Annotated in this window: 58 protein-coding genes, 1 rRNA gene and 1 riboswitch (1 of these 60 only partly in view); of the genes, 38 read left to right on the top strand and 21 right to left on the bottom strand. The window is 72.1% G+C overall.

The window, feature by feature from the left end:
- From rrf to ACIBTU_RS22345, 11 genes are all read left to right on the top strand, one after another.
- Nucleotides 1–95, top strand: a 5S ribosomal RNA gene (gene rrf / locus ACIBTU_RS22295); the annotation flags it as partial.
- A gap of 148 nt (nt 96–243) precedes the next feature.
- Nucleotides 244–852: a CDP-alcohol phosphatidyltransferase family protein gene (locus tag ACIBTU_RS22300; protein WP_399128072.1), complete on the top strand. Its 609-nt coding sequence runs from the start codon at nt 244–246 to the stop codon at nt 850–852.
- Between the two features lie 114 nt (nt 853–966).
- Nucleotides 967–3462 (top strand): sugar phosphate nucleotidyltransferase, encoded by a 2496-nt coding sequence (locus tag ACIBTU_RS22305; RefSeq protein ID WP_399128073.1) that lies wholly within the window; start codon nt 967–969, stop codon nt 3460–3462.
- Nucleotides 3463–3552: 90 nt separating this feature from the next.
- A complete protein-coding gene (locus ACIBTU_RS22310; protein WP_399128074.1) occupies nt 3553–4458 on the top strand; it encodes a DUF881 domain-containing protein in 906 nt (301 codons plus the stop codon).
- On the top strand, nt 4455–4787 hold the full coding sequence (locus ACIBTU_RS22315; RefSeq protein ID WP_008749169.1) for a small basic family protein: 333 nt from the start codon (nt 4455–4457) through the stop codon (nt 4785–4787). The genes ACIBTU_RS22310 and ACIBTU_RS22315 overlap by 4 nt, the downstream gene beginning before the upstream one ends.
- Nucleotides 4788–4792: 5 nt before the next feature.
- Nucleotides 4793–5671, top strand: coding sequence for a DUF881 domain-containing protein (locus ACIBTU_RS22320; RefSeq protein WP_399128075.1), 879 nt, complete (start codon nt 4793–4795; stop codon nt 5669–5671).
- Nucleotides 5672–5753: 82 nt separating this feature from the next.
- On the top strand, nt 5754–6695 hold the full coding sequence (locus ACIBTU_RS22325; protein WP_399128396.1) for an FHA domain-containing protein: 942 nt from the start codon (nt 5754–5756) through the stop codon (nt 6693–6695).
- 27 nt (nt 6696–6722) lie between these two features.
- A complete protein-coding gene (locus ACIBTU_RS22330; RefSeq protein WP_399128076.1) occupies nt 6723–7454 on the top strand; it encodes a MerR family transcriptional regulator in 732 nt (243 codons plus the stop codon).
- 86 nt (nt 7455–7540) lie between these two features.
- Nucleotides 7541–8014, top strand: a complete 474-nt coding sequence (locus tag ACIBTU_RS22335; RefSeq protein WP_161300298.1) for a bifunctional nuclease family protein — start codon at nt 7541–7543, stop codon at nt 8012–8014.
- A 182-nt stretch (nt 8015–8196) separates the two neighbouring features.
- The gene (locus ACIBTU_RS22340; protein WP_399128077.1) at nt 8197–8817 is read left to right on the top strand and encodes a MerR family transcriptional regulator; all 621 of its coding nucleotides are present in this window, start codon (nt 8197–8199) and stop codon (nt 8815–8817) included.
- Between the two features lie 44 nt (nt 8818–8861).
- The gene (locus ACIBTU_RS22345) at nt 8862–10358 is read left to right on the top strand and encodes a DNA polymerase IV (RefSeq protein WP_399128078.1); all 1497 of its coding nucleotides are present in this window, start codon (nt 8862–8864) and stop codon (nt 10356–10358) included.
- Nucleotides 10359–10385: 27 nt separating this feature from the next.
- On the opposite strand, the gene ACIBTU_RS22350 is transcribed toward ACIBTU_RS22345, so the two are convergent.
- Complete coding sequence (locus ACIBTU_RS22350; protein WP_399128079.1) at nt 10386–10760, bottom strand: PRC-barrel domain-containing protein; 375 nt, start codon at nt 10758–10760, stop codon at nt 10386–10388.
- A 114-nt stretch (nt 10761–10874) separates the two neighbouring features.
- Nucleotides 10875–10969: riboswitch (glycine riboswitch) on the top strand.
- A 190-nt stretch (nt 10970–11159) separates the two neighbouring features.
- Between ACIBTU_RS22350 and gcvP the strand changes: the two genes are divergently transcribed.
- Entirely contained in the window at nt 11160–14045 is a 2886-nt protein-coding gene (gene gcvP, locus ACIBTU_RS22355; protein ID WP_399128080.1) for an aminomethyl-transferring glycine dehydrogenase, read from the top strand.
- 73 nt (nt 14046–14118) lie between these two features.
- On the opposite strand, the gene ACIBTU_RS22360 is transcribed toward gcvP, so the two are convergent.
- Together ACIBTU_RS22360 and ACIBTU_RS22365 are read right to left on the bottom strand one after the other, a co-directional pair.
- The gene (locus ACIBTU_RS22360) at nt 14119–14319 is read right to left on the bottom strand and encodes a DUF5999 family protein (RefSeq protein WP_188341678.1); all 201 of its coding nucleotides are present in this window, start codon (nt 14317–14319) and stop codon (nt 14119–14121) included.
- A 287-nt stretch (nt 14320–14606) separates the two neighbouring features.
- Nucleotides 14607–15185 carry a hypothetical protein gene (locus ACIBTU_RS22365; protein WP_399128081.1) on the bottom strand — a complete coding sequence of 193 codons (579 nt, stop codon included), beginning with the start codon at nt 15183–15185 and terminating at the stop codon, nt 14607–14609.
- A 539-nt stretch (nt 15186–15724) separates the two neighbouring features.
- Here ACIBTU_RS22365 and ACIBTU_RS22370 point away from each other — a divergent pair.
- A complete protein-coding gene (locus tag ACIBTU_RS22370) occupies nt 15725–17245 on the top strand; it encodes a glutamate--cysteine ligase (RefSeq protein ID WP_399128082.1) in 1521 nt (506 codons plus the stop codon).
- Between the two features lie 48 nt (nt 17246–17293).
- On the opposite strand, the gene ACIBTU_RS22375 is transcribed toward ACIBTU_RS22370, so the two are convergent.
- The gene (locus ACIBTU_RS22375) at nt 17294–19066 is read right to left on the bottom strand and encodes a substrate-binding and VWA domain-containing protein (RefSeq protein ID WP_399128083.1); all 1773 of its coding nucleotides are present in this window, start codon (nt 19064–19066) and stop codon (nt 17294–17296) included.
- A 190-nt stretch (nt 19067–19256) separates the two neighbouring features.
- On the opposite strand from ACIBTU_RS22375, the gene ACIBTU_RS22380 reads away from it, so the two are divergent.
- Nucleotides 19257–20057 carry a CPBP family intramembrane glutamic endopeptidase gene (locus tag ACIBTU_RS22380; RefSeq protein ID WP_399128084.1) on the top strand — a complete coding sequence of 267 codons (801 nt, stop codon included), beginning with the start codon at nt 19257–19259 and terminating at the stop codon, nt 20055–20057.
- A 7-nt stretch (nt 20058–20064) separates the two neighbouring features.
- Here the strand turns inward: ACIBTU_RS22380 and ACIBTU_RS22385 are convergent, their stop codons facing one another.
- Nucleotides 20065–20874, bottom strand: a complete 810-nt coding sequence (locus tag ACIBTU_RS22385) for a PhzF family phenazine biosynthesis protein (protein WP_399128085.1) — start codon at nt 20872–20874, stop codon at nt 20065–20067.
- Nucleotides 20875–21027: 153 nt separating this feature from the next.
- Here ACIBTU_RS22385 and ACIBTU_RS22390 point away from each other — a divergent pair, with 153 nt between their 5' ends.
- Nucleotides 21028–21633: a PadR family transcriptional regulator gene (locus ACIBTU_RS22390; protein ID WP_188340125.1), complete on the top strand. Its 606-nt coding sequence runs from the start codon at nt 21028–21030 to the stop codon at nt 21631–21633.
- Between the two features lie 105 nt (nt 21634–21738).
- Here the strand turns inward: ACIBTU_RS22390 and ACIBTU_RS22395 are convergent, their stop codons facing one another.
- Complete coding sequence (locus tag ACIBTU_RS22395) at nt 21739–22167, bottom strand: SRPBCC family protein (RefSeq protein ID WP_399128086.1); 429 nt, start codon at nt 22165–22167, stop codon at nt 21739–21741.
- A 132-nt stretch (nt 22168–22299) separates the two neighbouring features.
- Nucleotides 22300–22488 (bottom strand): hypothetical protein, encoded by a 189-nt coding sequence (locus ACIBTU_RS22400; protein ID WP_399128088.1) that lies wholly within the window; start codon nt 22486–22488, stop codon nt 22300–22302.
- Between the two features lie 155 nt (nt 22489–22643).
- Here ACIBTU_RS22400 and ACIBTU_RS22405 point away from each other — a divergent pair, with 155 nt between their 5' ends.
- From ACIBTU_RS22405 to ACIBTU_RS22420, 4 genes are all read left to right on the top strand, one after another.
- Nucleotides 22644–23189, top strand: a complete 546-nt coding sequence (locus ACIBTU_RS22405) for a Clp protease N-terminal domain-containing protein (protein ID WP_399128089.1) — start codon at nt 22644–22646, stop codon at nt 23187–23189.
- Nucleotides 23190–23327: 138 nt separating this feature from the next.
- Nucleotides 23328–24278, top strand: a complete 951-nt coding sequence (locus ACIBTU_RS22410; RefSeq protein WP_399128090.1) for an EamA family transporter — start codon at nt 23328–23330, stop codon at nt 24276–24278.
- Nucleotides 24279–24637: 359 nt separating this feature from the next.
- A complete protein-coding gene (locus ACIBTU_RS22415) occupies nt 24638–25561 on the top strand; it encodes a DMT family transporter (protein ID WP_399128397.1) in 924 nt (307 codons plus the stop codon).
- Nucleotides 25562–25843: 282 nt separating this feature from the next.
- A complete protein-coding gene (locus tag ACIBTU_RS22420) occupies nt 25844–27385 on the top strand; it encodes an MFS transporter (protein ID WP_399128092.1) in 1542 nt (513 codons plus the stop codon).
- A gap of 45 nt (nt 27386–27430) precedes the next feature.
- Here the strand turns inward: ACIBTU_RS22420 and ACIBTU_RS22425 are convergent, their stop codons facing one another.
- On the bottom strand, nt 27431–28063 hold the full coding sequence (locus tag ACIBTU_RS22425; RefSeq protein WP_399128093.1) for an FMN-binding negative transcriptional regulator: 633 nt from the start codon (nt 28061–28063) through the stop codon (nt 27431–27433).
- Nucleotides 28063–28770, bottom strand: a complete 708-nt coding sequence (locus ACIBTU_RS22430) for a pyridoxamine 5'-phosphate oxidase family protein (RefSeq protein ID WP_399128094.1) — start codon at nt 28768–28770, stop codon at nt 28063–28065. The genes ACIBTU_RS22425 and ACIBTU_RS22430 overlap by 1 nt, the downstream gene beginning before the upstream one ends.
- Before the next feature lie 37 nt (nt 28771–28807).
- Here ACIBTU_RS22430 and ACIBTU_RS22435 point away from each other — a divergent pair, with 37 nt between their 5' ends.
- The gene (locus ACIBTU_RS22435) at nt 28808–30142 is read left to right on the top strand and encodes an aminotransferase class I/II-fold pyridoxal phosphate-dependent enzyme (protein WP_399128095.1); all 1335 of its coding nucleotides are present in this window, start codon (nt 28808–28810) and stop codon (nt 30140–30142) included.
- Here ACIBTU_RS22435 and ACIBTU_RS22440 read toward each other — a convergent pair.
- Nucleotides 30133–31086 carry a DMT family transporter gene (locus ACIBTU_RS22440; RefSeq protein ID WP_399128096.1) on the bottom strand — a complete coding sequence of 318 codons (954 nt, stop codon included), beginning with the start codon at nt 31084–31086 and terminating at the stop codon, nt 30133–30135. The genes ACIBTU_RS22435 and ACIBTU_RS22440 overlap by 10 nt on opposite strands.
- Before the next feature lie 75 nt (nt 31087–31161).
- Between ACIBTU_RS22440 and ACIBTU_RS22445 the strand changes: the two genes are divergently transcribed.
- Nucleotides 31162–32076 (top strand): LysR substrate-binding domain-containing protein, encoded by a 915-nt coding sequence (locus tag ACIBTU_RS22445; protein ID WP_399128098.1) that lies wholly within the window; start codon nt 31162–31164, stop codon nt 32074–32076.
- Between the two features lie 11 nt (nt 32077–32087).
- Here the strand turns inward: ACIBTU_RS22445 and ACIBTU_RS22450 are convergent, their stop codons facing one another.
- A complete protein-coding gene (locus tag ACIBTU_RS22450; protein WP_399128099.1) occupies nt 32088–32570 on the bottom strand; it encodes a pyridoxamine 5'-phosphate oxidase family protein in 483 nt (160 codons plus the stop codon).
- 131 nt (nt 32571–32701) lie between these two features.
- On the opposite strand from ACIBTU_RS22450, the gene ACIBTU_RS22455 reads away from it, so the two are divergent.
- Nucleotides 32702–33346: a cysteine hydrolase gene (locus tag ACIBTU_RS22455; RefSeq protein WP_399128100.1), complete on the top strand. Its 645-nt coding sequence runs from the start codon at nt 32702–32704 to the stop codon at nt 33344–33346.
- On the opposite strand, the gene ACIBTU_RS22460 is transcribed toward ACIBTU_RS22455, so the two are convergent.
- The gene (locus ACIBTU_RS22460) at nt 33333–33806 is read right to left on the bottom strand and encodes a Rieske (2Fe-2S) protein (protein ID WP_399128102.1); all 474 of its coding nucleotides are present in this window, start codon (nt 33804–33806) and stop codon (nt 33333–33335) included. The genes ACIBTU_RS22455 and ACIBTU_RS22460 overlap by 14 nt on opposite strands.
- Before the next feature lie 107 nt (nt 33807–33913).
- A complete protein-coding gene (locus ACIBTU_RS22465; protein WP_399128104.1) occupies nt 33914–34489 on the bottom strand; it encodes a TetR/AcrR family transcriptional regulator in 576 nt (191 codons plus the stop codon).
- A 192-nt stretch (nt 34490–34681) separates the two neighbouring features.
- Here ACIBTU_RS22465 and ACIBTU_RS22470 point away from each other — a divergent pair, with 192 nt between their 5' ends.
- The gene (locus tag ACIBTU_RS22470; protein WP_399128105.1) at nt 34682–35500 is read left to right on the top strand and encodes an SDR family NAD(P)-dependent oxidoreductase; all 819 of its coding nucleotides are present in this window, start codon (nt 34682–34684) and stop codon (nt 35498–35500) included.
- Between the two features lie 36 nt (nt 35501–35536).
- Here ACIBTU_RS22470 and rpmF read toward each other — a convergent pair whose 3' ends face one another.
- The 3 genes from rpmF to ACIBTU_RS22485 are packed head-to-tail and all read right to left on the bottom strand — an operon-like array spanning nt 35537 to nt 37168.
- A complete protein-coding gene (gene rpmF / locus ACIBTU_RS22475) occupies nt 35537–35707 on the bottom strand; it encodes a 50S ribosomal protein L32 (protein WP_399128106.1) in 171 nt (56 codons plus the stop codon).
- A 42-nt stretch (nt 35708–35749) separates the two neighbouring features.
- Nucleotides 35750–35986 (bottom strand): 30S ribosomal protein S18, encoded by a 237-nt coding sequence (gene rpsR, locus ACIBTU_RS22480; RefSeq protein WP_399128107.1) that lies wholly within the window; start codon nt 35984–35986, stop codon nt 35750–35752.
- A 27-nt stretch (nt 35987–36013) separates the two neighbouring features.
- Nucleotides 36014–37168 carry a CobW family GTP-binding protein gene (locus ACIBTU_RS22485; RefSeq protein ID WP_399128108.1) on the bottom strand — a complete coding sequence of 385 codons (1155 nt, stop codon included), beginning with the start codon at nt 37166–37168 and terminating at the stop codon, nt 36014–36016.
- Between the two features lie 65 nt (nt 37169–37233).
- On the opposite strand from ACIBTU_RS22485, the gene rpmB reads away from it, so the two are divergent.
- From rpmB to ACIBTU_RS22535, 10 genes are all read left to right on the top strand, one after another.
- A complete protein-coding gene (gene rpmB, locus ACIBTU_RS22490; RefSeq protein ID WP_399128110.1) occupies nt 37234–37470 on the top strand; it encodes a 50S ribosomal protein L28 in 237 nt (78 codons plus the stop codon).
- Entirely contained in the window at nt 37470–37775 is a 306-nt protein-coding gene (gene rpsN / locus ACIBTU_RS22495; RefSeq protein WP_399128111.1) for a 30S ribosomal protein S14, read from the top strand. Before rpmB ends, rpsN begins: the two co-directional genes overlap by 1 nt.
- 138 nt (nt 37776–37913) lie before the next feature.
- Complete coding sequence (locus ACIBTU_RS22500) at nt 37914–38474, top strand: SUKH-4 family immunity protein (RefSeq protein ID WP_399128113.1); 561 nt, start codon at nt 37914–37916, stop codon at nt 38472–38474.
- Between the two features lie 48 nt (nt 38475–38522).
- On the top strand, nt 38523–39338 hold the full coding sequence (locus ACIBTU_RS22505; protein WP_399128114.1) for a HipA family kinase: 816 nt from the start codon (nt 38523–38525) through the stop codon (nt 39336–39338).
- Complete coding sequence (locus tag ACIBTU_RS22510) at nt 39335–39718, top strand: DUF3037 domain-containing protein (RefSeq protein ID WP_399128115.1); 384 nt, start codon at nt 39335–39337, stop codon at nt 39716–39718. The genes ACIBTU_RS22505 and ACIBTU_RS22510 overlap by 4 nt, the downstream gene beginning before the upstream one ends.
- Before the next feature lie 191 nt (nt 39719–39909).
- Nucleotides 39910–40671: a 3-oxoacyl-ACP reductase FabG gene (gene fabG, locus ACIBTU_RS22515; RefSeq protein WP_399128116.1), complete on the top strand. Its 762-nt coding sequence runs from the start codon at nt 39910–39912 to the stop codon at nt 40669–40671.
- Between the two features lie 17 nt (nt 40672–40688).
- A complete protein-coding gene (locus ACIBTU_RS22520; RefSeq protein WP_399128117.1) occupies nt 40689–41456 on the top strand; it encodes an SDR family oxidoreductase in 768 nt (255 codons plus the stop codon).
- 137 nt (nt 41457–41593) lie between these two features.
- Nucleotides 41594–43177, top strand: coding sequence for an ABC transporter substrate-binding protein (locus ACIBTU_RS22525; protein WP_399128118.1), 1584 nt, complete (start codon nt 41594–41596; stop codon nt 43175–43177).
- Between the two features lie 134 nt (nt 43178–43311).
- The gene (locus ACIBTU_RS22530; protein ID WP_399128119.1) at nt 43312–43995 is read left to right on the top strand and encodes a uracil-DNA glycosylase; all 684 of its coding nucleotides are present in this window, start codon (nt 43312–43314) and stop codon (nt 43993–43995) included.
- 88 nt (nt 43996–44083) lie between these two features.
- Nucleotides 44084–44611, top strand: a complete 528-nt coding sequence (locus ACIBTU_RS22535; protein ID WP_399128120.1) for a hypothetical protein — start codon at nt 44084–44086, stop codon at nt 44609–44611.
- A gap of 281 nt (nt 44612–44892) precedes the next feature.
- Here the strand turns inward: ACIBTU_RS22535 and ACIBTU_RS22540 are convergent, their stop codons facing one another.
- Together ACIBTU_RS22540 and ACIBTU_RS22545 are read right to left on the bottom strand one after the other, a co-directional pair.
- Nucleotides 44893–45342, bottom strand: coding sequence for a hypothetical protein (locus ACIBTU_RS22540; protein ID WP_399128122.1), 450 nt, complete (start codon nt 45340–45342; stop codon nt 44893–44895).
- A gap of 113 nt (nt 45343–45455) precedes the next feature.
- A complete protein-coding gene (locus tag ACIBTU_RS22545; protein ID WP_399128123.1) occupies nt 45456–46085 on the bottom strand; it encodes a TetR/AcrR family transcriptional regulator in 630 nt (209 codons plus the stop codon).
- A 122-nt stretch (nt 46086–46207) separates the two neighbouring features.
- Here ACIBTU_RS22545 and ACIBTU_RS22550 point away from each other — a divergent pair, with 122 nt between their 5' ends.
- Entirely contained in the window at nt 46208–47419 is a 1212-nt protein-coding gene (locus tag ACIBTU_RS22550; RefSeq protein WP_399128124.1) for an FAD-dependent monooxygenase, read from the top strand.
- A gap of 78 nt (nt 47420–47497) precedes the next feature.
- Complete coding sequence (locus ACIBTU_RS22555; RefSeq protein ID WP_399128126.1) at nt 47498–48403, top strand: Gfo/Idh/MocA family protein; 906 nt, start codon at nt 47498–47500, stop codon at nt 48401–48403.
- Between the two features lie 58 nt (nt 48404–48461).
- Here the strand turns inward: ACIBTU_RS22555 and lnt are convergent, their stop codons facing one another.
- Together lnt and ACIBTU_RS22565 are read right to left on the bottom strand one after the other, a co-directional pair.
- The gene (gene lnt, locus ACIBTU_RS22560) at nt 48462–50045 is read right to left on the bottom strand and encodes an apolipoprotein N-acyltransferase (protein WP_399128128.1); all 1584 of its coding nucleotides are present in this window, start codon (nt 50043–50045) and stop codon (nt 48462–48464) included.
- Nucleotides 50046–50139: 94 nt separating this feature from the next.
- Nucleotides 50140–50619: a nuclear transport factor 2 family protein gene (locus tag ACIBTU_RS22565; RefSeq protein ID WP_399128129.1), complete on the bottom strand. Its 480-nt coding sequence runs from the start codon at nt 50617–50619 to the stop codon at nt 50140–50142.
- Nucleotides 50620–50722: 103 nt separating this feature from the next.
- Between ACIBTU_RS22565 and ACIBTU_RS22570 the strand changes: the two genes are divergently transcribed.
- Nucleotides 50723–51391, top strand: a complete 669-nt coding sequence (locus ACIBTU_RS22570; RefSeq protein WP_399128130.1) for a hypothetical protein — start codon at nt 50723–50725, stop codon at nt 51389–51391.
- Between the two features lie 40 nt (nt 51392–51431).
- On the top strand, nt 51432–52172 hold the full coding sequence (locus ACIBTU_RS22575) for an SDR family oxidoreductase (protein WP_399128132.1): 741 nt from the start codon (nt 51432–51434) through the stop codon (nt 52170–52172).
- A gap of 44 nt (nt 52173–52216) precedes the next feature.
- Here ACIBTU_RS22575 and ACIBTU_RS22580 read toward each other — a convergent pair whose 3' ends face one another.
- Nucleotides 52217–52390, bottom strand: coding sequence for a hypothetical protein (locus ACIBTU_RS22580; RefSeq protein WP_399128133.1), 174 nt, complete (start codon nt 52388–52390; stop codon nt 52217–52219).
- Between the two features lie 227 nt (nt 52391–52617).
- On the opposite strand from ACIBTU_RS22580, the gene ACIBTU_RS22585 reads away from it, so the two are divergent.
- Nucleotides 52618–53646 carry the 5' portion of a methyltransferase gene (locus ACIBTU_RS22585; RefSeq protein ID WP_399128134.1) on the top strand. Its footprint extends 15 nt past the window's final position, so the window shows 1029 of its 1044 coding nt (coding positions 1–1029); the start codon lies at nt 52618–52620; its stop codon lies off the right edge, out of view.

Here is a 53646-nt window from a genome sequence, read left to right on the forward strand (position 1 = left end):
AAACGCCCGGTTACATTCCGAACCCGGAAGCTAAGCCTCACAGCGCCGATGGTACTGCAGGGGGGACCCTGTGGGAGAGTAGGACGCCGCCGAACTCCTTTTGATAAAGCCTCTGGTCCTGAGCATTCTGCTCGGGGCCAGAGGCTTTTTTGCGTTTGGGGGGTGACCCGACGGCGAGGCCGGCCAGGGCCAAGGGTAAGGTCAGGGGGCATCGTTGGCTCGTTTCCCACAGGAGGCCCCCGGGTGGAGGTCCAGGAGACCCGTGTCCAGACGGACCGAGTCCTCACCATCCCGAACATCCTCAGCATGGCGCGTCTCGTCGGCGTACCCGTCTTCCTGTGGCTGATCCTCAGGCCGGAGTTCGGTGGCCCCAAGAGCGACGGCTGGGCGCTGCTGGTGCTCGCGCTGAGCGGCGTCAGCGACTATCTCGACGGCAAGCTCGCGCGGCGCTGGAATCAGATCAGCAATCTGGGCCGGCTCCTCGATCCCGCCGCGGACCGGCTCTACATTCTGTCCACTCTCGTCGGTCTGACCTGGCGCGAGATTCTTCCGCTGTGGTTGACCGCCGTACTTTTGGCACGTGAACTGGTTCTGCTGGTGATGGTGGGCATCCTCCGCCGCCACGGCTATCCGCCGCCGCAGGTGAACTTCCTGGGCAAGGCTGCCACGTTCAACCTCATGTACGCCTTCCCGCTGCTGCTTCTGAGTGACGGAAGTGGCTGGATCCACGAACTCGCTGCTATTTTCGGATGGGCGTTCGCTGGATGGGGTACAACGCTGTACTGGTGGGCAGGGATCCTCTACATGGTTCAGGTCCGCCGACTTGTCAGGGCGGACTCCATGGCCGATTGAGCTCGTCGTTGAGCGTTGGCTGAGGCCGGATGGCCCGCGCCACCAGATCCGCGGGCCATTTACAGCGGGCGAAGTCGGCTAGACCGTCGTCTCTTCAAGGAGGACGCTTCCGACATGAAGGCCGTCGTGATGGCCGGAGGCGAAGGCACACGCCTCCGCCCGATGACCTCGAGCATGCCCAAGCCGCTCCTGCCTGTGGCGAACAGGCCGATCATGGAGCATGTGCTCAGGCTGCTCAAACGGCACGGGCTCACCGAAACCGTCGTGACCGTACAGTTCCTGGCCTCACTCGTCAGGAACTATTTCGGGGACGGCGAAGACCTCGGGATGGAGCTCACCTATGCCAACGAGGAGAAGCCGCTCGGTACTGCCGGCAGTGTGAAGAATGCCGAGGAAGCGCTGAAGGACGACGCCTTCCTCGTGATCTCCGGTGATGCGCTGACCGACTTCGACCTCACCGAGCTCATTGAATTCCACAAGGAAAAAGGTGCGCTCGTCACGGTCTGTCTGACCCGTGTGCCCAATCCGCTGGAATTCGGCATCACCATTGTCGACGAAGAGGGCAAGGTCGAGCGCTTCCTCGAGAAGCCGACCTGGGGTCAGGTCTTCTCCGACACCGTGAACACGGGCATCTACGTCATGGAGCCCGAGGTCTTCGACTACGTCCAGGCCGACGTCCCGGTGGACTGGTCCGGAGACGTCTTCCCTCAGCTGATGAAGGAAGGCAAGCCCATCTACGGCTATGTCGCCGAGGGCTACTGGGAGGACGTCGGCACCCACGAGAGTTATGTGAAGGCCCAGGCCGATGTGCTCGAGGGCAAGGTCGACGTCGAGGTCGACGGATTCGAGATCTCGCCCGGCGTCTGGGTGGCCGAAGGCGCGGAGGTGCATCCGGACGCCGTACTGCGCGGGCCGCTCTTCATCGGCGACTACGCCAAGGTCGAGGCCGGCGTCGAGATCCGCGAGCACACCGTCGTCGGGTCGAACGTCGTCGTGAAGAGCGGTGCCTTCCTGCACAAGGCCGTCCTTCACGACAACGTCTACATCGGCGAGCAGAGCAATCTGCGCGGCTGTGTCGTCGGCAAGAACACCGACATCATGCGCGCCGCCCGCATCGAGGACGGCGCCGTCATCGGTGACGAGTGCCTGGTCGGCGAGGAATCGATCGTCCAGGGCAACGTACGTGTCTACCCGTTCAAGACGATCGAGGCCGGCGCCTTCGTCAACACCTCGGTCATCTGGGAGTCCCGCGGCCAGGCCCATCTGTTCGGGGCCAGGGGCGTCTCCGGGATCCTGAACGTGGAGATCACCCCCGAGCTCGCCGTCAGGCTCGCGGGGGCGTACGCCACGACCCTGAAGAAGGGCTCCACCGTCACGACCGCCCGCGACCACTCACGCGGTGCCCGGGCGCTCAAGAGAGCCGTGATCTCGGCGCTGCAGACCAGCGCCATCGACGTACGGGACCTGGAGAACGTGCCCTTGCCGGTGGCGCGTCAGCAGACGGCGCGGGGTAGCGCCGGCGGCATCATGATCCGTACGACCCCTGGCGTGCCGGACTCCGTCGACATCATGTTCTTCGACGAGCGGGGCGCCGATCTGTCCCAGGCCAGTCAGCGCAAGCTCGACCGGGTGTACGCGCGGCAGGAGTACCGGCGTGCGTTCCCCGGAGAGATCGGGGACCTGCACTTCCCGTCCAGCGTGTTCGACTCGTACACCGGGTCGCTGCTGCGGAACCTCGACACCACGGGGATCGCCGACGCCGGGCTCAAGGTCGTCGTGGACGCGTCCAACGGCAGTGCGGGGCTCGTGCTGCCCAGTCTGCTCGGGCGGCTCGGTGTCGACTCGCTGACCATCAACCCGGGGCTCGACGAGGCCAGGCCCACCGAGTCGGCGGACAGCCGGCGCTCCGGGCTCGTGCGGCTCGGGGAGATCGTGGCGTCGGCGCGGGCCGCGTTCGGGGTGCGGTTCGACCCCGTGGGCGAGCGGCTGTCGCTCGTCGACGAGAAGGGACGGATCGTCGAGGACGACCGGGCCCTGCTCGTGATGCTCGACCTGGTGGCCGCCGAGCGGCGCAGCGGGCGGGTCGCGCTCCCGGTGACGACCACGCGGATCGCCGAGCAGGTCGCGGCGTATCACGGCACCCAGGTCGAGTGGACGACGACGTCCCCGGACGATCTGACGCGAGTCGGCCGGGAGGACGGCACGATCTTCGGCGGGGACGGGCGCGGCGGGTTCATCGTGCCCGAGTTCAGCAGTGTCTTCGACGGGGCCGCGGCGTTCGTGCGGCTCATCGGGCTGGTGGCCCGTACGCAGCTCACGTTGAGCCAGATCGACGCCCGGATCCCGCGGGCGCACGTGCTGAAGCGGGACCTGGCGACGCCGTGGGCCGTGAAGGGGCTCGTCATGCGCCGGGTCGTGGAGGCGGCCGGCGACCGGTCCGTGGACACGACGGACGGGGTGCGGGTCGTCGAGGCCGACGGGCGCTGGGTCATGGTGCTGCCCGACCGGGCCGAGGCCGTCACCCATCTGTGGGCCGAGGGGCCCGACGACGCCTCCGCCCAGCAGTTGCTCGACGAGTGGTCGGCGGTGGTCGACAGCGCCGGGGGCTGACCTCCGGAGGACCGTCGTCGGGTGCCCCGCGGAGGGTGCCCGGCGACGGTCGGTGGGGCCGTTCGGAGGTAGTGGCCGCGACGTGCGACGATGTGCGGCATGCCGCAGCCGCCCCCCGTTCGGCGCACTCCTCAGCGCCCCGCACGCCCCGACGCGTCCATGTCGCTGCTGAACAACGTGATGGACCACAGCCTGGACGACGGGTACGCGGAGGCCGCGGCCCGGAAGCGGGCCGAGGGACAGAGCGGCATGCCGAAGACGCTGCGGGCCAAGCTGGGGCTCGCCGCCGGGCTCGTCCTCGCCGCGCTGGTCGTGACGGTCGGGGCCGCGCAGGCGCGGGTGGCCGCGCCGGTCGTGGCCAAGGAGCGCGAGGAGCTCATCGACCGGATCAACCAGGAGACCGAGTCCGCCGACACCCTCGAGGGCGAAGTCGACTCGCTGCGCACGCACGTGGGCGACATGCAGCGCGAGGCCCTGAAGAAGCACGGCGGTGACAAGGGCGAGCTGATGGGCGTCCTGTCCGGCGCCCTCGCCGTGCACGGGCCCGGGGTCAGGCTCGTCGTCGACGACGCCAAGTCCGCGCAGACGGACGGCGGGAGCGGGCCGCGGGAGAGCGCCGGATTCGCCGACACCGGCCGGGTGCGCGACCGGGACCTGCAGCGCGTGATCAACGGCCTGTGGCAGTCCGGCGCCGAGGCCGTCAGCATCAACGGGCAGCGCCTGACGGCGCTGTCCGCGATCAGGGCCGCGGGCGACGCGATACTGGTCGACAACAAGCCGCTGGTGCCGCCGTACACGGTGCTCGCGGTGGGGGACGGGCAGCGGCTGAGCACACGGTTCCAGGACAGCCCCGACGGGCTGTACCTGCACGCCCTGAAGGAGAACTTCGGGATCAGGACCAGTATTTCGGCGCAGGACGACCTCAGGCTCCCCGCCGCCCCCAGCGTGATCGTTCGTACAGCACAGCCGAGAGCAGAGCAGAAGGGCACATCGTGATCGCCGTACTGGGCCTCGTCGTGGGAGTCGTGGTCGGGCTGTTCGTCCGGCCCGAGGTTCCGGCGGTCGTCGAGCCTTACCTTCCCATCGCCGTGGTGGCCGCGCTCGACGCGGTGTTCGGCGGACTGCGCGCCATGCTGGACGGGATCTTCGACGACAAGGTCTTCGTCGTCTCGTTCCTGTCGAACGTCGTGGTGGCCGCGCTGATCGTCTTCCTCGGCGACAAGCTGGGCGTCGGCGCGCAGCTGTCGACCGGCGTCGTGGTCGTGCTCGGCATCCGCATCTTCTCCAACGCTGCCGCGATCCGGCGGCACGTCTTCCGGGCGTGAGGCCGATGAGCGACGCAGCAGACGACGCAGCAGACAACGAGGGCGCCGGCGGCGAGGCGGAGGAGCGGGCCGACGCGAACCGGCTCCGCAAGGAGCTGCCGGCCGAGGTCGAACCGGCCGAGGGCGCGCAGCAGGCGGAGCCCGAGGGGCCCGCGCCGCTGACCGGCCGCCGGAGGCTGGCGAAGAGCCTGTGGCCGCCGCGCGTGTCGCGTGCCCAACTGACGGTCGCCGTGCTGCTGTTCGTGCTGGGCCTCGGTCTGGCCATCCAGGTGCGGTCGAACAGCGACAACAGCGCCCTGCGCGGAGCGCGCCAGGAAGATCTTGTGCGCATCCTCGATGAACTCGACGACCGGACTCAGCGTCTGGAGGATGAGAAGCAAGGTCTCGAGGACCAGCGGGCCGAGTTGGAGAACAGCTCGGACCAGGCCGAGGAGGCCCGCAAGCAGACCGTCGAGAAGGAACGTCAACTCGGCATCCTGGCGGGCACCGTGGCCGCGCAGGGCCCCGGGATCACCATGACCGTCACGGACACGAAGGGGGCCGTCGAGGCCGACATGCTGCTCGACGCGATCCAGGAGCTGCGGGCGGCGGGCGCCGAGGCGATCCAGGTCAACGACGTCCGCGTCGTGGCGAACACGTACCTGACGGACGGAACCGGAGGGAAGGGCGTGAGCGTGGACGGGCACAAGATCGCCCAGCCGTACGTTTTCAAGGTCATCGGCAAACCGCAGGACCTGGAACCGGCGCTCAACATCCCCGGAGGTGTCGTGCAGACGTTGGAGAAGGAGCAGGCCACAGTGGCTGTGAGCCGTTCGGAGAAGATCGTCGTGGACGCCTTGCGGCCGGCGCAGCGGCCTGACTACGCTCGGTCGTCCTCGCAGTGAGGCGGAGGTGCATGGTGGACGCCGTGCGAGGGCATGAGGTTGCGGGGGGTCGGCGCATCCCGGGCGGGGTGCGTGGTGGAAACTGTTTTACGGATACGGACGTTGTGAGGATGTCCGTGTCGGAGCTGTACGCCGATGTGCGCAGTCAGGGTTCGTCCTGCCCCACGGGCGGGTCTGTTTCGGTCAAGGGGAATCGCCCGTGAAGTTGTTTGCGAAGTTGTTCGGCAAGAGCGCACGTGAGGACGCACGTCACCGCGCGCCGCGCCAAGGTGACGTGCCGGAGACCCAGGTGGGCGAGCGCCCCCTGTTCCGGGACGAGGTCGGCGGAGACAATTCGGGCGGACAGGGCGCGTCGTCTGTTGACCCTGCCGGTTCCGGCCGCATAGGTTTCGGGGAACCGTCAACCTCAGGTACGGGTGGAGGGTTCGGTTCCGCCCCGTACGCGTCCCAAACCCCCGCGGGGCAGCCGCGGCAGGAGGATCCGTCCATGTCGGCCCTGGTGTGTACGAGGTGCGGGAACAGGAACGGCGAGAACAGCCGGTTCTGCTCCAACTGCGGTGCGCCGCTGCGGGGCGGTGCGATGCCGGAAGGCCCGTCCGAGACGACGTCCACGATCTCCATCTCGGGGCTCGAGTCGTACGACCCGGAGGCCACCGGCCAGACGCAGCTGCCGGCCCTGTCGCCCGAGGCGCAGGCCGCGGTCGACGCGCTGCCGATGGGCTCGGCGCTCCTGGTGGTGCGGCGTGGTCCGAACTCGGGCAGTCGCTTCCTCCTGGACGGCGAGCTGACCACGGCGGGCCGTCACCCGCAGAGCGACATCTTCCTCGACGACGTGACCGTGTCGCGTCGCCACGTGGAGTTCCGTCGCCAGCAGGACGGCACGTTCAGCGTCGCCGACGTGGGCAGCCTGAACGGGACGTACGTGAACCGTGAGCGCATCGACTCCGTGACGCTGCACAACGGCGACGAGGTGCAGATCGGCAAGTACCGGCTGGTCTTCTACGCGAGCCAGCGAGGTATCTGACCCGTCAGCGAACCTTCAGGAAGGTCCATGCTTCACACACCGAGGGGCGGTGCCGCGGGCGGCACCGCCACCGTGGACAGCCGGCTGATGAGCATCGGCACCGTCCTGAACACGCTGCGCGAGGAATTCCCCGAGGTCACGATCTCCAAGATCAGGTTCTTGGAGTCCGAGGGTCTCATCGAGCCGCAGCGGACGCCGTCCGGCTACCGCAAGTTCAGTCCGGACGACGTCGAGCGGCTCGCCCACGTGCTGCGGATGCAGCGGGACCACTACCTGCCGCTGAAGGTCATCAAGGAGCAGCTCGACGGCCTGGAGCGGGGCGAGGCGCTGCCGGTACCGGCGCCCGGCCGGCCCGGCGATCCGGCGGACGCCGGTGAGGACGGACGGACCGCGGCCCGTATCGGCCGGCAGGAGCTGCTCGCGGCCGCCGGGATCGACGCGGCCGAGCTCGAGGAGTGGGAGTCCTACGGGCTCATCGCGCAGCTGCCCGACGGCGGGTACGACGCCGGGGCCGTGGTGGTCGCGGAGCTCGTCGGCGAGCTGGGCCGCTTCGGCATCGAACCCCGGCACCTGCGGGTGATGCGGGCGGCCGCGGACCGCGAGGCCGGTCTCGTGGACTCCGTCGTCGCACCGCTCAAGGTGCACCGCAATCCGCAGACCCGGGCGCTGGCGCAGGCCCGCGCCAAGGAGCTGGCGGGCCTGACGGTGAAGCTCCACGCCACACTCGTCCAGACCGCTCTGGGAGTGCGTCTGCCCTGATCGCAGGGGCGGTCCTCGGCCGTGCGCCCGGCATGCGGCGGATGCCCGACTACCCAAACCTGCCGGGCACGTCCTAGGGTTGCTGTGTGAACGAGCTCGACGTCGTAGGTGTCCGGGTCGAAATGCCCTCCAACCAACCGATCGTGCTCCTGCGTGAAGTGGGAGGCGACCGTTACCTCCCCATCTGGATCGGACCGGGGGAGGCGACGGCGATCGCCTTCGCCCAGCAGGGCATGGCCCCACCGCGTCCGCTGACGCACGACCTGTTCAAGGACGTGCTGGAGGCGGTCGGTCAGGAGCTCACGGAAGTGCGCATCACGGATCTGCGGGAGGGCGTCTTCTACGCGGAGCTGGTCTTCGCCAGCGGAGTCGAGGTCAGCGCCCGTCCTTCCGACGCCATAGCCCTCGCCCTGCGCACCGGGACGCCGATCTTCGGCAGCGACGGGGTCCTGGACGACGCGGGGATCGCGATTCCGGACGAGCAGGAGGACGAGGTGGAGAAGTTCCGCGAGTTCCTCGACCAGATCTCGCCCGAGGATTTCGGGACCAACAGCCAGTAGACGGCTGGACGCGGGACGCATCGTGGCGGGCGCCTCGGCACATTCGGCTAGCCTTTCCCCGCGGTGGGTCACGGGAAACCACTCTTAGGGTGATTATCACTCGGCGTGGCGAGTGTGGCGTTCGTTGACGCACCCCCTGTGACTGCCTACCGTCGACACGGCAGGTCAATGAGGAGGTCGGCGTGAGAAGCAGCGGCGACGGTACGGCGACGGGCGGTCCGTACCTGTTTCACGGCAGCGCGGCCGATCACACTCCGCAGCGCCCGCAGGCGGTTTCTGCGGTGGCGGGGGAGAGCGGCGACGAGGGTGCCGAAGAGGTCGGATACCGGGGACCGACCGCGTGTGCGGCGGCCGGCATCACGTACCGCCAACTGGACTACTGGGCCAGGACCGGTCTCGTCGAGCCCAGCGTGCGGCCCGCGTACGGATCGGGCACCCAGCGGCTCTACAGCTTCCGGGACGTCGTCGTCCTCAAGGTCGTCAAGCGTTTCCTGGACACCGGTGTCTCGCTGCAGAACATCCGGACCGCCGTGGTGCACCTGCGCGAGCAGGGATTCCGCGACCTCGAGCGCATGACGCTCATGAGCGACGGCGCGACCGTGTACGAGTGCACCTCGCCGGCCGAGGTGCACGATCTGCTCCAGGGCGGTCAGGGCATCTTCGGGATCGCCGTCGGTGTCGTGTGGCGGGACGTCGAGAGCGCCCTGTCGCAGCTGCACGGGGAGCGGGTGGACACCGGCGAGACCCTGCTCGGGAACAATCCCTCCGACGAGCTCGCGAGGCGGCGCAACCGGGCGGTGTGAGCCGCACGGGCCCGTTGTCAGTGGCGTAGGGCAGCATCGAAGCTGTGAGAACCGCGCCGACGATCCTGCATCTCGACATGGACGCCTTCTACGCCTCGGCGGAGCAGGCGGCCAAGCCGAGCCTGCGCGGGAAGGCGGTCGTCGTGGGCGGCGTCGGGCCGCGTGGCGTCGTGGCGACGGCCTCCTACGAGGCGCGCAGGTTCGGGGTCCATTCGGCGATGCCGACGGGGCAGGCGCGGCGGCTCGCGCCGAACGCGGCCTTCCTGGTGCCGCGCTTCCATCTGTACCGGGAGATCAGCGAGCAGGTGATGGCCCTCCTGCGCGCCCTGTCGCCCCTGGTGGAGCCTCTGAGCCTCGATGAGGCGTTCGTCGATCTGGAGGCCGGTGAGGTGGCCTGGGACGCCGCCTCCGCGGAGGCCGTGGGCCTGCGGCTGCGGGCGGACATCAGACGCGTGACCGGGCTGACCGGCTCGGTGGGGCTCGCGGCGTCGAAGATGCTCGCCAAGATCGGGTCGGAGGAGGCGAAGCCGGACGGGCTCGTGCTGATCCCGCCGGGCACCGAGCGCGAGCTGATCGGCCCGCGCTCGGTCCGCATCCTGCCCGGCGTCGGCCCGGCGACCGGGGACCATCTGAGACGGGCCGGCATCCTCACCGTGGCGGAGATCGCCGAGGCGGGGGAGGACGAGCTGGTGCGGCTCCTCGGCAAGTCGCACGGGGCGCATCTGTACGCGATGGCGCTGGCCCACGACGACCGGCCCGTCGTCGCCGAGCGCGACTCCAAGTCGGTGTCGGTCGAGGACACGTACGACGTCGACATCCACGACCGGGTGCGGGTGCGGATGGAGGTGCGGCGGCTGGCGGAGCGGTGTGTGGAGCGGCTGCGGGGGGCCGGGCGCTCGGGACGGACCGTGGTCCTGAAGGTGCGGCGCTACGACTTCTCGACGCTGACCCGGTCGGAGACCCTGCGCGGGCCGACGGACGACCCGGCCGTGGTGCGGGAGGCCGCGGCGCGGCTCCTGGAGGCCGTGGACACGACCGGCGGCGTACGGCTGCTGGGGGTCGGGGTGAGCGGGCTGGCGGACTACACGCAGGAGGACCTCTTCGCGCAGGCCGAGCACGCGGCGGAAGAGGCGGAGGCAGGGGCCGAGACCGAGGGCGCGGCGGGAGGCGTGGGGGGTGCTGACGTCGCCGGGGTCGGCGACGTCGCGGGGATGCCCGGTGGCTCGGAGGCCGGCACGGGCTCCGTGAGTGGCGCAGGTGATGCCGGCGCCGGTGAGACAGGGTCCGCAGGTGGGGGCGAAGCGGAGGGCGCGGTCGAGTCCGCGCCCCGGCGGTGGTTGCCGGGGCACGACGTGCGGCATACGGAGTTCGGGCCCGGGTGGGTGCAGGGGAGCGGGCTCGGGCGGGTCACGGTGCGGTTCGAGACGCCGTACTCGAGGGTGCCGGGGCGGGTGCGGACGTTCCTCGTCGACGATCCGGACCTGGAAGAGGGAGAGCCGCTGCCGCTCGTGGAGCCGGCGGCGTCGGCCGAGCGCGGGTAGGCGGCTCCCGTCCGGCTCCGCGTGCCCTCAGGCGGGTTCCTCGTCCGGGCCCGCGAGGTGGCCGAAGTCCACGTCCGGGGGCTGCGGGGCCATGATGTCGAGGCCGTAGTGGTGGTAGAGCTGGAGTTCCTGTTCGGGGGACAGGTGGCGGCCCACGCCGAAGTCGGGGGCGTCCTTGATCAGGGAGCGTTCGAAGGGGACGCGCAGGGTGCCCTCGACCAGCTCGCTGGGCTCCAGGGGGACGAAGGCGTCGCGGCTGAAGAGCCCCGTCCGTATCGCCGCCCATTCCGGAACGCCGGTCGCATCGTCGAGGTAGACCTCGTCGATGGTGCCGATCTTGGTTCCGTGGCGGTCGAACGCCTTGCGGCCGATCAGGTTGCGCGGATCGACATCGGTCTGCACGGTCCCTCCAGCTGGTCGCAACTCGTTGTTATCCCCTACGAAAGAGCAGTTTGGTGATGACGGCCACTCGAGGGATCCGGCCAGGTCCGCGCTGGTAGGCTGGCAAGCGGCTGCTGACCCCGCGCGGGAGAGTCCTCCGACCCCGTCGGAGGCGCCGAAGGAGCAAATCCTCCCCGGAATCTCTCAGGCACACGTACCGCACGGGCGAGGTCACTCTGGAAAGCAGGGCGGGGTGTACTTTGTCCGCTCTCACCGACGGTGAAAGCCGGCATGTCCGCGATCGCGAGATCGTCCGGACCGGCCGGTGAAGCTCTCAGGTCGAGATGACAGAGGGGGAGGCCGACCGGGTACCCGCGCCGTGGTGCCCCTCGCAGGTCGCATCGACCAGGAGGCCTCCGCATGACCGCCAACCGTATCCCGCTCTCCCAGCTGGAGCAGGGGATCCCTTTCGAGCAGCGTCACATCGGTCCCGATGACGCCGCCCAGGCCAAGATGCTGGCACAGGTCGGCTACGGCTCGCTCGACGAGCTGACGGCCGCCGCGGTGCCGGACGTCATCAAGAGCGCCGAGGCGCTCGACCTCCCGGGCGCCCGTACCGAGGCCGAGGTGCTCGACGAGCTCCGCTCCCTCGCGGACCGCAACCAGGTCCTCGGCTCGATGATCGGCCTCGGCTACTACGGCACCTTCACCCCGCCGGTCATCCTGCGCAACGTGATGGAGAACCCGTCCTGGTACACGGCCTACACGCCGTACCAGCCGGAGATCTCGCAGGGCCGCCTCGAGGCCCTCCTCAACTTCCAGACGATGGTCGCCGAGCTGACCGGTCTGCCCACCTCCGGCGCCTCGCTGCTCGACGAGGGCACCGCGGCCGCCGAGGCCATGGCCCTCTCGCGGCGCATCGGCAAGGTCAAGAACGGCGTCTTCCTCGTCGACGCGGACACGCTGCCGCAGACCGTCGCCGTGATCGAGACCCGCGCCGAGCCGACCGGCGTCGAGGTCGTCGTCGCCGACCTGAGCGACGGCATCCCCGCCGAGATCGCCGAGCGCGGTGTCGTCGGTGTGCTCCTGCAGTACCCGGGCGCCTCCGGTGCCGTGCGCGACATCAAGCCGGTCATCGACCAGGCCCACGGGATCGGCGCGATCGTCACCGTCGCCGCCGACCTGCTCGCCCTGACCCTGCTGACCTCGCCCGGCGAGCTCGGCGCGGACATCGCCGTCGGCACCACCCAGCGCTTCGGCGTCCCGATGGGCTTCGGCGGCCCGCACGCCGGTTACATGGCCGTCCAGGACAAGCACGCCCGCTCCCTGCCGGGCCGCCTCGTGGGCGTCTCCGTCGACGCCGACGGCAACAAGGCGTACCGCCTGGCCCTGCAGACCCGCGAGCAGCACATCCGCCGCGAGAAGGCCACCAGCAACATCTGTACCGCCCAGGTGCTGCTCGCCGTCATGGCCGGCATGTACGCCGTCTACCACGGCCCCGACGGCCTGAAGACGATCGCGCGGCGCACGCACCGCTACGCGACCCTGCTCGCCGCCGGTCTCACCGCGGGCGGCGTCGAGCTCGTGCACGGCGCGTACTTCGACACCCTGACCGCGCGCGTCCCCGGCAAGGCCGGCGACATCGTGACCGCCGCCCGCGAGGCCGGGGTCAACCTGCACCTGGTCGACGCCGACCACGTCTCCCTCGCCTGCGACGAGACGACGACCCGCGCCCAGCTGGGCGTCGTGTGGGCCGCCTTCGGCGTGGACGCCGACATCGAGGCGCTGGACGCCGCCACGGCGGACACCCTGCCGGCCGGTCTGCTGCGCTCGGACGACTACCTGGCGCACCCGGTCTTCCACCAGTACCGCTCCGAGACCGCGATGCTGCGCTACCTGCGCAAGCTGTCCGACCGCGACTACGCGCTGGACCGCGGCATGATCCCGCTGGGCTCCTGCACGATGAAGCTCAACGCGACGACGGAGATGGAGCCGGTCACCTGGCCCGAGTTCGGCCAGCTGCACCCCTTCGTCCCGGCCGAGCAGGCGCAGGGCTACCTCACCCTCATCCGTGAGCTGGAGGAGCGCCTCGCCGAGGTCACCGGCTACGACAAGGTCTCCCTGCAGCCGAACGCCGGCTCCCAGGGCGAGCTCGCGGGTCTCCTCGCGGTCCGCGGCTACCACCGGGCCAACGGCGACGAGCAGCGCACCGTCTGCCTCATCCCGTCCTCCGCGCACGGCACGAACGCGGCCTCCGCGGTCATGGCCGGCATGAAGGTCGTCGTCGTCAAGACCGCCGACGACGGTGAGGTCGACGTCGAGGACCTGCGCGCCAAGATCGCGCAGCACGCCGACGAGCTGGCCGTTCTCATGATCACGTACCCGTCGACGCACGGTGTGTTCGAGGAGCACGTCGCCGACATCTGCGGGGCCGTGCACGACGCCGGCGGCCAGGTCTACGTCGACGGCGCGAACCTGAACGCGCTGGTGGGTCTCGCCAAGCCGGGTCACTTCGGCGGCGACGTCTCGCACCTCAACCTGCACAAGACGTTCTGCATCCCGCACGGCGGCGGCGGTCCGGGCGTCGGCCCGGTCGGTGTGCGCGCGCACCTCGCCCCGTACCTGCCCAACCACCCGCTGCAGCCCGCCGCCGGTCCCGAGACGGGCGTCGGCCCGATCTCGGCCGCTCCGTGGGGCTCGGCGGGCATCCTGCCGATCTCGTGGGCGTACGTGCGACTCATGGGCGGCGAGGGGCTCAAGCGCGCGACCCAGGTCGCCGTGCTCTCCGCGAACTACATCGCCAAGCGGCTCGAGCCGCACTTCCCGGTGCTCTACACCGGGCCGGGCGGGCTCGTCGCGCACGAGTGCATCATCGACCTGCGCCCGCTGAGCAAGTCGACCGGCGTCAGCGTCGACGACATCGCCAAGCGGCTCATCGACTACGGGTTCCACGCGCCGACCATGTCGTTCCCGGTGGCGGGCACCCTGATGATCGAGCCGACCGAGAGCGAGGACCTCGGCGAGCTGGACCGGTTCTGCGACGCGATGATCGCCATCCGCGGGGAGATCGAGAAGGTCGCCGCCGGTGAGTGGCCGGCCGACGACAACCCGCTGCGGAACGCTCCGCACACCGCCGGGATGCTCGGCGGGGAGTGGGCGCACGCGTACAGCCGGGAAGAGGCTGTCTTCCCGGCCGGGGTCGAGGCTTCGGACAAGTACTGGCCGCCGGTCCGGCGGATCGACCAGGCGTTCGGCGACCGGAACCTGGTGTGCTCCTGCCCGCCTCTGGACGCCTACGAGGCGTAGTGGCCGAGGGGTGCTGCGCGGCCGGCCGTTTCGTGGTGGTCGGTCGCGCAGTGCCTCGCGCCCCTGTTCGGGGCTAGGCCGCCTTCACCACCGGGCTCAGGGGGCGGTGGGGGGCGATGATGGTGCCGTTGGGCAGCAGTTCGCCGGTGTCCTCGAAGAGGAGGACCCCGTTGCACAGGAGGCTCCAGCCCTGCTCAGGGTGGTGGGCCACAGGGTGTGCGGCCTCCCTGTCGGCGGAGTCTGCTGACGGGCACGGTGGCTGGTGCTGGCACATGGAAGGGATCTTTCGCTGCGAAGTGATCTCGATGACGGTGTTGCTGTCCGTGCTGTTGGTGCTGCGGCTCGAAGGCTTGTTCATGGCCGCCCCCCGTTTTCAGTCGGTCCGGAACCCAGTGTTGCCCTGCGGGCGTCGATCCGCAGGTATTTCGTAGCAGCGGTCCTCACTGGAAGAGGACGCATCACCCGTGCGGGCGGTTCAGGCCAACAGCACTGTCACTTCGGATGGTTCGGGGTGGCCTGACCGGGCTAGTCCGGTCGGGCCACCCGGGTGCGCGGCCGGGATCAGGCGACGATCGCCGCCGGGGTCAGCCGGTGCGTGAGGACCGGGAGCAGCTCGGCGACGCGGTGCGGCCGGTGGGCGGCGATGCCCGGCGGGGCCGGCGCCAGCGGAACCAGGATGTCGTCCGCCGCCGGATGCCCCGTCGCGGGGTCGGCGGCCGGGTCACCGTGCAGCCACAGGGTCAGCATGTAGAGCTCCGGCACCGAGAGCAGCCGGGGCTGGTGGTGCGGGGCGAGGGCCTCGGCCTGCCGCAGGGCGCGCTCGGTGGCCGTGACGTACGGGCCCTCGAAGAAGTGCGAGAACGCCCAGCCGTCCGGGGTGAGCCGGGTGTCGGCGGCGGCCACCGCGCGCTCGCCGCAGCGGATGAGGAAGCGCCAGCCGGTGAGCCGGGTGCGCGAGGGCCCGGTCGCCTCGGTGACCTGGTCCAGGACGTGGACCGGCAGCGGGAGTTCCGGGCGGACGGGGCCCTGGGCGGCGCGCAGGGACGGGGTGCGGGCCTCGCGGACGGCGGTGGGGGAACCGAGGGCCGCGAGGACGGTACGCAGGGCGGGCGCGGGAGCCGGCGGGACGTGCAAGGGCATGGTGGGTCGCCTCTCATTCGACAGGCACGTGCTTCGAGGGCGGTGCAGGACGAGCGGACAGCGCTGTCCGCTGCGCGGTGCACGAGGGATGCGCGGGGCAGAGCGGGCGGGGGCCTGTGCCGCGGGCGCGCGTCTCTGTCTCGTCCGCGGAGTTTATACGACGCGTGTTCGGACAGGGTTTCCTCTAGCACGCACCGGAGTTTCCGCAAGATGTCATTCGGCCGCGCTCCCCGAGGTGAAACACGGATTTCCTCCCGATTTTCCCGCCGCCGACTCGCCGCCGTATCCGCGTGACCTCGGATTTCGCCGGGTGGGCGGTCGGCCCATTCTCGCCGGTCTTTATCACCGGGGCGCCGGATGGCCGTCCGGATGACCCATCATCGATCGGTCGCATGCCCGCGGAATGTGCCGGAGAGTGGTCGTGGAGAGCCTAATGCCCCGGCGGTCCGCGTGGGGCGTTGTCGATCACATCGCTGGGCATCATCCCCCGAGACATGCGGCCGGTGTGCCGGGCTGTCGACGCGAGGAGGGACGCTTCCATGGGGGAGAAGGTCGTTGCGGGCGCGGTCGATCTGGCCGACCGGCTGCGGTACCGCGAGAAGCTCAAGGAGTGTCTGGCGGGGCTCGGGCGGCTGCTGGACGAGAAGCGCTTCGACCGGCCCAGGAATCTCATGGGACTGGAGATCGAACTGAATCTCGCGGGTTCCGACGGGCTGCCGAGAATGATGAATGCGGAAGTTCTCAAGAGGATCGCGAGCCGTGATTTCCAGACCGAACTCGCGATGTTCAATCTCGAAGTGAACATCGCCCCGCACCCGTTGGGCGGCCGTGTTCTCGACCAGCTCGCCGAAGAACTGCGCACCGGGCTCGGCTATGCGCACCGCAAGGCCAACGAGGTCGACGCGGGCATCGTGATGATCGGCATTCTGCCGACGCTCGCCGCCGGTGATCTCGTCTCCGCGAACCTGTCGGACGTGGACCGCTACACGCTGCTCAACAACCAGATCCTCGCCGCCCGCGGCGAGGACTTCGCGCTCGACATCGAGGGCGTCGAGCGGCTGACCTGCACCTCGTCCTCGATCGCGCCCGAGGCGGCCTGTACGTCGGTGCAGCTGCACCTCCAGGTCACGCCGGGCCGCTTCGCCGCCGTGTGGAACGCGGCGCAGGCCGTCGCCTCCGTGCAGATCGCGCTCGGCGCCAACGCGCCGTTCCTGTTCGGGCGCGAGCTGTGGCGGGAGTCGCGGCCCCCGCTCTTCCAGCAGTCCACCGACACCCGCCCGCCCGAGCTGAAGGCCCAGGGCGTGCGGCCGCGCACCTGGTTCGGCGAGCGGTGGATCGAGTCGGCGCACGACCTCTTCGAGGAGAACCTGCGGTACTTCCCGCCCCTGCTGCCGATCCTCGACGAGGAGCGGCCCCTGGAGGTCCTCGACCGGGGCGGCGTCCCGGGCCTCGCCGAACTCGTCCTGCACAACGGCACCGTGTACCGCTGGAACCGGCCCGTGTACGGGGTCGTCGACGGCGTCCCGCACCTGCGCGTGGAGAACCGGGTGCTGCCCGCGGGCCCCACGGTCACCGACGTCATCGCCAACGTCGCCTTCTACTACGGAGTCGTCCGGGCGCTCGCCGAGGACGCGCGGCCCGTGTGGTCGCGGCTGTCGTTCGACGCGGCCGCCCGCAACTTCGACGCGGCCTGCCGGTACGGGATCGAGGCGCGCCTCGAGTGGCCGCGCCGGGGCCGGTTCGGTGGCACCGAGCGGATCGAGGCCGTCACGCTCGTCCAGGAGGAACTGCTGCCGCTCGCGGCCGCCGGGCTCGACGCCTGGGGCGTCGAACCCGCCGACCGGGACCGCTATCTCGGCGTCATCGAACAGCGCTGCGCCCTGCGCATGAACGGCGCCGAGTGGCAGGCTGCGACGTACCACAAGGCACGCGAGAGCGGGCTCGGGCGGGACGCGGCGCTCGCCGCGACGACCCGCAGGTACTGCGAGCTGATGCACCGGGGGGAGCCGGTGCACACCTGGCCCGTCGGGCTGCCGGAGCCCGCGGTGACGCTCGGCTGACGGCGCGGCGAGCGGTACGGGCGGGCGCCGGGACGGCGTCGGAACCGGTCAGTTGGTCCTGGCGCCGGCCTTGATGATCGCGTTCAGGATGACCTCCTGGATGTCGGCCGGGTCGTTGACCAGGTGCCCGGAGCCGCCGGTGGCCGCGGCGATCTGCTCGATCTCGTCCTTGTCGGTGTCCGGGCCGACGGCGATTGCGATGAGGGGGACGGGGTGCTCCGGGTCCGACAGCTCCTCGAGGCGGCTGATCAGGTTGCTGCGCGAGATCGACCCGGGGTCCTCGTTCTTGCCGTCGGTGACCACGACCAGGGCGTTGAACTTCCCGTTCTTGTACCCGGAGGTCGCCTCCTGGTAGGCGGCCAGCGTCGTGTCGTAGAGGCCGGTGGCGCCGTCGGGCACCGGCTGCAGCGAGGAGAACGCCGCGTTCAGCCGGTCGAGTTGGGTGCCCGCGCCCTTGCGGTCGCCGAGCCGCTCGGTCGGCACCAGCCGCTTGTAGTCGCGGTTGCCGTCCAGGTGAGTGGAGAACTCCCACAGGCCGATCTCGTCCTCCGGCGTGAACGTCCGCAGCGCGGCCAGCATGGAGGCCTTGGTGACCTCCATGCGGGACTGGCCGCGGTTCGGCACCACGTTGCCCATGGAGCCGGAGGCGTCGACGACCGTGGTGAGGCGCGCGCTCTGCACCGTGATCGTCCACATGCCGAGGGTCTGCTCGACCTGCTCGTCGGTGGCCGGATCCGCGCTGGGTTCCGCGTACGGCTGCGGGGAGCGGCCGCCGGCCTGCGCCGCGACCGTCTCGGGCGAGCTGGTGTCCTCGGTGCGGAAGCCGTGTCTCTCCATGATCGAGCGGCCGTCCGGCGCCGACAGCAGCGTCATGAAGCGCAGGGCGGCCCGGCTCTCGTCGGTGGTCAGGGCGGACTCGTCGACCAGGGAGAAGGGGTAGTCCAGGGCGGGGGAGCCGTCCTTGGGGTAGAAGAGGTCGAGGGCGCCGGCGTCGCCCACCTCCGCGTTGTGCGTGAACGCGGCCTGCTCGGACACGATCAGCGCCTCGTTGCGCCGCGGGTTGCCGGCCTCGGTGCCGGAGGAGTCGCGGGCCACCGTGTCCATCAGCTGCCCGTCGTTGTCGGACGTGCGCTGGGAGAGGACCTTGGCCATGGCGGCGGCCTCGGTGCCGTCGCCGTCGCCCGACTTCTGCGCCGCCGCGGACAGCTTGGTCAGGGCGAGCAGGCCCGTCGCGCTGCGGGCCGGGTCGGCGGCGCCGAGGCGTACGGTGTCCCCTTCCATGGCTGCGCCGGTCAGCTCGGTCCACGAGTACGTCTTGTCCGGCCAGCCGAAGGACTTCGCGGCCGAGGGGACCATGCCCACGCCGATCGGCGAGGAGGCGAAGTTGCCCGCGGCCGTGACCGGGACCGCCTTGGAGTTCTGCGTCACGCGCTTGATCCACAGGCTCGAGTCCGGCACCCACACCTGGAAGTCGGCCCGGTCGCCCCGGCGCCGCAGCGTCTCGGCGACCTTGTACGAGTCGCTCGCGGTGACCGTGATGTCGAGGCAGTTGCCGTCCGAGGTGACCTGCTGCTCGTGCGCGCGGTCGGCCGCGTCGCGCAGCGCGGGGGCGACGTCGGGCGAGGCCATGATGCCGAGGCTCACCGACCCGTCGCACGAGTCGCCGATGCCGAGCAGATCACTGCGGATCGCCAGGGCCGTGCCTGCCGCTACGACGAGGACGAGGGCCGTCGCGATGGCCACCGTGCGGCCGCGGGACCGCGGCCGGGGGTCGGCGGTGGCCGACCCGTACCCGTCGGGCATGCTGCTGTGACGTCCCATGGCGGTGGTGCCCCTCCCTGAGCCATAAAGGCAGTTGCGATATAAGCGGTGATGCGAGGGCGGGCAGGGGTGCGCCGGTCTGCGGCGCTCCGCCCCCCTCGGCCTGTCGCGCGCGATCTTCGTACCTGCATTCGAGACCCTAGCGGTGCGGCGTGAGGGATGAGGCGGGATTACTGAACTGGCGTCAAGAGTGCAGGTGGAGGCAGTACAGGTGGCCGATTCTTTTCCCGGCGAGGGCCCTTCGCGACGAATTCTGCGGAGCGAGACGCTGATCGTTCTGGGGCTTTCGCTCGGTGCGAGCGGGGTGTCCGCGCTGATCAGCTTTGTCGGATCGGTGACCAAACCGGGCGGTCTGAAGGACCAGGCGGCGACGCTCAACGCCTCCGCGGCGCCGGGGCGCCCCTGGCTTGATCTGGCCTGGCAGTTGTTCGGGATCGCGAGCGCTCTCGTGCCCGTCGTGCTCGTCGCGCACCTCCTGCTGCGGGAGGGCGAGAGCCTGCGCGTGATCGGCTTCGACCGCACCCGGCCGTGGTTCGATCTGGCGCGCGGCGCCGGGGTCGCCGCCGTCATCGGCAGCACCGGCATCGCCTTCTATCTCGCCGCGCGCGGCCTCGGCTTCAACCTGACAGTGGTGCCCGAGGCGCTGCCCGACGTGTGGTGGAAGTACCCCGTACTGATCCTTTCCGCGGTGCAGAACGCGGTGCTGGAAGAGGTCATCGTCCTCGGGTATCTGCTGCGCCGGCTCGGCCAGTTGGGCTGGACACCGGGTCAGGCGCTGATCGCCTCGTCCGTGCTGCGCGGCTCGTACCACCTGTACCAGGGCGTCGGCGGCTTCTTCGGGAACGTCGCGATGGGCGTCGTCTTCGCGCTGCTGTACCGGCGGTGGGGGCGGGTCGGGCCGCTGGTCGTGGCCCATTCCCTGCTCGACATCGGCGCGTTCGTCGGGTACGGCCTGCTCGCCGGCAAGGTCGACTGGCTCCCCACCGCCTGATCCTCCGTCAGGCGTGCAGCTCACCCTCCACGACGGTCACCGCGTGGCCGGTGAGCAGGGTCCGCTCGCCCCGCAGGCCGACGCGGACCAGGCCCGTACGGGCCGAGGCCTGGAGGCCGGTGAGGTCGTCGCGGCCGGTCCTGGCGGCCCAGAACGGGGCGAGCGCGGTGTGCGCGCTGCCGGTGACCGGGTCCTCGTCGATGCCGACGTTCGGGAAGAAGCAGCGGGACACGAAGTCGTAGCCCGCGGCGGGGTCCTCGGCGAGCGCGGTCGCGATCACCCCGCGCCGTGAGCCCCGGGCCAGCGCGGCGAGGTCCGGCGCCAGGTCCCGTACCGCCTGCTCGTCGGCCAGTTCGACGAGCAGGTCGCCGATCGCGTCGCCCGTGTCGTGCGCCGACACCGGCCGTACGCCGAGTGCCTCGGTGATCGCGTGGGGGACCGGCTCCTCGGTGAGGGGCGCGGTCGGGAAGTCGAGGGTGATCGATCCGTCCGGGTGCGGGGTCGCGACCAGGAGGCCGCTGCGCGTGGCGAACCGTACGGGCCCCTCGGTCGCGCCCGTCGTGTGCAGCACGTGGGCGGTGGCCAGTGTGGCGTGCCCGCACATGTCGACCTCGGTGGTCGGGGTGAACCAGCGCAGCGCCCAGTCGGCGGCGCCGCCCTCGGGCAGCGGATGCGCGAACGCGGTCTCCGCGTGATTGACCTCCCGGGCGACGTGCTGCATCCACACGTCCTCGGGAAAGGCGTCGAGCAGCAGCACGCCGGCGGGGTTCCCGGCGAAGGGGCGGTCGGTGAAGGCGTCGACGATACGAATGATCATGCCGCCGACGGTAGCGGTCGGGGGTTCCCTTTGGGCGAGGAGCAAGGGATTGCCTTCCGATCGCTTCCGATATATCGTCGAGACATCGCGATCGATTGAAGATCGCGATAACGAACAGACATGTCGGACAGGGACAGGGAAGGACTGATGGACATGCATACGCAAGGACACGACCACGAGCACGGACACGGGCACTGCGGACCCGGTCACCACGGCCGGGGCGGCTTCGAGGGGCGGCGCGCGTTCGGGCCGTTCGGCCCGGGGTTCGGGCCCGGTCCCTGGGGTGGACGCGGGGGTCGCGGCGGTGGTCCGCGCGGGCGGGCGCGGCGCGGTGACGTACGGGCCTCGATCCTGGCGCTGCTCAAGGACCGCCCGATGCACGGCTACGAGATGATCCAGGAGATCGCCGAGCGCAGCGGCGGCGCGTGGAAGCCCAGCCCGGGTTCCGTCTACCCGACGCTGCAGCTGCTCGAGGACGAGGGCCTGATCGCCAGCGCGAGCGAGGGCGGCAAGAAGCTCTTCTCGCTCACCGACGACGGGCGCACCGCCGCCGAAGAGGGGCCCGACGCTCCTTGGGAGGAAGCGGGCCGCGGCGTCGACTGGGACGCGATGAACGAGATCCGGCAGGCCGGCTTCGGTCTGATGGAGGCGTTCGGCCAGGTCTGGAAGACCGGCAGCAAGGAGCAGCGCGAGAAGGCGCTGTCCGTGATCAACGAGGCGCGCAAGAAGCTGTACCTGATCCTCGCCGACGAGGACTGATCCCCGTGCGGGATGGTCAGGAGGACGGTAGAGCGTCGAAGAGGCGCCCGCACCGATCGGTACGGGCGCCTCTTCATGTGCGTACGCGGGTGGATGCGCGCGGGGTCAGACCACCAGGCCGTTCAGCTTGCGCAGCGACTCGTTGAGCGCGGCCGTCGCCGAGTCCTTGAGCTTGCCCGCCATCAGCGAGACCGCCGCGCCGGTGAACTCCCCGTCGATGCGGACCGTCGTCGCCGCCCCGTCCGGGGTGAGTGTGTAGCGCGTGCCGACGTTGACGCCCATCGGGCCCTTGCCGCGGATCGCGAGGGTGCGGGCGTCCTCCAGGTCCTCGATGGTCCAGGTGACCTCGGCCGGGAAGCCCATCAGCTTCATGTTCTCCTCGAACTGCCCGCCGACCTCGAGCGAAGCAGGGCCACCCTTGGGGAAGCTGGTGTGCGTCGCGTTCCACTCTCCGTACTTGGAGAAGTCCGTGAGCTGTGCCCACACCTTCTCGGCGGGTGCCTCGATGCGTGCTTCCGCGCTGACTTCGGCCATGAGGCCACCCCTTTGAGTCGAGAGCCCGACGGGCTGCGGTGTCGCGTCGTCGCGGAACGTAGCCGCGTGGCCTCGAACATTCAATACTGATGAACCGTCAGAAATTCAAGAAATTCACCGGGAACGTCTCGGTCAGCCCACGCGTTCGATCCGCGCCGCGTCGAAGAGGTCGTACGCGCGCGGATGCGGACCCTCGTCGTGGCAGTGCCAGGCGTCCCAGAACAGGTCGGCGGGCAACGCGTCGTCCGGGGCGTACACCCGGTACACGTACTGCCTGCCGTCGACCGCGGGCAGGGCGACGTGCCAGCTCCTGCTCTCCATACAAGAAACGGACGATCCAGTGGTGCAAGCGGTTGCGCGGCGGCAAGGCGGCGCGCTTCCCTTGCGGCGAGAACGGCCGGATCTCATCCCTGAGGAGGAGGGTTCGGCGGGGCGTGCCCACCTTGTGTCGGACGCGAAGATGCTTCCCCTCGGCGATGTTCCGGCGGATCAGGCCTGATGGGGTGAGGTACGTGCACAGTTCTCCCCCGTCCGGCACCGCCTCGTGCGGCCCTCTCGAAGACGATCCCGTGGACGCCCCGCTCAGCGACGAGCTGATTCTGGCCGTCGCGGGAGCCCGGCGGCGTGCGCTGCGCGACGCCGACCGGCAGATCGACACCGCTCATCTGCTGCACTCGCTCCTGGAGTCGGACCCCGCCGTGCGCGCGGCCTGCGGCGACGACGGGCACCTCGCCCGGCTGCTCGGCTATCTCGTCCAGCGCAGCATCGGCTACGGGCTGCGCTGGCAGGGCTCCGTCGAGGACTCCGGCGCGGTGCCGGTCGTGCGCGGCGTCCCCGGCTGGTCCCCCGTGGCGGCCGCCGCGATGTGCGCGGGCGCCGAGCGCGCCGCTGCGCGGGGCGGCGGCCCGGCCCGGGGCCTCGACGTGCTCGCGGCGCTCACCGACGACCCGGAAAGCCGCGCCGTCGAGGTGCTCGGCCGGGCCGGCATCGATGTCCAGGACCTGCGCCGGAGGCTGAACTGACGCCGCGTCGCAGGTCATCGGCGTCCGTCCTGTGAGACAGGGGTCATCGGGGGTGACGGTCCTGACGGTCCCTGTCATGATGTGCCGGTGCATGGGTCAACTGAGTCTCAGGTCGGTCCGGGGACGAGTGCGCGCGGAATGGGTCTGGGCCTCGCCCTCGCCTCCGCGCTCGCGTTCGGCGGTTCGGGGGTGGCGGCCAAACCGCTGATCGAGGCGGGTCTCGATCCGCTCCACGTGGTGTGGCTGCGGGTCGCGGGCGCCGCGCTCGTCATGCTGCCCGTCGCCTGGCGGCACCGCGCGCTGGTGCGCCGGCGCCCCGCGCTGCTCGCCGGGTTCGGTCTGCTCGCCGTCGCCGGCGTCCAGGCCTGCTACTTCGCGGCGATCTCCCGCATCCCCGTCGGCGTCGCCCTGCTCATCGAGTACCTGGCGCCCGCGCTCGTCCTCGGCTGGGTCCGCTTCGTCCAGCGCAAGCCCGTGACCCGGGCCGCCGCGCTCGGTGTCGTCCTCGCCGTCGGCGGTCTCGCCTGCGTCGTCGAGGTGTGGGCCGGACTCAGCTTCGACGTCCTCGGCCTGCTTCTCGCGCTCGGCGCCGCCTGCTGCCAGGTCGGCTACTTCGTCCTGTCCGACCAGGGCAGCGACGCCGGCGAGGAGGCCCCCGACCCGCTCGGCGTCATCGCGTACGGGCTGCTGATCGGAGCCGTGGTGCTCACCGTCATCGCCCGGCCCTGGGGCATGGACTGGTCGCTGCTCGCCGGGGACGCCTCGATGAACGGCACCGCGGTGCCCGCCTGGCTGCTGCTCTGCTGGATCGTCCTGCTCGCCACCGTCGTCGCCTACGTCACCGGTGTCGTCGCCGTACGGCGGCTCTCCCCGCAGGTGGCCGGCGTCGTGGCCTGCCTGGAAGCGGTCATCGCGACCGTGCTCGCCTGGGTGATGCTCGGCGAACACCTCTCCGGGCCGCAGCTGTTCGGCGGGGCCGTGGTGCTCGTCGGCGCGTTCATCGCGCAGTCCTCCAAGCCGGCGGCGACCGAACCGCCGCAGGTCACCGAGCCGGAAACGGCGTTGTCCCGGTCGGGGAGCGCCGTCTAGGGTGGCGATCATGCACGCACACGCACTCGTCCTGCCGCCTCCAGCCGCGTAGGGCCCCGCCGGCGGGCGTCGATCCACGGACCTTTCCGTCGGATCCGCCCGCCCCGGGCCCTGCGCGGGCAGTGAGCCGCACTTCTCCACGGGAACCGGTCGTCACCGGATCCCGCGCCCGGGCGTCCCCGGGCGGGTCACGGCTGCCCGCGATCGACGGTCCGTGTCCCTGGCCCCTGATTCTTTCCTCGGGGCCGTTCTCCGTGGAGTGCCACGTGTCGCAAGCCGTGTCGGGCAGTGCTGCCCGTTCCCTCGAATCCTCCGGATCTTCCGAATCCTCCGGATCTCCCGAATCTCCTGAAGCCGTCCTGTCCGTCGCCCGCGGTCTGATCTGCCTGGTCGTCGCCGGGCTCGCCTGGGGCACCGCCGGTGCCGCCGCCTCGCTCGTGTTCCGCGTCAGCGACCTCGGGCCCTCGGCCCTGTCGTTCTGGCGGTGCGCGGGCGGGCTCCTCCTGCTCCTCGTCGTCCGGGTGCTGCGCCGCAGGCCCGCTCCCGCCTCCGCGACCCCCGAGCCGCGCGGCCGCAGAACCGTCCGGATCGTCGTGCTCGGACTGGCCCTCGCCGTGTTCCAGACCGCCTACTTCGCGGCGGTCGCCGCGACCGGGCTCGCTGTCGCCACCGTCGTCACGCTCGGCGCCGGTCCCGTACTGATCGCGCTGGGGGCACGGGTCGCGATGGGGGAGCGGCTCGGCCGGAGCGGCGTGTTCGCCGTGGGCGGCGCGCTGTGCGGCCTCGCCGTGCTAGTCCTCGGTTCGGGCGGCGCCGCCGTCCGCCCCGCCGGCGTCCTGTGGGCGCTGGCCTCGGCCTCCGGGTACGCCGTGATGACCCTGCTCACCCGCTGGTTCGGCCGCTCCGGGCGGGCCGGCGACCAGCTCGGCACGACCGTCGGCACCTTCGCCGTGGCCGCACTCGCGCTGCTGCCGTTCGGCGCGGCCGAAGGGCTCGTCCCGCACACCGGGCACCCGGGTGAGGTGCTTCTGCTGCTCCTGTACATCGCGTCGGTGCCGACCGCGCTCGCCTACGGGCTGTACTTCGCGGGCGCGGCCGTCGTACGGGCCGCCACCGTCTCCGTGATCATGCTGCTCGAACCGGTCGGCGCGGCCCTCATCGCCGTGACCCTGCTCGGCGAGCGGCTGACGGGCGCGACCGTGGCGGGCACCGCCGTGATGCTGACGGCCGTTGTCGGCCTCGCGGCGGCGGAGTCCCGCACCCCGGTCCACAAAGGTGGCTGATCCACCGATTTTCTGCTACTCGGGGTACACCGCCCTGACCTGCACCTTCTAAGCACCGTCTAAAAACGGTGTCGGTCCGGCTCCCGCTGGATGGAACACCGTGTGGTGCCGCGCCGCGTCGAGGCCCTGTGATGTCCGCTACATGTCGCCGGCGGCCGCCGGTGGACGTGGCTCCCCATCACTCCGGCCCGGGCGGCGCGGTAGGGAGGTCACGGGCGGGTGGACCCGGCCCCGACCTCCGGCGGCGGATCTCCGTTCAGGCCATCCCGAAAGGATCCGACGATGGTCTCCTCCCCTCTGGGCGATCCGACCGCCGGTGCCGCAGGCGCCGACCGCGCCGTCGACGAACGATGGACGCCCCGCCTCATCGTGTCGCTGCTGTCGATCGTGCTCCTGCTCGAGATGCTCGCGATCAGCTACATCATGATCGCGACGGCCATGCCGTCCATCGCCCAGCACTACCGCACGACGCAGGGCGCCTGGCTGCTCACCGCGTTCCTGCTCGTGGGCGCGGTGGCGGCGCCGCTCGTCGGCAAGCTCGCCGACCTCCACGGCAAGCGCAGACTGCTGGTCGGCTGCATCGCGGTCTCGATCGCCGGGTCGCTCGTCTCGGCCGTGGCGCCCAGCTACGGGATCATGATCCTCGGCCGCGCGCTCACCGGGCTGCTCGTCCCGTGTCTGTTCCTCAGCTACTCGCTCATCCGCGACGTCTTCCCGCCCCGGACCGTCCCCCTCGCCGTCAGTATCGCGACCAGCGGCATGGGCATCATCGCCATCCCCGCCCCGTTCATCACCGGCTGGCTGATCGACGACTTCGGCTTCCGCAGCATCTTCTGGTTCTGGGTCATCGCCCTCGTCGTCCTGGGCGCGATGATCCTGCTGACCACGCAGGAGAGCGCGGTGCGCCTGCGCTCCCGCCTCGACCTCGTCGGCGCGCTCCTGCTCGGCGCGGGCGTCGCGGGTGTCCTCGTCGGCGTCAGCTTCGGCCCGGCCTGGGGCTGGACCGCCGGCTCCACCCTCGCCTACCTGATCGGCGGCGTCGTGCTCCTCGTCGCGTGGCTGGTCAGCTCCGGCGCGGTCCGCGAGCCGCTGATCGACATCAAGGTGCTGCGCCGGCGCTCGGTGGCGTTCACCGTCACCGCCGCCGGGTTCATGTACGGCGTCAGCGGCCTGTTCACGATGCTGCTGCCGATGCTGGTCATGACGCCCGCGGCCCTGGGGCTCGGCTACGGCTTCGGGGTCGACGCCGAGGGCACCGCCGTCTTCCAGGCGCCGATCGGCCTGTGCACCGTCGTCGGCGGCGTGCTCGTCGGCGTGCTGGTCGGGCGCAACGCGCGGCCGCGCCTCATGATGGCCGCCGGCGGCGTCTCGGCGGGCCTGGGCTGCGCGCTCACCGCGTACGCGCACGACAGCCGGGGCCTGCTGATCCTGTTCTCGTGCCTCGTCGGACTGGGCATGGGCCTCGGCTACGCGGCCGTCCCGAACCTGCTCATCGAGGCCGTTCCACCGCAGTTGCAGGCCTCGACCGCGAGCATCGCGGGCGTGTTCCAGAGCGTGTTCCCCGCCGTCCTGCCGGTGATCGCCTTCACTGTCCTGAACAACTCGTACATCGCGCCGCTCTCGCCGGAGATCACGCGGGGCGCCGTGCTGTACACCAGCGACGGTTTCAAGGCCGCCTACCTGATCGCGGCCGGCGCCGCGGTCTGCTGCCTCGTCGCCGCGCTCGCCCTGCCGGCGCGCATCCGGCAGGTCGAGGTCCCGGTGCCGGAGCGGTCGGGGGCCGGATCGGCGGCCGGTGAGCCCGGCGCCACCGTGGTCGCGTGACGCCGGGGTCCGCGCCGGGCCGCTGACCGGAGCGGACCCTGCCGCTCAGGCGGAGCGCCGCCGCCGCTGCTGGGCCAGGGCGGCGGCGTCGCCCGGCGCCCCACGCTCCGCGAGGCCCGCCGCGATCCGGTCCTGCACCTCGTCCGGCTTGTGGCCCGCGTACTTGAACTTGGCGCGGACGCCGGTCACTTTGAGCCGCAGCCCACGGATACCCGGCAGCAGCCGCCCGTACGGGGCCTCGCCCGCCGCGGCCTCGGCGGACAGGCCGGGCGGCTGGAAGTGCGCCACCTGCCGGTTGAGCAGCTCCGCCTTCTCGTGCGGGTCGTCGACGACATGCGCGGTGCACCGGAGCTGGACCGCCGCGTAGACGCTCGTCGGCGTCCCGTGTTCGGCCGGGTCGCCGGGCAGCGCCTGCCAGGGGCCCGGCACGAACGCGTAGTCGTCGACGACGCTGAGCAGCACCTCGGGGCGCGCCTCCAGGGCACGCCACAGCGGGTTCGGCCGGGCGAGATGGCCGAGGACCTCGCCGCGCGCCGCGTCGTACGCGAAGTGCAACGGCTGGACGAACGGCGGCTCGCCGTCGGGTCCGTTGACCGCGAGCTGGCCGAAGTCGTGCCCGGCCAGCCAGTCCTGCCACTCCTGCTCGTCGCGGGCCGCGTCCCAGGGGTGGATCAGCATCACAGCTCCCGCAGGTACTTCGGGACCTCGATGCCGTCGGCCAGGTCGTCCGACGGGACGAGCGCGCCGTGGGTCCGCTGCACCGGGACGACGCCCGTCCAGTACGGCAGCTCCAGGTCCTCCGGCTCGTCGTTCGGGCCGCCGGTGCGCAGCTTCGCGGAGACCTCGGCCAGGTCGAGGCGGAGCACGGCGGTCGCGGCGAGCTCCTTGGCGTTCGCCGGGCGCGAGTCGGCGGAGCGGCCCGGTACGACGTGGTCGACCAGAGCGTCCAGGGCGAGGCGCTTCTCGTCGGGGTCGGTGACCTGGTGGGCGGTGCCGTGCACCACCACGGAGCGGTAGTTGATGGAGTGGTGGAAGGCCGAGCGGGCCAGGACCAGACCGTCGACGTGCGTCACGGTGAGACAGACCGGCAGGCCCGGGTCCTGCTGCCCGGCCATCCGCAGCGGGCGCGACCCCGTGGAGCCGTGCACGTAGAGCCGGTCGCCGACCCGCCCGTAGAGCGTCGGCAGCACGACCGGCGCCCCGTCGCGAACGAAGCCGAGGTGGCACACGTAGGCCTCGTCGAGTATCGCGTGCACCATCTCGTGGTCGTAGCGGGCACGCTCCTTGGAGCGCGTCGGGACCGTACGCTCGGTCGGCGCGTACGTGTCTTCGGCGGCGTCTTCGGCAGCGGTGGTGACGGGGGACTGCTCGGGGGCCACGCTCATGGTGCGAACTCCATTGCACTAGTGCATAATGTTGTTTGTGCTAGGAGAGTATCCGATCAGTGGGCGGCGTGCAGCAGACATTTCGGCGAGCGTCGAGCGGGCGGTGGCCGACGGCAGCCTCGAACCGGGGCAACTGCTGCCGCCGATGCGGGAGTTGGCGGAGCGGCTCGGGGTGAATCCCAATACGGTCGCGGCCGCGTACCGGACCCTGCGCGAGCGCGGGGTCATCGAGACGGCCGGGCGGCGCGGCAGCCGGGTCCGGCCCAAACCGGCCACGACCGCGCGCGAGAGCATCCGCGTGGACGTACCGGACGGCGTGCGGAACGTGTCGAACGGCAATCCGGACACGGCCCTGCTGCCCTCGCTCGTCGAGGCGTTCACCGCCGCCGCGCGGGCCGCCGACCGGGACCCTGTGCTCTACGGGGACGCGTCACTGGAGCCCGAGCTGGCCCGCGCCGCGCGGGCCGCGTTCGACGCCGACGGGGTGCCGGCCGGGCCGGTCGTCGTCGCGTCCGGTTCCCTCGACGCCATCGAGCGGGTGCTCGCGGTGCACCTCAGACCCGGCGACGCCGTCGCCGTCGAGGACCCCGGCTGGGGCAGCATGCTCGACCTCGTGCCCGCGCTCGGCCTGCGCATCGAGCCGGTCGGCGTGGACGACGACGGGCCGCTGCCCGGCGACGTGGCGCGGGCGCTGCACGGCGGGGCGCGGGCCCTCGTCGTCACCGACCGGGCGCAGAACCCGACGGGCGCGGCCGTGAGCGCGGCCCGCGCCGAGGAGCTGCGTGCGGTCCTCGCCGCCCACCCGGACGTGCTGCTCATCGAGGACGACCACGGGCACGGCATCGTCGACCTGCCGCTGCACCCGCTGGCGGGGGACACCCGCCCCTGGGCCTTCGTCCGCTCGGTCGCCAAGGCCTACGGGCCCGACCTGCGGCTCGCCGTGCTCACCGGCGACCCCGACACCGTCGACCGGGTGCGCGGCCGGCAGCGCCTGGGGCCCGGCTGGGTCAGCCGCATCGTCCAGCGGGCCGTCGCCGCGCTGTGGGCGGCCGGCGCGGTCGACGCGCGGGCCGTCTCGGCCTCGTACGGGCGGCGGCGTGACGCGCTGATCGCCGCGCTCGCCGCGCGGGGGATCGAGGCGCACGGGCGCAGCGGGATGAACGTGTGGGTTCCGGTGCCGGACGAGACCGGTGTCGTCGCCCGGCTGCTGCACGCGGGCTGGGCCGTGGCGCCCGGCGCCCGGTTCCGGATGAAGGCCGGGCCCGGGGTGCGGATCACCGTCTCCGGGCTGCGCGTCGAGGAGATCGACGCGGTCGCGGACGCGGTGGTCGACGCCGTGGGCCCGGCCCGCGGCACGGGCCGCTACGACTGAGCGCGGCCCCTGGACTGGGTGAGGGCCGCGCCCGCGATCACGATCAGCGCGCCGACCGGTGTCGACCAGTGCAGCGTCTCGCCGAGCACCGCGACACCGGCGGCGGTGGCGATGACCGGGATGAAGTACGTGACCATCTGCGCCGTCGTCGGCCCCACCTCGGCGACCAGGCCGTACTGGATGAGCACCGCGAGGCCCGTGCCGAGCGCGCCGAGCGCCACGATCGCGAGCAGCGGGACCAGTGAGAAGTGGGCCGGCCAGGACGTGAACAGCGGGGTCACGACGGCCAGTTGGACCGTGGCGACGAGCAGCTGGGCGCCGGTCATCGACAGATGGGAGTGGCCGGACGCCGCCAGTGTGCGCCGGACGTAGATCCAGCCGATCGGGTAGCTGAGCGAGGCGAGCAGGGCCATCGCCGTGCCCGTCACGTCCAGGCCGTGGAAGCCCTGCCACACGCCGAGGACCGTCAGGACGCCGAGGAAGCCGAGGCCGAGCCCCGCGACCCGGCGCCGCGTCGGCCGGTCCTCGGAGAGCGCGACCAGGGAGAGCACCATGCCCCACAGCGGCGATGTCGCGTTGCAGATCCCCGCCAGCGTCGACGGGATCGTCTGCTCGGCGAACGCGAACAGCGAGAACGGCAGCGCGTTCAGGAGGAACGCCGCCACCGTCAGATGCCCCCAGGTGCGGGCGCCGCGCGGCAGCCGCTCCCGCTTCACCGCCATCGCCGCCACGAGCACCAGCGTGCCGAACACGAGGCGGCCGAGCGTCACCTGGAACGGCGCGTACCCGTCCGTGCCCACCTTGATGAGCAGGAAGCTGAAGCCCCAGATGAGGGAGAGCGCGCCGAAGCGCAGGCGCCAGTCGAGGGCGCGGGACGGACCGGCGGCGGGTGCGGTCGTCGAAGTGCTGTCCGGAACGCTCCGGCGCGGGGTCACGGTGCTCATGGAGGCAAGCTTCGCGCGCGGCGTCCTCGTAGCACAAGCGAGAATTCTTGCGCGATATCGCTTAGCATCGCTTACATGTTGAACCTGGAGCGCCTACGGGTCCTCGACGCGCTCGCCCGGCACGGCTCGGTGAGCGGCGCCGCCGACGCCCTGCACGTCACGACGTCCGCCGTCTCGCAGCAGATGACCAAGCTGGAGCGCGAGGTCGGCCAGCAGCTCCTCGCCAAGCACGGGCGCGGCGTCCGGCTCACCGACGCGGGCCGGCTGCTGTCCGAGCACGCCGCGCGCATCCTCTCCCAGGTCGAGCTCGCCCAGTCCGACCTGGAGGCGCAGCGCGGCCAGGTGGCGGGGGAGCTGCGGATCGCCGCGTTCCCGACGGCGGCCCGCGGGCTGTTCCCCGCGGCCCTGTCCGCCCTGCGCGCCGAGCATCCGCAACTGCGCGTGCGCTCCCAGGAGCTGGAGCCCGAGGGCGGCGTCGCCGCGGTGGTGCGCGGCGACCTCGACCTCGCCGTCGTCCTCGACTGGTACAACAAGCCGATGCCGATGCCCGACGGCCTGGTCAAGGCGAGCATCCTCGACGACCCCGCCGACATCGCCATGCACGCCGGACACCCGCTCGCGGGCCGGACCGAGGTCGGCCTCGAGGACTTCGCCGACGACGAGTGGATCACCTGGGGTGAGGGCGAGTTCTGCCACGAGTGGCTGCTGTTCACCCTGCGCGCCCGGGGCGTCGAGCCGCAGGTCGGCCATCGCGCCGCCGAGACCCACACCCAGCTCGGCCTCGTCGCCGCGGGCCTCGGCGTCTGCGTCGCCCCGCTCCTCGGCCGCGACCCGATGCCCGAGGGGGTCGTCACCGTCCCCGTGCGCCAGAAGGTGCGGCGCCATGTCTACGTGGTCTGGCGCGCGGACGCGGACCGGCGCCCGTCGATCCGCGCGGCCGTCGAGGCCCTGCAGAAGGCGGGCGCCGACCTCGGGAGGATGGCGTCGTAGGACGGAACGGCCTAGCTCGCGGGTGACGGCATCCCGGGGAGTTTGCGGAAGTCCCAGGAGGCGATCTTGTCCGGGGTGAGCCGCGCCCAGGCGTGCCGCCCGTCGTGCACCATCTCGGACAGGCCGAAGTTCTTGTGCGCGAACAGCCTCTCCGGCGCGTCGAGTTCGGGACACGGCTCACCCGTGCGCGGGGACTCCCCGACGAACTCGATCCGGCCCGACAGCTCCACGCCGTGCAGCTCCCCGTACTCCTCACCCGCGTCGACCACGACGGCCACCCGGCCGTCGGCCCGCAGATCGGCCCAGCGCTTGCTGCGGTCGAGCGAGTAGAGCCACAGCGAGGTCCCGTCCCACAGGAACCAGAGCGGGCTGACGTGCGGGGTGCCGTCCGCGGACACGGTCGCCACCCGGCAGGTGCGCTGCTCGGTCAGGAACGCGTCCCGTTCCTCGGAGGTCATCATGATCCGGCGGCCCCGGCGCTGTGTGACGGCCATGTGCGCTCCCTCGAAGGCGGTTCAGTACTGCTGACGATGCGTCAGAAAGGCAGCATGCTGGGTCTTCCGCCGTCGCGCAATGGTGGCTAGGGTCGGCCGCCGGACACCGACCGGACCGCAGGGGGTCGCGCATGCCGTCGCAGGAGTTTCTCGCCGAACTGCTCGCCCCGCCCACCACGGTGCTGCTCACCGTGGAGTGCCAGCAGGGTGTGGTCGGCCCGGACAGCGCCCTGCCCGAACTCGCCGAACAGGCCCGGTCCTCGGGCGTCCTCGACCGGGTGGCCCTGCTCGCCGCCGCCGCGCACGAGAGCGGCGTGCAGGTCATGCACGCCGTCGCCGAGCGGCGGCCCGACGGGCGCGGGGCCAACCGCAACGGGCGGCTCTTCCGCGCCGCCGAGCGGCTGCCCGTGCAGCAGCTCACCGGCACGAAGGCGGTGCGCGTGGCCCCGCCGATCGAGGTCACCGACGAGGACCTCGTCGTACGCCGGCTGCACGGCCTCTCCCCGATCGCGGGCACCGACGTCGACCCGCTGCTGCGCAATCTGGGCTGCCGCACCCTCGTCGTCACCGGCGTCTCCGCCAACGTGGCGATCCCCAACGCCGTCTTCGACGCCGTGAACCTCGGCTACCAGGTCGTCGTGGCGAGCGACGCCGTCGCGGGCGTCCCCGCCGACTACGTCCCGGCGATGATCCGCAACACCCTCGCCCTGGTCGCGACCGTCGTCACGACCCAGGACGTGCTCACCGCCTGGAAGCGGCGCCCTACGCGAGGCTGATGGCGCCGCCGCTCGTCGTGATCTTCTTCTCGGCGAGCCCCTCGGTGGCCGGACCGTGCCGCACGCTGCCGTCCTCGATCGAGTACTTGCTGCCGTGGCACGGGCAGTTGATCGTGCCGCCCTCGACCGAGCTCACCGGACACTGCCGGTGCGTGCAGATGTTCGTGAACGCCTTGAACTCGCCCTTCTTCGGCTGGGTCACCACGACCCCGGCGTCGGCGAGGATCTTGCCCCCGCCCTCGGGGACCTCGCTCTCCTCGACGAGCTTGCGGCCGCCCGACGCGCCGCCCCCGTCGCCGGCGGGGGCCGAGACGCTGCCCGCCGGTTCGGACGCGCCGCCGTCCGAACCGCCGCACGCGCTGAGCGCCACGGCGATCCCGGCGGCGCCCACCGCCGCGACGACCACGCGGCGGGTCGGGGCGGGGCCGTGCGGTGCGGAGGACTCCTGCGAATCGGTCATGCTGTCGGTTCCCTTCGAGACGGGCGGGCCTGGATCCGTGGGGGGATCTCCCTCGGATACGGGGCCGGCGGCCGGAGCGTTCAACGCCTCGGAGATTTTCCGGGCTTTCAGCTCCGGGGTCCCGCACCGCGCAGCAGCGTGTCGATGATGCGAGCGGCGAGCGCGTCCGGATCGGCGCCCTCCGGCTCGTTGTGCAGGGACTCCCCGATGAGCGCGTAGTAGACCCGGCGCACCCACTCGAGGTCCGCCGCCTCGTCGATCAGCCGCTCGGCCCGCGCCCGCTCCAGCAGGGCGACACAGCTGCGGTCGATGCCCTCATGCACCGCGGCGGCCTCGCTGTCCGGCTCCGCCGGCAGCCCCAGGGCGAACGCCCAAGCCCCCTTGATCTGCAGCACGTTGGCCGTGATCCGGTGCATCGCCACCAGGGGCGGAGCGGTGTCCGGCCGGCCGTCGTCCACCGCGCGGGCGAGCTGGCGGGCGGCCGAGGACGCCAGCGCGTCGATCAGCGCCTGCCGGCTCGCGAACCGCCGGTGGATCGTCGTGCGGGCCACCCCCGCGGCCGTCGCGATCTGCTCCATGGAGGCCCCGGGGTCCTCGGCGAGCACCCGCTCGGCCGCCTCCAGGATCACGCGCACGCTGCGCTCCGCGTCCGCCCTCAACGGCCGCGCTGCCGTCTCACCCATCACGCCTCCCACAAGTCCACCTGGTCACGTAGACGATACAACTCCGAGGCGATGGCGACCTTAGATGGGACAAGGCTGTTGCAGTTCTACTGATTACTGCTACTTTCTCCTTCCAGTTGAGCCGGTTGGGTCAGTCGGGCCAGTCGGGCTCATCTGCCATTTGTCATCGGTCATCGGTCGAAGGAGAACACCGTGCAGAGCACCGCCCTTGTCACCGGAGCGTCGTCCGGCCTCGGCGCCGAGTTCGCCGTACAGCTCGCGGCCCAGGGACACGACGTCGTCCTCGTCGCCCGATCCGGCGACCGGCTCGCCGCCCTCGCCGAGCGGCTGACCGCCGAACACGGCGTCCACGCCCACGTGGTGGTCCAGGACCTCGCCGCGCCGGACGCCGCCCGCCGCGTCGCCGACCAGCTGGCCGCCCGCGGACTGAGCGTCGACCTCCTGGTCAACAACGCCGGCTTCGGCACGTGCGGCCGCTTCGAGGAGATCTCCGGCGAGCGCGACCACGACCAGCTCATGGTCAACGTCGTGGCGCTCGTCGACCTCACCCACGCCCTGCTGCCCGGCATGCTGGAGCGCGGCCGCGGCGCGGTCCTCAACGTCGCTTCCAACGCGGCCTTCCAGCCGTCCCCCTACTTCGCCGTCTACGGCGCGGCCAAGGCGTTCGTCCTCAACTTCGGCCTCGCGCTGCGCCAGGAGTACCGGGGCCGCGGCATCCGCGTGCTCACCCTGTGCCCCGGCCCCGTCGAGACCGCCTTCTTCGACGCCATCGGCACCCGCCGGGCCGCCGTCACCGGCTCCATGACCACCCCGGCGCCCGTCGTCCGCGCCGCGCTGCGCGCCCTGGAGCGCGACCGCGGTTACGTGGCCCCCGGTCTGAGCAACGCCCTGGGCGCCCACCTCACGCCGCGCCGCCCCCGCACGCTGGTCGCCGCCATCGCCGAGCGCATCACGCGCAAGGTCCTCGCCGACCCGGCCACTCCCGCGGCTCTCTCGGAGCGCGCGGCATGAGACCGGGACGTCGGCGCCGGACGGCTCCCGCCGGGCTCAGCTCTCCGGGCGCAGAAGGCCGCGCTCGTACGCCTTCCTGAGGTGCTGCGGTACGAGGTGGGTGACGCCGTCGACCGTCACCGGGACCAGGGGCGGGGTGCTCGCCTTCCACTGCGCGCGGCGGTGGCGGGTGTTGCTGCGGGACATCTTGCGCTTGGGGACGGCCATGAAGGTCCAATCGTGGGAGGGGCGGGACGGATCAGGTGGGGGTCAGCGGGCGGCGTAGGGGAGCAGGGCCATCTCGCGGGCGTTCTTGACGGCCGTGGCGATCTGCCGCTGCTGCTGCCGGCTGACGCGGGTGACGCGGCGGCTGCGGATCTTGCCGCGATCGGAAACGAACTTCCGCAGCAGATCGGTGTCCTTGTAGTCGATGTGGGTGATGCCGGCCGCGTCGAGCGGGTTCGGGCGGTTCTTGCGGGCGGGCGCGGGCTTGGCGGTGCGGGCCATGAGGTCTCCTCGGTGTGGTGGGGCGGGTCAGGCGGCGTCGAGCAGGTGGTCGAAGCCGGTGGGGCGCGGCAGGGCGGCCGGTCCGGAGGCGAGTTCGTCGTCGGTGAGCAGGCAGGAGTCGAGCAGCGAGAGCAGTCCCGTCCGGTCCAGGTCGGGTGAGGTGAAGACGAGGTGCTGGCAGCGGTCGCCGTGCTCGGGATGCCAGTCGAGGGCGGCCGCGGTGCGGCGTTCGGGCGGCATCAACTCCCAGGCGGCGTCCGGCAGCGCGGCCATCCAGGGGCCGGCGTTCTCCACGCACAGGGCGCCTCCTGCGGCGTCCCAGGCGAGCAGGCTGTCGGGCCGGTCGGCGAGCCAGAACCGGCCGCGGCTGCGGGCCGCGGCGCAGCACAGGTCCTCCAGGGCCTCGTAGAGGCGGCCGGCGTGGAAGGGGCGGCGGCGCTGCCAGACGAGCGTGCTGACGCCCTCCTCGTCGCAGTCGTGGGGGAGCCGGGCGCAGGCCGGGTGCTGAGCGGCGGCGGCCGCGCCCACGTCGAAACCGGCGAGCACGGCGCCGCCCAACTTCCCCGACGCCACCCGGACATGGGTCGCCGTCGGATGCAGCTGGCGCAGGAGCGCGAGGTCGTCGGGTCCGGCGTCCGGGCTGTCGGTGACGGCGAGGACGGGGGCGTACTCCAACTGTCGCGCGAAGGTGTCGGCGACCGTGCGCTGGTCCGTGGCGGCCGCGGCGAGCCCGGCGTCGGCGAGGTCGTCGCCGTTCGACAGGCAGGGCAGGACGAGGGCGGGGTCGACGGCGGTCAGCACGTTCGCGAGGCGGAACGCGTCGTGGCCGTGCGCGGCGACGACCTCGGCCATGGCGCGCGGCTCCACGGAGTCCCACAGCTCCACGACCGCGAGGCGGGTCAGTCCGCCGGCGGCCAGTCGCTCCAGCTCGGGCACCAGGTCCTCGCGCAGGGCGCAGCAGGCGCAGTTGTTGACGAGGGGCGTCTCGCCCCAGGCGGTCTCGCCCGTGGCGTCGCGGACGCTGCGGCGCACGGTGCCCGTCGGGCCCGCGGACAGGTCGTGGTGCAGGGCCACGCTGCCGGGCACCTCGTGCAGCAGCCGTTCGACCGCGGACCGACGGGCCTCGGCGTGCAGTCCGCCGACGACCACCACCGGCATCGGGGGTTCTTCGGTTGGGGTCATGGCGGGTAGCATACGACAATGATTTCCATTATCGGTAAGCCGATGGAGAGAAAGGCAGCACCCGCATGTCCGCACACTGTCAACTGACCGGCGCCCGGCCGGTCTTCGGCAAGAAGATCTCCCACTCGCACCGGCGCACCTCACGCCGCTTCGACCCCAACATCCAGAACAAGCGCTACTGGCTGCCCAGTGAGGGGCGGAGCGTCCGGCTGCGGCTCAGCGCGCGCGGCATCAAGACCGTGGACGTCATCGGCGTCGAGGCGGCCGTCGCCCGGATCCGGGCCCGAGGGGAGCGCGTCTGATGGCGAAGAAGAGCAAGGTCGCGAAGAACGAACAGCGCAAGCGAATCGTGGCCCGGTACGCGCTGCGCCGCGCGGCGTTGAAGGCCGTCCTGGCGTCCCCGCGCGCCACGGACGACGAGAAGTCCGCCGCCCGGACGGAACTGCGCCGCCAGCCCCGCGACGCGAGCGCGACCCGCGTCCGCAACCGCGACAGCGTCGACGGCCGCCCCCGAGGCCACCTCCGCAAGTTCGGCCTCTCCCGGGTGAACGTCCGCGAACAGGCCCACGCGGGCCACCTCCCCGGGGTGACCAAGTCCTCCTGGTAGCCCGGATACCGGGACGGAGCGGCGCGAGTGCGGCGCTCCGTCCCGGTGCGCGGACGGTCACCAGGTCGCTCCACCGATGGGGCAGAGTGGGGCATTCGAGCCAGGGTCGCGAGAAGCCCCCGCCAGGAGGGAAGTGGCATGTACGGACTGCGATTCGACCTCACCCATGCCGAGTTGGTGAGCGAATTCGGTGCCGAGCGTGTCGAGAGGTCGGTGCGGTCGGATGCCGAGGCGCTGGGCTTCTCGGGGTCGACGCTGGACTTTCTGTGCGCGGTGGGCGTCCCGTCCACGCCCAAGGCGGAGATCGGTGCACCCGGCAGGGCGCCCGTCCTGCGCGCGTTCGACGTGATGGACCGGGATCAGTGGACCGTTCCGGAGGAGTCGCGGAGCTGGATCGTCCTCGGCAATCTGACCGCGACCACCGTCACGCTCGACACGGTGACCGGCGCGGTCCACGGCTTCTACGAAGGCGCGGACGCGCCGACACCGCTCCACGCCGACGTGTCGTCACTGGCCTACACCGTCTACGCCGTGCAGCGGGCGCTCCCCGAGGTCGCCCGCGCCGCCTCGTTCGACGGCCGTGAGTCTGTGATCCGCCGCATGCAGGAGGAGATCGAGCGGGCGGACCCGCTGCCGTTCGGCGGGGAGAGTGAGTGGCCGGCCCTGTTCGACGAGATCGCCATGGGGATGTGGGGCTAGGTGCGGATCGGTCCCCGGGGTGTTCTGGACCCCGTATAGCCTGGGCGGATGCTGGATGAAGTCGCTGTGAAGCGGTACATCGCCCCCCTGCGTGAGGGGGGCTCTCTGCCCGGGCTCGTGGAGGGCGAGGATCTCGCCTCCTATGTCCTGAAGTTCACCGGGGCGGGGCAGGGGCGCAAGACGCTGGTCGCCGAGGTGGTCTGCGGGCGGCTCGCGCGGGCGCTCGGGTTCCGGGTGCCGGAGCTCGTCGCGCTCGACCTCGACCCGGTGATCGGCCTGGGCGAGCCCGATCCCGAGGTGCAGGAGCTCATCAAGGCGAGCGGCGGTACGAATCTGGGGATGGGGTACCTGTCGGGCGCCCTCGGGTTCGACCCCCTCGCGTACGGCGTGGACCCGCTGGAGGCGGGGCGCGTCGTCTGGTTCGACGCGCTGATCAACAACGTCGACCGGTCCTGGCGCAACCCGAACATGCTGGTCTGGCGCGGCGATCTGTGGCTCATCGACCACGGCGCCAGCATGATCTGGCACCACAACTGGCGGGGCGCCCCGGCCTGGGCCGGCAAGCCGTACGACGCGAGCGACCACGCCCTCGCCCGGTTCGCCCCCGGCATCGCCGCGGCCGCCGCCGAACTCGCGCCGCGCGTCACCGAGGAACTGCTCGGCGCGGCCGTCGCCGACATCCCCGACGTGTGGCTCACGGACGAGCCCGGTTTCGACTCGCCCGACGCCGTGCGCCGCGCCTACGTGGAGACGCTGCACGCGCGCGTGGCCACGATCCACGAACGCATCACGCTGCCCGAGGGCGGCGCGGACCAGGCCCGGCCGAGCGCGCCGGGCTGGCTGACCCCGGGAGCCGGCCGATGAGCGAGCGCGACGTCTTCGAGTACGCCCTGCTGCGGGTCGTGCCCCGCGCCGAGCGCGGCGAACAGATCAACGCGGGCGTGGTCGTGTACTGCCGCGCCAAGTCCTTCGTCGCCGCGCTCACGCACCTGGACGAGAGCCGCCTCCTCGCCCTCGACCCCGAGGCCGACGTGGCCGGCGTGCGCGCCCTCCTCGGCGCGATCGAGCGGCACTGCGAGGGCGGCGCCGCCTCCGGCCAGGCCGCGGACGACGACGCGGGCCGCCGCTACCGCTGGCTCATCGCCCCGCGCTCGACGGTCGTCCGGCCCGGCCCCGTGCACACCGGTCTGACCACCGATCCGGCGGCCGAGGCCGAGCGCCTGCTCGCGCTCCTCGTGCGCTGACCGGGGCGTTCACGGCTTCTTTGCGGTGGCCGTCCGATGGTCGTCCGGCGGCGTGAGTGATCAGAGGCACGCGGTGGGTACGTTGACACCGCGTGCCAGGGCTTCTAGCGTCACCCGCACAAGGTACTAAGCGGTCGCTCACCCGCACCGGAGCGAAGCGGCCGACCTCTAGGGCGAGGAGACCGACCAGCATGTCCACCACTGAGCAGCGCGTAGCGATCGTCACCGGAGCGGCGCGCGGCATCGGCGCCGCCACCGCGATCCGACTGGCCCAGGAGGGTCGCGCCGTCGCCGTGATCGACCTCGACGAGGCCGCCTGCAAGGACACCGTCGAGCAGATCACCGCCGCCGGTGGCAAGGCCCTCGCCGTCGGCTGCGACGTCTCCGACGAGGCGCAGGTCGAGGCCGCCGTCGCGCGCATCGCCGAGGAGCTCGGCGCCCCCACGATCCTCGTGAACAACGCGGGCGTGCTGCGCGACAACCTCCTGTTCAAGATGAGCGTCTCCGACTGGGACACCGTCATGAGCGTGCACCTGCGCGGCGCGTTCCTGATGTCCAAGGCCGTCCAGAAGCACATGGTGGAGGCCAAGTTCGGCCGCATCGTGAATCTTTCCTCCTCCTCGGCGCTCGGCAACCGCGGCCAGGCCAACTACTCCGCCGCCAAGGCCGGTCTGCAGGGCTTCACCAAGACCCTCGCCATCGAGCTCGGCAAGTTCGGCGTCACCGCCAACGCCGTTGCCCCCGGCTTCATCGTCACCGAGATGACCAAGGCCACCGCAGAGCGCGTCGGCATGGGCTTCGAGGACTTCCAGGCCGCCGCCGCCACCCAGATCCCGGTGCAGCGCGTGGGCCGCCCGGACGACATCGCCAATGCCATCGCCTTCTTCACCGGCGAGGCGGCCGGCTTCGTCTCCGGCCAGGTCATGTACGTGGCCGGCGGCCCGCTCAACTGAACCCGGAGGCCACGGACATGAGCACCAAAGAACTCCCGCCTCTCTCCGGCAAGGTCGCCCTCGTCACCGGCGCGAGCCGAGGCATCGGCTACGGCGTCGCCGAGGCCCTCGTCGCCCGCGGCGACCGCGTCTGCATCACCGGACGCGGCGAGGACGCCCTCAAGGAGGCCGTCGAGTCCCTCGGCGCCGACCGCGTGATCCACGTAGCGGGCAAGGCCCACGACGTGGCCCACCAGGCCGTCGCCGTCGAGCGCACCATGGAGGCCTTCGGCCGCGTCGACTTCCTGGTGAACAACGCGGGCACGAACCCGGTCTTCGGCCCCATCGCGGACCTCGACCTGGACGTGGCCCGCAAGGTCTTCGAGACCAACGTCGTCTCGGCGCTCGGCTTCGCGCAGCAGACCTGGAAGGCCTGGCAGAAGGACAACGGCGGCGCGATCGTGAACATCGCGTCCGTCGCCGGCGTCTCCGCCTCGCCCTTCATCGGCGCGTACGGCATCAGCAAGGCCGCCATGATCAACCTGACGCTCCAGCTCGCCCACGAGTTCGCCCCGATGGTGCGGGTCAACTCGATCGCGCCGGCCGTCGTGAAGACCAAGTTCGCCGAGGCCCTGTACGAGGGCCGGGAGGCCGAGGTCGCGGCGTCCTACCCGCTGGGCCGGCTCGGCGTGCCCGAGGACATCGGCGGCGCCGCCGCGTTCCTCACCTCGAGCCAGTCGGACTGGATCACGGGGCAGACGCTCGTCGTGGACGGCGGCATCTTCCTCAACGCCGGCGTCGGCTGAGCACGATGAAAAGGGCGTCGGCTGACAACGGCTGACAAACGTCCTCGCAGTTGAAGAGCCCCGTCGGAACAAGAGGTTCAACCGGCGGGGCTCTGCGATATGGTCTGCCGATCCCTTGGCATGTCCGATCGAGGAGCGTGCGCGTGTTCAAACGGTTGCTTGCCCCCCGCACGTTGGCGGCGACTGCGTCCATATCCCTGCTCGCCGGGTGTGGACTGGTGGAATCAGGCGGCTCCGAAGACGCGGAGCCCATCGTCGTGGGAACGACGAGCGCGCCCAGCACGCTCGATCCCGCGGCCTCCTGGGACGGTTCCTGGGAGCTGTACCGCAACGTCTACCAGACTCTCGTCGCCTTCCCCTCCGGAGCCGCCCAGCCGGAACCCGACGCCGCCGAGTGCGCCTTCGAGGACGCCGGCAACCGCGAGTACCGGTGCACCCTGCGCGAGGACATGACGTTCTCCGACGGTGACAAGCTCGACGCCGCCGCGGTGAAGTACTCGATCGACCGGATCCGCAGGATCGGGGTCAAGGGCGGACCGGTCGGACTGCTCGGCAGCCTCGACCGCGTCACCACCAAGGGCGACCGGGAGGTGACCTTCCACCTCAAGAAGACCGACGCCACGTTCCCGTTCGTCCTCGCCACCCCGGCGATGTCGATCGTGGACCCCAAGGAGTACCCGGCCGACAAGCTCCGCGAGGACGGCGGGGTCACCGGCTCGGGGCCCTACGCGCTCGACTCCTACACGGAGGGCGAGAAGGCCGTCCTCGTGAAGAACGAGCACTACGACGGCTTCGCCGACCGCAAGAACGACGCCGTGACGATCCGCTACTTCGAGGACTCGGCCGAGATGGTCGCCGCCCTCAAGGCGAAGAAGATCGACGCGACCTTCCGCGGTCTCGGCGCGTCCGACGTCGTCGACCTCCAGGCCAAGCACGGCTCCGACGGTCTGCAGCTCGTCGAGGGCGCGGGCACCGAGATCAGCTACCTCGTCTTCAACCCGAGGGACCCGTGGGCCGGCAAGCGCGCCGTGCGCCGGGCCATCGCGCAGGTGATCGACCGCGGCGCCATCGCGCACGAGGTCTACCGGGACACCGTCGAGCCGCTGTACTCCATGGTCCCCAAGGGCCTCACGGGCCACACCACCGACTTCTTCGACGACTTCGGCGACCCGAGCGCCACCAAGGCCGCCGGGATTCTGTCGGACGCGGGCATCACCACGCCCGTACCGCTCACCCTCTGGTACACCACGGACCGGTACGGCTCCCAGACCGCGCCCGAGTTCCAGGAGATCAAGCGGCAGCTCGAGGAGTCCAAGCTCTTCAAGGTGAAGCTCGAGAGCCGCCCCTGGAAGACCTACGAGGCGGGCTACCGCAAGGGCGAGTACCCGGTGTTCGGCCGCGGCTGGTTCCCCGACTTCCCCGACGCGGACAACTTCATCGCGCCGTTCGTCGGCCAGGAGAACGCCCTGAGCACCCCGTACCTGTCGCCGGAGATCACCGACCGGCTGCTGCCGCAGTCGCGTCAGGAGAGCGACCGCGGGGCCGTGGTGCGGCAGTTCGAGCGGGCGCAGCAGATCATGGCGCAGGACGCGCGGCTGCTGCCGCTGTGGCAGGGCAAGCAGTACATCGCGGCCAGCGACGAGATCTCCGGCGGCGAACGGGCCCTGGACCCGTCGACGATCATGATGATGTGGGAGCTGTCGCGCAAGACCAGCTGGTGAACCGGGTCCGCACAGGATCCGCGGCGCCGACTGTCAGTGGGCGCCGGTAGGTTCAGGGGTGTTGTCGAACCGGCCGGGCGCGGGACTTCTCCGCGCCCGGCCGGGCAAGTGACCGTACCCCGGAGGTTGTTGACGTGACCGACACCGCGATGCTGCCCGAGTCCTGGCGCGGCGTCCTCGGCGAGGAGCTGCAGAAGCCCTACTTCAAGGAGCTCACCGAGTTCGTCGAGGAGGAGCGCGCGAAGGGTCCCGTCTACCCGCCGCGCGACCAGGTCTTCGCCGCCCTCGACGCGACGCCGTACGACAAGGTCAAGGTCCTCGTCCTCGGCCAGGACCCGTACCACGGCGAGGGCCAGGGACACGGCCTCTGCTTCTCGGTGCGTCCCGGTGTGAAGACCCCGCCGTCGCTGCGGAACATCTACAAGGAGATGCAGGCCGAGCTCGGCACCACGATCCCGGACAACGGGTATCTGATGCCGTGGGCCGAGCAGGGCGTCCTGTTGCTCAACGCGGTGCTGACCGTCCGCGCCGGCGAGGCCAACTCGCACAAGGGCAAGGGCTGGGAGAAGTTCACCGACGCCGTGATCCGCGCCGTCGTGGACCGCCCCGACCCCTCCGTCTTCGTCCTGTGGGGCAACTACGCGCAGAAGAAGCTCCCCCTCATCGACACCGAGCGGCACCTCGTCGTGAAGGGCGCCCACCCCTCGCCGCTGTCCGCGAAGAAGTTCTTCGGTTCCCAGCCGTTCACGCAGATCAACGCGGCGGTCAAGGCCCAGGGCCACGACCCGATCGACTGGCAGATCCCCGATCTGGGCTGAGCCGTGCCTGCCGGGGATCGCGGGCGGCGGCCGTTAGCGTCGACGGGTGTGCGTTGCACGCGATCGGTGACAGCGCTTGGAGGAGCCAGTGGCACAGCAGCGTGAGCAGGCGGCGGACGACGCCATGATGACCCGCATCGGGCAGGTGGTCATGCTGGCCCACGCCGGCGACCGCGAGGAGGCGCGCGACCGCTTCCTCGGCCTGTGGGCGGAGATCGGCGAGAACGGCGACCCGCTGCACCGCTGCACCCTGGCGCACTACATGGCCGGTACCCAGGACGACCCGGACGACGAGCTGGCCTGGGACCTGCGGGCGCTGTCCGCCGCGGACTCCCGGGGGCCGGGCGGGGGCGCCGCGCTGCGCTCCCTGTACCCGACGCTGCATCTCAGTCTCGCGGCGGACTACGCGAAACTGGGCCGCCCCGGCGCCGCCCGCAGCCATCTCGCCCGGGCCCGCGCCGGGCTCGGCGCCCTGGGCGACGACGGGCACGGTCAGGGGGTCCGCGCGGCCCTCGCCCGGCTCGAGCAGCGGGTCGCGGCGCTGCCCGAGGACGGGGACGAGGAGGGCGGCCGCCCGGGGGGCGAGCCGCTCGGGCCGCCGCGGCGGGGGTTCTGAGCGTGCCTCTGGCGGGGCGGGATTTTCAGGTGGGTGCCGCGCGGGGGTGTCGTTCGTCTGCGGGCCCGGTGGGGGCTGGTCGCGCAGTTCCCCGCGCCCCTGGAGATGCGCGCTTCGTGCGCTATCTCCATAGGGGCGGTGGCGCATCGGGGAAATGCGACGCGAAGCGTCTGCATTTCAGGGGCGCGGGGCTGTGTCGATTTGCGGCTCCGCCGCGTGGGCGCGACCAGCCCCCACCGGGCCGCAGCCCGAATCGGACGCCAGGTGGCAGGGCAGGTCGGTCAGCCCCCGTACACGTTGTGGCAGATCGCCGATTGGGGGCTGTCCGGGTCCCAGCCTCCGTAGCGGCGGCCCAGGGCGCAGACGTCGGTCTGGGCCGGGGGATTCGGGGCGGGCGGGGGTTCCGTCTTGGCGCGGGGCGCCGGTACGTGCGGAGGGGGCTGCGCCGGGGGAGGGGCGGCGTGCCGGGCCGGGGGAGCGGGCGGCGCGGAGTGCGGCTTCGACGGGTGCGGTGAGGCGCCGGTGCGCCGCAGGCCGTCGCTCGCCGGGGGCGGGGTGACCGGCCGGTCGGCCTGACCGTCCGGGCGGGGTTCCGGCGCGGTCACCGAGGGAGAGGCGGGCCGGTCCGGGGCATCGGGCGTGGACACGCTCACGCAGCCGGAGGAGGCCGCGGCGGAGACGGCCGCGACCGCCGTGAGCAGGAGCGAGGCGGGAGTGATCTTTCTGGGCACCCGCGCCACTCTGCTGGACGCCGGGACGCCGACGGAACCGTGGACGGCGAGGATGCCCCGCACGGGTGAAGCGGAGGGCGCGGAGGTGCCGCGAGCGCGCGTCCCCGAGCGGTTCAGGAGTTCTGGCGCGGGCCCGTCCCGCCGAGCATGCCGTGCAGCAACTCGCCGTAGCCTTCGCGCAGTTCCGCCAGGCTCGGCACCGACGCGTGGAACGTTCCCGCTACGCAGCAGAACATGATCCCCTCCGTCCACGCCACGAGGGACAGGGTGTGCCGCGCGGGATCCGGCGAGCCCGCGGCGCGCAGCAGCTCGGTCAGCGGCCCGCGGAACTGGCGGCCGGCCTCGTCGAAGAACGTGCGCAGCTCGGGCCGGCGGGTCGCCTCCAGGGCCAACTCGTAGCGGCAGACGAGCAGTTGCGGATGGCGGCTCAGATAGCGGTGCAGCGCCAGCGCCATGCCGTCCACGAGAGCCGGCAGCCCGCCGGCCGGTGAGGGCAGCTCGTCGATCGCCAGGACCTGCGCCTCGCGCTCCGCGAGCCGCCGCAGCGTCGCCTCCAGGAGGGCGAGCCGGGTGCGGGCGTGGTTCGACGTCGACCCCTGTGGCAGCCCCGCCGTCTCGTCGACGGCCCGGTGCGTCAGGCCCCGCATGCCGCGTTCGGCGAGCAGGACCAGGGCGGCGTCGGCGATGCGGTCGGCGCGGGACGGCTGCGCGCCGGTCGGTTCGGTGGTGGCGGGGCGGTTCATGGTCGGCAATCTATCGCGCCGACTACAGCTGTAGTCGATCGCACTACACCTGTAGTACGGTCATGGCGAGGGCTCACTACAGGTGTAGTGGAGCGTCGTGTGAGGGAGCACCGGGAGGCGTCATGACATCGGCCGAGGACACTGCCGTGGTGGTCGGCGGCGGGATCGGCGGGCTCACCGCCGCGCTGGCCCTCCATCTGCGCGGCCGCCGGGTGACCGTGCTGGAGCGCGCCGAGGAGTTGAAGCCCGTGGGTGCGGGCATCGCCCTCGCCCCCAACGCCCTGCGCGCCCTCGACGTGGTCGGCCTCGGGGACGAGATCCGCTCCCTGGCCGCGTGGAAGGGCGAGGGCGGCCTCATGACGCCGGGCGGCCGCTGGCTGTCCCGCTCCGACGCGACGCGCGCGGCCGAACGCTTCGGCGGCCCGCTGGTGCTGCTGCACCGTGCCACCCTCGTCGACAAGCTCGCCGCCCGGCTGCCGCACGGCACCGTGCGCACCGCGTCCGCCGCCCGCCTCACCGACCCCGGCGATCCGGCCGATCCGGCCCGACCGGCCCGAGTGGCGACGGACGGCGAAGAGATCGCCGCCGGCCTCGTCGTCGGCGCCGACGGGGTCCGTTCCGCCGTGCGCGGCGCGCTCTTCCCCGAGCACCCCGGAGTCACGTACGCCGGATTCACCACCTGGCGCGTCCTCGTGCCGCCGCTCGACCGGCCCTTCGTCCAGCACGAGAGCTGGGGGCCGGGCCGGCTCTGGGGCACGCACCCCTTCGCCGACGGCACCATCTACGCCTACGCGGCGGCCATGACCCCCGCCGGCGGCCAGGCACCCGGTGGTGACGAACGGGCCGAACTGCTGCGCCGGTTCGGCGACTGGCACGATCCGATCCCCGCGATCCTGGCCGCTGCCGACCCCGGCCGGGTGCTGCGGCACGACGTCCACCACATCACCGAGCCGCTGCCCGCCCTCCACCGCGGCCGGGTCGCCCTCCTCGGGGACGCCGCGCACGCGATGGCCCCCACGCTCGGCCAGGGCGGCAACCAGGCCATCGAGGACGCCGTCGTCCTCGCCCACCACGCGGCACCCGGCCGCGCCGCGGACCTGCCCGGCTACACGCGGGCCCGCCTCGCCCGCACGACCCGGATCGTCCGCAGGTCGGCGGCCATCAGCCGGTTCAACATGATGAGCAACCGCCCGGGCATCGCCGTGCGCGACGCGGCGATCCGCGCCGTCGGCGCCCTCGGGCCCGCGCTGCTGCTGCGCGGCATGGACGGCATCGCCGACTGGCGACCCCCGCAGGCCGCCCCGTACCCGGACGGCCGTCGGGAGCGGGTCTGACCTGGCGCGTCTATGCTGCCCGAAGGGAGTCCGGGCCACGACGGGCCCGGGCGCGCGGGGACAGAGGAGCACGGGCACGTGAAGGTCGGCTGCATCGGACTCGGGGACATCGCGCAGAAGGCGTACCTGCCGGTCCTCGGCGCCCAGCCCGGGATCGAGCTGCATCTGCAGACCCGGACGCCCGCCACCCTGAACCGCGTCGCGGACGGGCTGCGCCTCCCGCAGACACAGCGGCACGCGGACCTCGACGCGCTGCTCGCGCAGGGACTCGACGCCGCGTTCGTGCACGCCCCGACCGCCGTGCACCCCGAGATCGTCACGCGACTCCTCGAGGCCGGCGTCCCCACGTACGTGGACAAGCCGCTCGCCTACGAACTCGCCGACTCCGAGCGGCTCGTGCGGCTCGCGGAGGAGCGCGGGGTCGGTCTCGCCGTCGGCTTCAACCGGCGCCACGCCCCCGGATACACGCAGTGCGCCGACCATCCGCGTGAGCTGATCCTCATGCAGAAGAACCGGGTCGGGCTGCCCGAGGAGCCCCGGGCGATGATCCTCGACGACTTCATCCACGTCGTCGACACGCTGCGCTTCCTCGTGCCGGGTGTCGTCGACGACATCACGGTACGGGCGCGGGTCGTGGACGGGCTGCTCCATCACGTGGTGCTGCAGCTCGCCGGGGACGGGTTCACCGCGCTCGGGGTCATGAACCGGCTCAGCGGGTCGGCCGAGGAGATCCTCGAGGTCTCCGGGGAGGACAGCAAGCGGCAGGTGCTGAATCTCGCCGAGGTCATCGACCACAAGGGGCAGCCGACGGTGCGGCGGCGGGGCGACTGGGTGCCCGTGGCCCGGCAGCGGGGTATCGAGCAGGCCGTGCTGGCGTTTCTCGACGGGGTGCGCAGCGGGCATGTCGTGAGCGCGCGGGACGCGCTGGCCACGCATGAGCTGTGCGAGCGGGTCGTCATGGAGGTCACCCGGACCGGGGGGTGACCCTCCCGCGCCCCGCGACGTTCCGCGAGGGCACGCGGCTCAGTGCGGGGCGCCGGCTTCAGCGGACGGCGCCGCCGACTCCGGGGCGCGTCGACGGGAGCGGGGACGCTCGGCGGGACCTGCGCAACAGGTCCGCCGCGGCGAGGACGACCAGGACCGTGACAGCGCCGTGGACCGGCCAGTCCCCGAACCGCACGTACAGGGTCGTGCCCCGAGCCGTCGGCACGTCGAACACGCGGGCCGCGCTCGCCGACGTACCCAGCCACGCTCCCGCCCGCGCCCCGTCGGGCCCGTACACCGCCGACACCCCGGTCAGCGTCGCGTGCACCATCGGCCGACCCGTCTCCGCCGCCCGCACTGCCGCGAGCGACGCGTGCTGCTCCGGCGCCCAGCTGTGCTGGAACGACGACGTCGACGACTGGGCGAGCAGCACCTGCGCCCCGTCCTGCGTCAGCTTCCGCGTCATGTCGGGGAACGCCGATTCGAAGCAGACCAGGGGGCCGACCCGGAGCGGGCCGCCGCCGTTGCCGTTCCGTACGTCCATGACGACCTGGCGGGTGCCGCGCATCCGGTCCTCGCCCGCCGCCCTGCCCACCGACGTGGCCCAGCCCAGCAGGCCTCGCGCCGGCACGTACTCGCCGAACGGGACCAGCCGCATCTTGTCGTAACGCGCGCCCGTCGGCCCGTCCGGCCCGATCAGCACCGAACTCTTGTAGATGCCCGGGCCCGCGCCGGTGCCCGAACCCGACCGCCGCGCGTCCACGTTGACCAGCACGTCCGCGCCGACGGCCCGGGACAGCGCCGCGATCCGGCGGGCGAGGTCGGGGCGCTCGGTCAGGTCGAAGCCGACGCTGCTCTCGCCCCACACGACCAGGTCGACGTCCCGGCCGATCAGCTCCCGGGTGAGCGTCTCCTCGCGGTCGAAGCGGCGCTCCCCGCTCGCGTCCCCGGTCACGATCCCCGCCTGCACCACCGCGATCCGCACCCGCCCGTCGGTCTCCGGGCGCGGTGCCCAGGCCCACGCGGCCCCCGTCACGGTGACCGTCGCGACGAGCCCGGCGACCGCCGGCGCCCGCGCCTCACGCGCCACGAGAAGCACCACGATCGCCGTGTTCACCGTGACCACCAGCAGACTCACCAGCCACACCCCGCCCACCGACGCGAGTCGCAGCGCGGGCACCACCTGCCACTGGCTGGACCCGAGCAGACCCCACGGCCCGCCCAACCCCTCCCAGGAACGCACCAGTTCCACCATCAGCCAGCCCGAGGGCACCGCGACGAGCGCGGCCGCCGCCTGCCCCGGCGTGGGCGTCCCGTGCAGCAGCCGGCGCAGCAGCACCCCCCACGGCGCCCACAACGCGCCGAGCAGCGCCGCGATGACGACCGTGAACACGTGCAGACTCGGCAGCAGCCAGTGGTGCACGGCGAGCATGAACCCGAGACCGCCGAGCCAGCCGTCCAGGGCGGCCCGGCGCGGGGTGACCGCCGAGCGCGCCAGCAGCATCCACGGCACGAGCGCGACGTAGGCGAACCACCACAACGACGGTGCGGGGAACGCGAGCGCGGGCAGCGCGCCCGCTCCGGCCGCCGCCCCGCCCCGCCACCAGGGCGACACGTCGAGCCGCCGCCGCCAACCCGTCATGGGCCGCGCCTCCCGTCCTCCTGCGAGACCTGTAGAGGTCCTTTCAGTGTGCGCGCCCCGGGCGATCGACGACAGTGGGCCTCGACGGCGCCGGTCAGGACCCGCCGGGGGCGCTCGCCGCGTGCTCCGGCACACGGCGCCACTTCTCGTGCACGGTGACCCGGTGCAGCCGCCAGCCGGTGTGCGTCCTGACGAGCCCGAAGGCGTAGCGGCCGCCGCACTCGAAGTCCGGGGCGGTGCCGTCGCCGGGGAACCGCATCGGGTTGATGTAGTCGGCCTGGACCAGCGCCTCGTCGTCCACGTCATGGTCGAGCCGGCCGAACCGCACCCGGCGGTTGACGATCAGATGCTGCCGCATCGGGAACAGCTCCATGGTCTCGGACAGCCAGCGCGCGATCTCCTCCGCGCTGCCCTCCACGCCGCCCGCCGTGCGGTAGTCGGCGCGGCCACCGGGGGCGAACAGGGCGCGGTACGCCGCCCAGTCGCCGTCGTCCACGGCCACCGCGTAGTCGGTCACCAGCTCGTCGACGGCGAGCCGGTCGAGGACGGTCGCGAGTTCCACACGCTGCGTCATCGGATCAGTGTCGAGTGTGCCGTGCCCGGATCCAAGAGGCGTGCGCCGACCGTCCGTTGAGGCGCGTCACTTTTGCGACACCAGGTCCGTTACGGTGGCCCGCATGTCAGCTGAATCGAACACGACGGCATCCGCGGCGGTCACCGGACCGGTCACCGCCGACGACGTCGCCCAGGCCGTCCGGCTCGCCGTGACCACACTGCGCCCCGCCGCGGCGGCCGACTGGGACGCCCCCGCGGGCCCCCTCACCTGGACCTGCTGGGAGACCGGCGAACACCTCGCCGACGACCTCTTCGCCTACGCCTCGCGCATCGGCTCCCTGAACCCCAGGACCGAGCCGGGCGATCCCTTCGGCGGCGACCGGCGCCGCCCCGAAGGACCGCTGAACACCGTCACCGCCGACCGCACGGCCGGGGCCGAGGGCATGTTCCAGGTTCTGGAGGACTGCGGCGGGCTGCTCGCCGCCGTGGTGCGGGCCACGCCGCCGAGCGCCCGCGGCCACCACGTGTTCGGTGTCAGCGACCCCGAGGGCTTCGCCGCGATGGGCGTCGTCGAGACCCTCGTGCACACCCACGACCTCGCGCTCGGCCTCGGTGTCCCCTTCGAGGCGCCCGCCGGCCTGTGTGCCCGCTCGCTGGCCCGTCTCTTCCCCGACGTGCCGCGGGACACCCCGCCCTGGGCGACCCTGCTGTGGGCGACGGGCCGCGGTGACCTGCCCGGTCACGCGCGTCGGACCGCATGGCGCTGGTACGGTGCGCCCGGCGCGACGTGATCATCGTCCTGAGGGACCGCACCCCGTCCGGGAGGACTCCTTGACCCGCCCCCGCACCCTCGTCACCGGCGGCAGCCGCGGCATCGGCGCCGCCACCGCGCTGCGCCTCGCGCACGACGGCCACGACATCGCGCTGTCCTACGTCAGCGACAAGGACGCGGCCGAGCGCACCGCGGACGCCGTGCGCGCGGCCGGCGCCCGCTGTGTCGTCGCCCGGGCCGACACGTCCCGGGAGGCCGACGTCGAGCGGCTCTTCGACCTCGCGCAGGCCGAACTCGGCGCGCTCACCGGCCTGGTGAACAACGCGGGCGTCACCGCCCCGCTCGGCCCGCTCGCCGACACCAGCACCGACGACCTGCGCCGCGTCGTCGACGTGAACGTGCTCGGCGTCCTGCTCTGCTGCCGCCGCGCCGCCCGCGACATGGGCGCCGCGGGCGAGGGCTCCATCGTGAACGTGTCCTCGGCCGCCGCCACCCTCGGCAGCCCCGGCGACTACGTCCACTACGCCGCCTCGAAGGCCGCCGTCGACACCATCACCCTGGGCCTCGCCAAGGAACTCGGGCCGCTCGGCGTACGGGTCAACGCGGTGGCGCCCGGGATCATCGACACGGAGATCCACGCGGCGAGCGGCGACCCGGGCCGGGCCGCGGCCGCGGCGCCCGGCATCCCGCTGCGCCGCCCCGGCACGGCGGAGGAGGTCGCGGCGGCGATCGCCTGGCTGCTCTCGCCCAGCGCGGCGTACACGACGGGCACGGTGCTCAGGGTGGCCGGCGGGCGCTGACCCGTCCGGCGGGGGTCCCGTTCAGGTGGCGGGAGCGGGCCCGGTCAGGCGGCCTCGGGGACCTGCGACCGGGTCGCCTCCGCCCACTCCGTGACCAGCAGCGCGTACTGCGCCCGCTGTTCCGCGGTCAGGCGGCCCCCCGCCCGCAGCCACAGGCTGCGGATCTGCTCGTTCACCTCGTCGGCGGACCGCGAGGGACGGGAAATGACAGGCGGCATGTGCCAAGGCTACGTGCGCGGCGCCCGGTTGGGAACCCTGAGCGAGCGTTCGGGTGCGCCAAGTGATCGAATGTGAACGGGAGTTGGCGGTTCGGGGTGCGAACGCGGGCCGCCTCTGTGCGAGCGCTCCGCAGGTCACGGCCGCCGCGCCCTCGTAGGGTGGAAGCGGAGGCGCGAACGGCGCCCGCGACGGCCGCCTCGAGCCGCCGACCCCCGCGGAGGACGCCATGCCCGAGCCCGAGCCCGAGCCCGCCGGTGACGACCGGGGCGCGCTCATGAGCACCGTCTTCGGCCACATGGCCGCCCAAGCCCTCGCCGCGGCCGTCCGCCTCGGCGTCGCCGACCGGCTCGGCGACGACGCCCGGGACGCCACCGACGTCGCCGCGGACCTCGGCACCGACCCCGACGCCACCCGCCGGCTGCTCCGCGCCCTCGCCGCCTCCGGGCTGGCCGCCGAGCCCCGGCCCGGCGCCTTCGCCCTGACCTCCCGGGGCGCGTTGCTGCGCACCGACCGCGCGGACTCCATGGCCGACTTCGTGCGGATGTTCCTGGACCCGGCGATGATCGGCGCCTGGGCCCGGCTCGACGACAGCGTCCGCACCGGCGGGCCCGTCTTCGCCGACCTGTTCGGCACGGACTTCTTCGGCCACCTCGCCGCGCACCCCGAGCTGTCCCGCGCGTTCGACGCGTCGATGCGCCAGGGCGGCCGGACCGCCGCCGCGCTGCTGCCCGCCGTGCTCGATCTGTCCGGCGCCCGCTCGGTCACCGACGTGGGCGGCGGGGACGGGGCCCTGCTCGCCGCGGTCCTGTCCGCGTACCCGGGGCTGCGCGGAGTCCTGTTCGAGACGCCGCGGGCCGCCGCCGACGCGGGCCCGGTCCTCGACGAAGCCGGGGTCGCCGACCGCTGCACCGTCGTGACCGGCGACTTCTTCGCGTCCGTGCCCGCCGGATCGGACGTCTATCTGCTGAAGGGAGTCGTCCACGACTGGGACGACGACCGGGCCGCGACGCTCCTCGGCCACGTCCGCGCGGTGCTGCCGCCCGACGGCCGGATCCTGGTCGTCGAGGTCGTGCTCCCGGACGCCGTCGACGGTTCACAGTCGCCGATGATGTACCTGGGCGATCTGAACATGCTGGTCAACGTGGGCGGGTGCGAGCGCACCGAGGCGGAGTTCCGGGCGCTCTGCGCGCGGGCGGGGCTCGTCGTGACCCGGGTGACGCGGCTGCCCGAACCGGTGGGGCTCTCGGTGATCGCG

It is taken from the genome of Streptomyces sp. NPDC050145 (assembly GCF_044460245.1).
Taxonomy (GTDB): Bacteria; Actinomycetota; Actinomycetes; order Streptomycetales; family Streptomycetaceae; genus Streptomyces.

Excerpts from the sequence above, each read along its gene's own strand:
- ACIBTU_RS22305 (WP_399128073.1), top strand. The coding sequence starts at position 967 with ATGAAGGCCGTCGTGATGGCCGGAGGCGAAGGCACACGCCTCCGCCCG.
- ACIBTU_RS22310 (WP_399128074.1), top strand. The coding sequence starts at position 3,553 with ATGTGCGGCATGCCGCAGCCGCCCCCCGTTCGGCGCACTCCTCAGCGC.
- ACIBTU_RS22320 (WP_399128075.1), top strand. The coding sequence starts at position 4,793 with ATGAGCGACGCAGCAGACGACGCAGCAGACAACGAGGGCGCCGGCGGC.
- ACIBTU_RS22330 (WP_399128076.1), top strand. The coding sequence starts at position 6,723 with ATGCTTCACACACCGAGGGGCGGTGCCGCGGGCGGCACCGCCACCGTG.
- gcvP (WP_399128080.1), top strand. The coding sequence starts at position 11,160 with ATGACCGCCAACCGTATCCCGCTCTCCCAGCTGGAGCAGGGGATCCCT.
- ACIBTU_RS22360 (WP_188341678.1), bottom strand. The coding sequence starts at position 14,319 with ATGTGCCAGCACCAGCCACCGTGCCCGTCAGCAGACTCCGCCGACAGG.
- ACIBTU_RS22365 (WP_399128081.1), bottom strand. The coding sequence starts at position 15,185 with ATGCCCTTGCACGTCCCGCCGGCTCCCGCGCCCGCCCTGCGTACCGTC.
- ACIBTU_RS22370 (WP_399128082.1), top strand. The coding sequence starts at position 15,725 with ATGGGGGAGAAGGTCGTTGCGGGCGCGGTCGATCTGGCCGACCGGCTG.
- ACIBTU_RS22375 (WP_399128083.1), bottom strand. The coding sequence starts at position 19,066 with ATGGGACGTCACAGCAGCATGCCCGACGGGTACGGGTCGGCCACCGCC.
- ACIBTU_RS22385 (WP_399128085.1), bottom strand. The coding sequence starts at position 20,874 with ATGATCATTCGTATCGTCGACGCCTTCACCGACCGCCCCTTCGCCGGG.
- ACIBTU_RS22390 (WP_188340125.1), top strand. The coding sequence starts at position 21,028 with ATGCATACGCAAGGACACGACCACGAGCACGGACACGGGCACTGCGGA.
- ACIBTU_RS22395 (WP_399128086.1), bottom strand. The coding sequence starts at position 22,167 with ATGGCCGAAGTCAGCGCGGAAGCACGCATCGAGGCACCCGCCGAGAAG.
- ACIBTU_RS22400 (WP_399128088.1), bottom strand. The coding sequence starts at position 22,488 with ATGGAGAGCAGGAGCTGGCACGTCGCCCTGCCCGCGGTCGACGGCAGG.
- ACIBTU_RS22405 (WP_399128089.1), top strand. The coding sequence starts at position 22,644 with ATGTTCCGGCGGATCAGGCCTGATGGGGTGAGGTACGTGCACAGTTCT.
- ACIBTU_RS22410 (WP_399128090.1), top strand. The coding sequence starts at position 23,328 with ATGGGTCTGGGCCTCGCCCTCGCCTCCGCGCTCGCGTTCGGCGGTTCG.
- ACIBTU_RS22420 (WP_399128092.1), top strand. The coding sequence starts at position 25,844 with ATGGTCTCCTCCCCTCTGGGCGATCCGACCGCCGGTGCCGCAGGCGCC.
- ACIBTU_RS22425 (WP_399128093.1), bottom strand. The coding sequence starts at position 28,063 with ATGCTGATCCACCCCTGGGACGCGGCCCGCGACGAGCAGGAGTGGCAG.
- ACIBTU_RS22430 (WP_399128094.1), bottom strand. The coding sequence starts at position 28,770 with ATGAGCGTGGCCCCCGAGCAGTCCCCCGTCACCACCGCTGCCGAAGAC.
- ACIBTU_RS22440 (WP_399128096.1), bottom strand. The coding sequence starts at position 31,086 with ATGAGCACCGTGACCCCGCGCCGGAGCGTTCCGGACAGCACTTCGACG.
- ACIBTU_RS22445 (WP_399128098.1), top strand. The coding sequence starts at position 31,162 with ATGTTGAACCTGGAGCGCCTACGGGTCCTCGACGCGCTCGCCCGGCAC.
- ACIBTU_RS22450 (WP_399128099.1), bottom strand. The coding sequence starts at position 32,570 with ATGGCCGTCACACAGCGCCGGGGCCGCCGGATCATGATGACCTCCGAG.
- ACIBTU_RS22455 (WP_399128100.1), top strand. The coding sequence starts at position 32,702 with ATGCCGTCGCAGGAGTTTCTCGCCGAACTGCTCGCCCCGCCCACCACG.
- ACIBTU_RS22460 (WP_399128102.1), bottom strand. The coding sequence starts at position 33,806 with ATGACCGATTCGCAGGAGTCCTCCGCACCGCACGGCCCCGCCCCGACC.
- ACIBTU_RS22465 (WP_399128104.1), bottom strand. The coding sequence starts at position 34,489 with ATGGGTGAGACGGCAGCGCGGCCGTTGAGGGCGGACGCGGAGCGCAGC.
- rpmF (WP_399128106.1), bottom strand. The coding sequence starts at position 35,707 with ATGGCCGTCCCCAAGCGCAAGATGTCCCGCAGCAACACCCGCCACCGC.
- rpsR (WP_399128107.1), bottom strand. The coding sequence starts at position 35,986 with ATGGCCCGCACCGCCAAGCCCGCGCCCGCCCGCAAGAACCGCCCGAAC.
- ACIBTU_RS22485 (WP_399128108.1), bottom strand. The coding sequence starts at position 37,168 with ATGACCCCAACCGAAGAACCCCCGATGCCGGTGGTGGTCGTCGGCGGA.
- rpmB (WP_399128110.1), top strand. The coding sequence starts at position 37,234 with ATGTCCGCACACTGTCAACTGACCGGCGCCCGGCCGGTCTTCGGCAAG.
- rpsN (WP_399128111.1), top strand. The coding sequence starts at position 37,470 with ATGGCGAAGAAGAGCAAGGTCGCGAAGAACGAACAGCGCAAGCGAATC.
- ACIBTU_RS22500 (WP_399128113.1), top strand. The coding sequence starts at position 37,914 with ATGTACGGACTGCGATTCGACCTCACCCATGCCGAGTTGGTGAGCGAA.
- ACIBTU_RS22505 (WP_399128114.1), top strand. The coding sequence starts at position 38,523 with ATGCTGGATGAAGTCGCTGTGAAGCGGTACATCGCCCCCCTGCGTGAG.
- ACIBTU_RS22510 (WP_399128115.1), top strand. The coding sequence starts at position 39,335 with ATGAGCGAGCGCGACGTCTTCGAGTACGCCCTGCTGCGGGTCGTGCCC.
- fabG (WP_399128116.1), top strand. The coding sequence starts at position 39,910 with ATGTCCACCACTGAGCAGCGCGTAGCGATCGTCACCGGAGCGGCGCGC.
- ACIBTU_RS22520 (WP_399128117.1), top strand. The coding sequence starts at position 40,689 with ATGAGCACCAAAGAACTCCCGCCTCTCTCCGGCAAGGTCGCCCTCGTC.
- ACIBTU_RS22545 (WP_399128123.1), bottom strand. The coding sequence starts at position 46,085 with ATGAACCGCCCCGCCACCACCGAACCGACCGGCGCGCAGCCGTCCCGC.
- ACIBTU_RS22550 (WP_399128124.1), top strand. The coding sequence starts at position 46,208 with ATGACATCGGCCGAGGACACTGCCGTGGTGGTCGGCGGCGGGATCGGC.
- lnt (WP_399128128.1), bottom strand. The coding sequence starts at position 50,045 with ATGACGGGTTGGCGGCGGCGGCTCGACGTGTCGCCCTGGTGGCGGGGC.
- ACIBTU_RS22565 (WP_399128129.1), bottom strand. The coding sequence starts at position 50,619 with ATGACGCAGCGTGTGGAACTCGCGACCGTCCTCGACCGGCTCGCCGTC.
- ACIBTU_RS22570 (WP_399128130.1), top strand. The coding sequence starts at position 50,723 with ATGTCAGCTGAATCGAACACGACGGCATCCGCGGCGGTCACCGGACCG.
- ACIBTU_RS22580 (WP_399128133.1), bottom strand. The coding sequence starts at position 52,390 with ATGCCGCCTGTCATTTCCCGTCCCTCGCGGTCCGCCGACGAGGTGAAC.